Annotated in this window: 52 protein-coding genes, 1 pseudogene, 2 riboswitches and 2 other annotated features (2 of these 57 running past the window's edge); of the genes and pseudogenes, 39 read left to right on the top strand and 14 right to left on the bottom strand. The window is 40.2% G+C overall.

Annotation, left to right across the window (positions count from 1 at the left end):
• Positions 1-1,096: the 5' portion of a redox-regulated ATPase YchF gene (gene ychF / locus ABVZ64_RS03240; protein WP_352399619.1), read on the bottom strand. Its footprint begins 2 nt before the window's first position; the window shows 1,096 of its 1,098 coding nt (coding positions 1-1,096); its start codon is at positions 1,094-1,096; only part of the stop codon is in view: it crosses the left edge, with 1 base visible at position 1.
• An 89-nt stretch (positions 1,097-1,185) separates the two neighbouring features.
• The gene (locus tag ABVZ64_RS03235) at positions 1,186-1,353 is read right to left on the bottom strand and encodes a hypothetical protein (protein WP_352399618.1); all 168 of its coding nucleotides are present in this window, start codon (positions 1,351-1,353) and stop codon (positions 1,186-1,188) included.
• Between the two features lie 141 nt (positions 1,354-1,494).
• Between ABVZ64_RS03235 and ABVZ64_RS03230 the strand changes: the two genes are divergently transcribed.
• From ABVZ64_RS03230 to ABVZ64_RS03125, 22 genes are all read left to right on the top strand, one after another.
• Positions 1,495-1,884: a YhcN/YlaJ family sporulation lipoprotein gene (locus tag ABVZ64_RS03230; protein WP_352399617.1), complete on the top strand. Its 390-nt coding sequence runs from the start codon at positions 1,495-1,497 to the stop codon at positions 1,882-1,884.
• 245 nt (positions 1,885-2,129) lie between these two features.
• Positions 2,130-4,892, top strand: a complete 2,763-nt coding sequence (locus ABVZ64_RS03225; protein WP_352399616.1) for an S-layer homology domain-containing protein — start codon at positions 2,130-2,132, stop codon at positions 4,890-4,892.
• Between the two features lie 489 nt (positions 4,893-5,381).
• Positions 5,382-6,254: a radical SAM protein gene (locus ABVZ64_RS03220; RefSeq protein ID WP_352399615.1), complete on the top strand. Its 873-nt coding sequence runs from the start codon at positions 5,382-5,384 to the stop codon at positions 6,252-6,254.
• A 24-nt stretch (positions 6,255-6,278) separates the two neighbouring features.
• Positions 6,279-7,082, top strand: a complete 804-nt coding sequence (locus ABVZ64_RS03215; RefSeq protein ID WP_352399614.1) for a hypothetical protein — start codon at positions 6,279-6,281, stop codon at positions 7,080-7,082.
• Between the two features lie 270 nt (positions 7,083-7,352).
• Positions 7,353-8,273, top strand: a complete 921-nt coding sequence (gene spoIID / locus ABVZ64_RS03210) for a stage II sporulation protein D (protein WP_352399613.1) — start codon at positions 7,353-7,355, stop codon at positions 8,271-8,273.
• A gap of 42 nt (positions 8,274-8,315) precedes the next feature.
• Entirely contained in the window at positions 8,316-9,026 is a 711-nt protein-coding gene (locus tag ABVZ64_RS03205) for a peptidoglycan DD-metalloendopeptidase family protein (RefSeq protein WP_352399612.1), read from the top strand.
• A gap of 134 nt (positions 9,027-9,160) precedes the next feature.
• Entirely contained in the window at positions 9,161-9,691 is a 531-nt protein-coding gene (locus ABVZ64_RS03200) for an O-acetyl-ADP-ribose deacetylase (RefSeq protein ID WP_352399611.1), read from the top strand.
• A 660-nt stretch (positions 9,692-10,351) separates the two neighbouring features.
• On the top strand, positions 10,352-10,897 hold the full coding sequence (gene hpf, locus ABVZ64_RS03195; RefSeq protein ID WP_352399610.1) for a ribosome hibernation-promoting factor, HPF/YfiA family: 546 nt from the start codon (positions 10,352-10,354) through the stop codon (positions 10,895-10,897).
• A 138-nt stretch (positions 10,898-11,035) separates the two neighbouring features.
• A complete protein-coding gene (locus tag ABVZ64_RS03190; RefSeq protein WP_352399609.1) occupies positions 11,036-11,620 on the top strand; it encodes a thymidine kinase in 585 nt (194 codons plus the stop codon).
• A complete protein-coding gene (locus ABVZ64_RS03185) occupies positions 11,620-12,189 on the top strand; it encodes an HD domain-containing protein (RefSeq protein WP_352399608.1) in 570 nt (189 codons plus the stop codon). Before ABVZ64_RS03190 ends, ABVZ64_RS03185 begins: the two co-directional genes overlap by 1 nt.
• Positions 12,190-12,217: 28 nt before the next feature.
• Positions 12,218-13,564 carry a TrkH family potassium uptake protein gene (locus tag ABVZ64_RS03180; protein ID WP_352399607.1) on the top strand — a complete coding sequence of 449 codons (1,347 nt, stop codon included), beginning with the start codon at positions 12,218-12,220 and terminating at the stop codon, positions 13,562-13,564.
• 12 nt (positions 13,565-13,576) lie between these two features.
• Positions 13,577-14,221, top strand: a complete 645-nt coding sequence (locus ABVZ64_RS03175; protein ID WP_352399606.1) for a potassium channel family protein — start codon at positions 13,577-13,579, stop codon at positions 14,219-14,221.
• Between the two features lie 273 nt (positions 14,222-14,494).
• A complete protein-coding gene (gene secA / locus ABVZ64_RS03170; RefSeq protein WP_352399605.1) occupies positions 14,495-17,068 on the top strand; it encodes a preprotein translocase subunit SecA in 2,574 nt (857 codons plus the stop codon).
• A gap of 21 nt (positions 17,069-17,089) precedes the next feature.
• Positions 17,090-17,704 (top strand): cysteine peptidase family C39 domain-containing protein, encoded by a 615-nt coding sequence (locus ABVZ64_RS03165; RefSeq protein ID WP_352399604.1) that lies wholly within the window; start codon positions 17,090-17,092, stop codon positions 17,702-17,704.
• Between the two features lie 61 nt (positions 17,705-17,765).
• Positions 17,766-18,870 (top strand): peptide chain release factor 2 gene (gene prfB / locus ABVZ64_RS03160; protein ID WP_352399603.1). Its coding sequence is split into 2 segments (ribosomal slippage): positions 17,766-17,840 and positions 17,842-18,870, totalling 1,104 coding nucleotides; the frame shifts between segments, so codons are not numbered across the junction.
• Positions 18,871-18,881: 11 nt separating this feature from the next.
• On the top strand, positions 18,882-19,868 hold the full coding sequence (locus ABVZ64_RS03155) for an RluA family pseudouridine synthase (RefSeq protein WP_352399602.1): 987 nt from the start codon (positions 18,882-18,884) through the stop codon (positions 19,866-19,868).
• A gap of 16 nt (positions 19,869-19,884) precedes the next feature.
• A complete protein-coding gene (locus ABVZ64_RS03150) occupies positions 19,885-20,619 on the top strand; it encodes a nucleotidyltransferase family protein (RefSeq protein WP_352399601.1) in 735 nt (244 codons plus the stop codon).
• A 236-nt stretch (positions 20,620-20,855) separates the two neighbouring features.
• Positions 20,856-21,833, top strand: a complete 978-nt coding sequence (gene prmA, locus ABVZ64_RS03145; RefSeq protein WP_352399600.1) for a 50S ribosomal protein L11 methyltransferase — start codon at positions 20,856-20,858, stop codon at positions 21,831-21,833.
• 3 nt (positions 21,834-21,836) lie between these two features.
• Positions 21,837-22,562, top strand: coding sequence for a 16S rRNA (uracil(1498)-N(3))-methyltransferase (locus tag ABVZ64_RS03140; protein ID WP_352399599.1), 726 nt, complete (start codon positions 21,837-21,839; stop codon positions 22,560-22,562).
• Between the two features lie 12 nt (positions 22,563-22,574).
• The gene (locus ABVZ64_RS03135; RefSeq protein ID WP_352399598.1) at positions 22,575-23,723 is read left to right on the top strand and encodes a cysteine desulfurase family protein; all 1,149 of its coding nucleotides are present in this window, start codon (positions 22,575-22,577) and stop codon (positions 23,721-23,723) included.
• Between the two features lie 12 nt (positions 23,724-23,735).
• On the top strand, positions 23,736-24,911 hold the full coding sequence (gene thiI / locus ABVZ64_RS03130) for a tRNA uracil 4-sulfurtransferase ThiI (RefSeq protein ID WP_352399597.1): 1,176 nt from the start codon (positions 23,736-23,738) through the stop codon (positions 24,909-24,911).
• A gap of 101 nt (positions 24,912-25,012) precedes the next feature.
• Positions 25,013-25,435 carry a hypothetical protein gene (locus ABVZ64_RS03125; protein WP_352399596.1) on the top strand — a complete coding sequence of 141 codons (423 nt, stop codon included), beginning with the start codon at positions 25,013-25,015 and terminating at the stop codon, positions 25,433-25,435.
• A gap of 78 nt (positions 25,436-25,513) precedes the next feature.
• Here the strand turns inward: ABVZ64_RS03125 and ABVZ64_RS03120 are convergent, their stop codons facing one another.
• From ABVZ64_RS03120 to ABVZ64_RS03105, 4 genes and pseudogenes are all read right to left on the bottom strand, one after another.
• A complete protein-coding gene (locus ABVZ64_RS03120) occupies positions 25,514-26,308 on the bottom strand; it encodes a G5 and 3D domain-containing protein (RefSeq protein WP_352399595.1) in 795 nt (264 codons plus the stop codon).
• 280 nt (positions 26,309-26,588) lie between these two features.
• Complete coding sequence (locus ABVZ64_RS03115) at positions 26,589-27,344, bottom strand: TatD family hydrolase (protein WP_352399594.1); 756 nt, start codon at positions 27,342-27,344, stop codon at positions 26,589-26,591.
• Positions 27,344-29,341: pseudogene (gene metG / locus ABVZ64_RS03110) on the bottom strand (methionine--tRNA ligase); the annotation flags it as partial. The pseudogene metG and the gene ABVZ64_RS03115, both read right to left, overlap by 1 nt.
• A 188-nt stretch (positions 29,342-29,529) precedes the next feature.
• Positions 29,530-29,783 (bottom strand) — a binding site (T-box leader).
• Between the two features lie 189 nt (positions 29,784-29,972).
• Positions 29,973-31,088 carry an aminopeptidase gene (locus ABVZ64_RS03105; RefSeq protein ID WP_352399593.1) on the bottom strand — a complete coding sequence of 372 codons (1,116 nt, stop codon included), beginning with the start codon at positions 31,086-31,088 and terminating at the stop codon, positions 29,973-29,975.
• A 272-nt stretch (positions 31,089-31,360) separates the two neighbouring features.
• On the opposite strand from ABVZ64_RS03105, the gene ABVZ64_RS03100 reads away from it, so the two are divergent.
• The 7 genes from ABVZ64_RS03100 to ABVZ64_RS03070 all read left to right on the top strand — a co-directional run bounded on the left by ABVZ64_RS03100 (position 31,361) and on the right by ABVZ64_RS03070 (position 37,715).
• Positions 31,361-31,708, top strand: a complete 348-nt coding sequence (locus ABVZ64_RS03100; RefSeq protein ID WP_352399592.1) for a NifB/NifX family molybdenum-iron cluster-binding protein — start codon at positions 31,361-31,363, stop codon at positions 31,706-31,708.
• Positions 31,689-32,216, top strand: a complete 528-nt coding sequence (locus ABVZ64_RS03095; RefSeq protein ID WP_352399591.1) for a YqeG family HAD IIIA-type phosphatase — start codon at positions 31,689-31,691, stop codon at positions 32,214-32,216. Before ABVZ64_RS03100 ends, ABVZ64_RS03095 begins: the two co-directional genes overlap by 20 nt.
• Positions 32,217-32,502: 286 nt before the next feature.
• Positions 32,503-33,066 carry an elongation factor P gene (efp, locus tag ABVZ64_RS03090; protein ID WP_352399590.1) on the top strand — a complete coding sequence of 188 codons (564 nt, stop codon included), beginning with the start codon at positions 32,503-32,505 and terminating at the stop codon, positions 33,064-33,066.
• A gap of 129 nt (positions 33,067-33,195) precedes the next feature.
• On the top strand, positions 33,196-33,549 hold the full coding sequence (locus ABVZ64_RS03085) for a CD1247 N-terminal domain-containing protein (RefSeq protein ID WP_352399589.1): 354 nt from the start codon (positions 33,196-33,198) through the stop codon (positions 33,547-33,549).
• 217 nt (positions 33,550-33,766) lie between these two features.
• A riboswitch (Fluoride riboswitch) is annotated at positions 33,767-33,838 on the top strand.
• A 52-nt stretch (positions 33,839-33,890) separates the two neighbouring features.
• Positions 33,891-35,090 carry a cation:proton antiporter gene (locus ABVZ64_RS03080; RefSeq protein WP_352399588.1) on the top strand — a complete coding sequence of 400 codons (1,200 nt, stop codon included), beginning with the start codon at positions 33,891-33,893 and terminating at the stop codon, positions 35,088-35,090.
• Positions 35,091-35,250: 160 nt separating this feature from the next.
• Positions 35,251-35,494: a binding site (T-box leader), on the top strand.
• Positions 35,495-35,593: 99 nt separating this feature from the next.
• A complete protein-coding gene (locus tag ABVZ64_RS03075) occupies positions 35,594-36,976 on the top strand; it encodes a TrpB-like pyridoxal phosphate-dependent enzyme (protein WP_352399587.1) in 1,383 nt (460 codons plus the stop codon).
• A 208-nt stretch (positions 36,977-37,184) separates the two neighbouring features.
• On the top strand, positions 37,185-37,715 hold the full coding sequence (locus tag ABVZ64_RS03070; RefSeq protein ID WP_352399586.1) for a CDP-alcohol phosphatidyltransferase family protein: 531 nt from the start codon (positions 37,185-37,187) through the stop codon (positions 37,713-37,715).
• Positions 37,716-37,757: 42 nt separating this feature from the next.
• Here the strand turns inward: ABVZ64_RS03070 and ABVZ64_RS03065 are convergent, their stop codons facing one another.
• The 7 genes from ABVZ64_RS03065 to ABVZ64_RS03035 form a co-directional block, all read right to left on the bottom strand.
• Positions 37,758-39,404 (bottom strand): SulP family inorganic anion transporter, encoded by a 1,647-nt coding sequence (locus ABVZ64_RS03065; protein WP_352399585.1) that lies wholly within the window; start codon positions 39,402-39,404, stop codon positions 37,758-37,760.
• 251 nt (positions 39,405-39,655) lie between these two features.
• A complete protein-coding gene (locus ABVZ64_RS03060; RefSeq protein ID WP_352399584.1) occupies positions 39,656-40,585 on the bottom strand; it encodes an ABC transporter permease in 930 nt (309 codons plus the stop codon).
• Position 40,586: 1 nt separating this feature from the next.
• Complete coding sequence (locus ABVZ64_RS03055; protein WP_352399583.1) at positions 40,587-41,663, bottom strand: ABC transporter permease; 1,077 nt, start codon at positions 41,661-41,663, stop codon at positions 40,587-40,589.
• Positions 41,660-43,180: an ABC transporter ATP-binding protein gene (locus ABVZ64_RS03050; RefSeq protein ID WP_352399582.1), complete on the bottom strand. Its 1,521-nt coding sequence runs from the start codon at positions 43,178-43,180 to the stop codon at positions 41,660-41,662. Before ABVZ64_RS03050 ends, ABVZ64_RS03055 begins: the two co-directional genes overlap by 4 nt.
• Positions 43,181-43,217: 37 nt before the next feature.
• Positions 43,218-44,342 (bottom strand): BMP family ABC transporter substrate-binding protein, encoded by a 1,125-nt coding sequence (locus ABVZ64_RS03045; protein WP_352399581.1) that lies wholly within the window; start codon positions 44,340-44,342, stop codon positions 43,218-43,220.
• A 151-nt stretch (positions 44,343-44,493) separates the two neighbouring features.
• Positions 44,494-45,069 (bottom strand): xanthine phosphoribosyltransferase, encoded by a 576-nt coding sequence (locus tag ABVZ64_RS03040; RefSeq protein ID WP_352399580.1) that lies wholly within the window; start codon positions 45,067-45,069, stop codon positions 44,494-44,496.
• Between the two features lie 297 nt (positions 45,070-45,366).
• Positions 45,367-45,546 (bottom strand): hypothetical protein, encoded by a 180-nt coding sequence (locus tag ABVZ64_RS03035; RefSeq protein WP_352399579.1) that lies wholly within the window; start codon positions 45,544-45,546, stop codon positions 45,367-45,369.
• A gap of 129 nt (positions 45,547-45,675) precedes the next feature.
• Between ABVZ64_RS03035 and ABVZ64_RS03030 the strand changes: the two genes are divergently transcribed.
• The 7 genes from ABVZ64_RS03030 to ABVZ64_RS03000 all read left to right on the top strand — a co-directional run bounded on the left by ABVZ64_RS03030 (position 45,676) and on the right by ABVZ64_RS03000 (position 52,631).
• Positions 45,676-46,170, top strand: coding sequence for a hypothetical protein (locus ABVZ64_RS03030; protein WP_352399578.1), 495 nt, complete (start codon positions 45,676-45,678; stop codon positions 46,168-46,170).
• Positions 46,171-46,304: 134 nt separating this feature from the next.
• Positions 46,305-46,425: riboswitch (FMN riboswitch) on the top strand.
• A 195-nt stretch (positions 46,426-46,620) separates the two neighbouring features.
• Entirely contained in the window at positions 46,621-48,018 is a 1,398-nt protein-coding gene (locus ABVZ64_RS03025) for an MATE family efflux transporter (RefSeq protein ID WP_352399577.1), read from the top strand.
• A gap of 114 nt (positions 48,019-48,132) precedes the next feature.
• On the top strand, positions 48,133-48,921 hold the full coding sequence (locus tag ABVZ64_RS03020) for a divergent polysaccharide deacetylase family protein (protein ID WP_352399576.1): 789 nt from the start codon (positions 48,133-48,135) through the stop codon (positions 48,919-48,921).
• A gap of 179 nt (positions 48,922-49,100) precedes the next feature.
• Positions 49,101-49,658, top strand: coding sequence for a Holliday junction resolvase RecU (locus tag ABVZ64_RS03015; protein ID WP_352399575.1), 558 nt, complete (start codon positions 49,101-49,103; stop codon positions 49,656-49,658).
• Positions 49,658-51,040, top strand: coding sequence for a TldD/PmbA family protein (locus ABVZ64_RS03010; RefSeq protein WP_352399574.1), 1,383 nt, complete (start codon positions 49,658-49,660; stop codon positions 51,038-51,040). Before ABVZ64_RS03015 ends, ABVZ64_RS03010 begins: the two co-directional genes overlap by 1 nt.
• 5 nt (positions 51,041-51,045) lie before the next feature.
• Positions 51,046-52,386 (top strand): TldD/PmbA family protein, encoded by a 1,341-nt coding sequence (locus ABVZ64_RS03005; RefSeq protein ID WP_352399573.1) that lies wholly within the window; start codon positions 51,046-51,048, stop codon positions 52,384-52,386.
• Between the two features lie 101 nt (positions 52,387-52,487).
• A complete protein-coding gene (locus ABVZ64_RS03000; RefSeq protein WP_352399572.1) occupies positions 52,488-52,631 on the top strand; it encodes a hypothetical protein in 144 nt (47 codons plus the stop codon).
• A gap of 149 nt (positions 52,632-52,780) precedes the next feature.
• Here the strand turns inward: ABVZ64_RS03000 and ABVZ64_RS02995 are convergent, their stop codons facing one another.
• The gene (locus ABVZ64_RS02995; RefSeq protein ID WP_352399571.1) at positions 52,781-54,406 is read right to left on the bottom strand and encodes an MBL fold metallo-hydrolase RNA specificity domain-containing protein; all 1,626 of its coding nucleotides are present in this window, start codon (positions 54,404-54,406) and stop codon (positions 52,781-52,783) included.
• 245 nt (positions 54,407-54,651) lie between these two features.
• On the opposite strand from ABVZ64_RS02995, the gene glgB reads away from it, so the two are divergent.
• The 3 genes from glgB to ABVZ64_RS02980 form a co-directional block, all read left to right on the top strand.
• On the top strand, positions 54,652-56,886 hold the full coding sequence (gene glgB, locus ABVZ64_RS02990; RefSeq protein WP_352399570.1) for a 1,4-alpha-glucan branching protein GlgB: 2,235 nt from the start codon (positions 54,652-54,654) through the stop codon (positions 56,884-56,886).
• Between the two features lie 211 nt (positions 56,887-57,097).
• Positions 57,098-57,274, top strand: a complete 177-nt coding sequence (gene rpsU / locus ABVZ64_RS02985) for a 30S ribosomal protein S21 (RefSeq protein WP_022255363.1) — start codon at positions 57,098-57,100, stop codon at positions 57,272-57,274.
• Between the two features lie 35 nt (positions 57,275-57,309).
• Positions 57,310-57,671, top strand: partial view of a GatB/YqeY domain-containing protein gene (locus tag ABVZ64_RS02980; RefSeq protein ID WP_352399569.1) — the 5' portion only. The gene runs 91 nt beyond the window's last position; only the first 362 of its 453 coding nucleotides appear in the window; its start codon is at positions 57,310-57,312; its stop codon lies beyond the right edge, outside the window.

The following is a 57,671-nucleotide window of genomic DNA, read 5'->3' as shown; positions in this document are numbered from 1 at the left end:
ACACATTAAAACGGAATAAGATAACGTCGCCATCTTTTACTACGTATTCTTTGCCTTCGGAACGAACCAAACCTTGCTCTTTTGCAGCTGCATTGGATCCGGAGCGAACTAAGTCGTCATAAGCAACAACCTCGGCGCGAATAAACCCTCTTTCAAAGTCGCTATGAATTTTACCTGCTGCCTGTGGAGCCTTTGTGCCCTTTACGATGGTCCAAGCACGGGTTTCCTGGGGGCCTGCTGTAAGATAACTGATTAAGCCAAGAAGCTTGTAACTTGCGGCAATCAAGCGATCCAGACCGCTACTTGCAACACCTAATTCTGCTAAAAATTCTTTTTTATCTGCTTCGTCTAAATCGGAGATTTCCTCTTCAATTTTTGCACAAAGCACAAAAACTTCGCTGCCTTCGTTTTTTGCATATTCTCTTACTTTTGCAACAAAAGGGTTGGTTGCCCCATCATCAGCTAGGTGGTCTTCCATTACATTTGCTGCGTATAAAACAGGTTTGGAAGTAAGTAGAGTTAGGGACTCAACAAAAGCTTTATCTTCGGGGGTATCAAATTCCACTGATCTTGCGGAAACGCCCTGTTCCAATGCATCTTTTAGTTTTTGCAGAATATCCATTTCGTGCTGTAAAGATTTATCAGCCTTAGCAAGTTTACCTGTTTTGGCAACACGACGGTCTAATATTTCTAAATCAGAGAATACTAATTCTAAGTTGATGGTTTCAATATCTCTAATTGGGTCAACGGAACCATCTACGTGAACCACATTTGCATCCTCAAAGCAACGCACAACGTGAACAATTGCATCCACCTCACGAATGTGGGAAAGAAACTTATTACCTAAACCTTCCCCTTTGCTTGCGCCACGAACCAATCCCGCAATATCAACAAATTCGATTACAGCAGGAAGTATTTTTGCAGAGGAATGGATTTGTGCTAATTTTGTTAATCGCTCATCAGGGACGGTTACTACGCCAACATTGGGATCAATGGTACAAAAGGGATAGTTAGCCGCTTCTGCTTTGCCAAGTGTCATTGAATTAAATAAGGTACTTTTGCCCACATTGGGCAGACCTACTATTCCGAGTTTCATGTTATTCTTCCTTTCCATGGGTTTGACTCATACTGTAAAACATTATAGCGAAAAGCTTAACGCTTGGCAAGGAAGAAGTGGCATGAGCCTTATCTTTTTCTAGGCCAAACAGCCAAAATTCCCAGAATAATGAATAGCATGATACCGTAGGTGCAGATTTGGGACGCCTCATCTTTTGTTACATAAATTCCCTGTTCAGGAGTTGCATGGATATCTTTTACAGCGATTCGATAGTGTTTCCTTTTTTTGGGATCCATTATTTTAACCTCCTTACATTTTTATTTTATGCCAATAGTATAACCAAATGTTTTGCAAAAATCAAAAACTTCTAGCCATAACTTGCATTTCATATAACCTTATTTTCATGGCATACTAAAGAAAAAGGGAGGCGGCGAAAAATGTGGAAAAAACTGTGGTTCATAATTTTTGCAACATTGATGTTTTGTGGTTGTTCCGCCACAGCAACGGAAAACAACCTATCTGGTGTGCATTTCATCAAAGCAGATGATAAACTGGGCGATAAAACTCCCGAAGAGCGAGCAACAAGTATAAAGTCCATGTTACACAAAATTAATGGCATTTCTGGAAATGCCGTCGTTGTGGAAGGACATACAGCAATTATCGGGTTACGTCTGGAAGATGGTATGAAAAATGAAGCCACAAGACTAAGTCGGGAGGCTGATAATGCAGCAAGGGAAGCAGATGAGTATATTAACAGCACGTCTATTACAACCAATGAAAGAATTGTATCTTTAATCGAAGATATGGAACGAAAAAGAGCTAATTAGGACAAAAGGTTTGTGGTAATATTTACTACAAACCTTTTAATTGAAAATTGTGTAACTTGGGAAAATTAAGATATTTCAGTGTTTTATGAAAGGAATGGCAAAAAAAATTTCCTTTTTCTACTAAATTTATGCGTAATTAATAAATCCTTAAGAACGAAAGGGCTAGGCACACTAAGGGAAATATGATAAACTTGTCATTAAGAGAAAAATATGGAATCGCCATAACAATAGAAGGGGGAAAACACATGAAAAAGAAAATAGCGCTTACTTTGGCAGCGGTGATGGCATCGTCTTATATGAGTGTGCCAGGCTATGCTGCAAACTTTAAAGATATAAATGATGTCCCTTGGGACGGAGCTAAAACAGTCATTAATTCCGTTGCTGACATAGGATTGCTGAATGGATATGAAGATAATACATTCCGTGCAAAAAATAACGTTACATACTGCGAAGCAATACATATGTTATATACTGCTTTAGATAAAACAGGCACAGCAAAGTCTATGGATGCGGTGACGCAAAATAAATATGCTCCTTTTATGCAAGGACTAAATATACCAGCTTGGGCTCAAAGATCAGCGGCTTATGGTTTAGAAAATGGCATAATCACCACAACAGACTTGGCGAAGTTTATGAGTGGGAACAAAAGCAACTATGCAACAAGAGAAGATGTTGCAAAAATGTTTGGCAATGCTTTGGCAGTGCGTTACGATATTGATAGAGAAGCTAAGACTGCTAAAAAATTTAATGATTCTTGGGGCATTTCCTCCGAATCTATTATTTTAGTTGACTTGCTAGCAAGACTTGGTATTGTAAATGGGGATAATAACAATAACTTTAACCCGGCAAAGAGCATCAATCGTGCTGAAATGGCGGTTATGCTTAACAAAACATATGAAGTTATTAAAAGTGGTGTAGGTAATAACGGTGTTATTTCCGAATATGAATATGATGGCACTAGCTATAAATTAAAGATTAAAACTGATATAGGCGATACATTGGCATTCTATGCAATTCCTGGGTTGGTTAAGGTTTTTGAAGGAGAGTCGTCTAAGGAATTACCTTTATCTCGCTTAAATCCGGGGGATAAAATTAGCTTTGTTTATAATGGCGGTTCACTAGAGTCTATTCGTATCTTAGATGGCTCCACAGTGAAGCAGAAATATGATATCACAGGATACATCAATTCAATAAAAAATGGTGAGCTCTCCTTTGAAAATGAAAATACAGGAGAAACAGAAAAGCTCAACTTTGATAGTGGTTGCCAGTTCTACTTGGATAATAAGAGCATAAGCAGATCTAAATTGGAAGAAGAATTGAAAGAGAATTATAACAAATATGCTTATGCAGGCATTAACACTAGAACGACTGTAGAAAAGGATAAAGATAGTAGTGGGCACTCAACTCAGGTGGAAAAAACCTATGTGACTGAGGTTTATATTACTTTTGCTGACGAGTACACACGAACGGGTATTGTAGACAACATGGAGAATAACTACATATCATACAAACCTACAGATTCAAGTGATAGAAGCACCATTTATTTTGCATCTGGTTGTAAATTCTTTATTGGTGAAAAGTCTGTATCTGTTTCTCAGTTAAAGGAAATGGCAAACAGTGGCACTATTTATGTGAAAATCACGGTAGGCAAAGATGCAAAGGCATCTCAGATAGTTGTGTCTGAGGAAAGTTTTGTTGCTGATAAAGATAATAATAAAACAACTTATTCAGTAAAAGACTTTAATGAATCACAAATGGTGTTAGAGTCTGGTGGAAGTAAATTTACTTACAAATTCGGTTCCACAAATCCTACGTCTAATATTACCTTCTACCAGTGGGATGAAGGGGATGAAGATTGGATTACAAGCAAAATTTCTAGTGCTGAAAGTTATTTCGATACCAACGACAGAAAAGATAAAGCTGTTTTTTGTCGTGTAGAATTTAATAGTGGTGGAAAAATTAACAAGGTATATCTGTCTACTAAAAAATCTGCTTGGTCCTCAGCGAATAGCGATTCCTTTACCGAAAGAAAAGCAGAGGTTGCATCACTTTCTGGAAACACACTTAAATTTAAAAATTCCAACGTTTCCTATACCCTGTTGAATCAATATAACACAAAGATTGATGATAGCAAGGATACAGATGCAATCACTGGCACAGATGCGAATGGTAATCGTGTGAAAAATCCTTTGGTTATTTTGGGTGCAAAAACCAGCTCTTTGACCAACTTTAGAAAAATGGCGGAAGCCAAGGGAGTTACCTTATATGCAGAGGTAAAGGCGGATGGCAATAATGTGATCCAGTTAATTGAAGCTAAGTTGACAGCTGCCAGCGGTAAACTGGTTTCCTATGATGCGGAAGATAAAGAATTGATACTCGAAACAAGTGATGGTCAGAAGTTGACATTAACAACAACTAGAAAGCCTTCTACAGGAACAGACGACTATACTTACGAGGATGTAGCAACTGCAGGTTACATCGGATCTTCAGTTACTTTAGGTTTTAACAGTGACGGTATTGTGGATAAGATAAAAGTAACAGAGAGCACCTATGACAAGGGAACAATCCGCGTAAAGGGTGTTGTAGAATTTGATGAAAACGGTTTGAAGTTTAAAGATAGCTCAAAAGTATATGGATGGCTAGGACGTTCTAATACGGAAGTGCATAATTATAGTATGAATTCTACCTCCTTAGACCGAGTAAAAGAGGCAATTGCCGATAGAGATGTTACAATTTATGCAGAAGCTCGTCTTAATGAAAACGATAAGGTTGAACGCATTAATGTTTACTTCCAAGAGGCAGAAGGTGCTTTCCAAGAATATGACGAAGATGCGAAAACCATCCGAATCCTTACAGATGCAGGGAATAAATTTACATTTAATTTAACGACTAAGCCTAATATTGATATCAAAGGGATAGCCTTAAATAAATTAAATGACACAGCAGTTGGTAAAAATATTGAACTTACCTTTGACAGTGATGGATTATTAAAAACCGTTAAGGGATAATACAAAAAATACCCCCTTTGTGCTAGGCAAACTACCATAGCAACAAAGGGGTATTTTTGTTGAAAAATGGGTGACTCTATTGTGGATGCTCCTAAAATATTTGGTAAAAAGCAATAAAAAAACAAGGGGGCAAAATGCCACCCTTGTTTTGATTATCAAAGATAATCACTCTTTTTTTCTTTGCAAATTGCTGCCGCAATAAAAATAGATAAGGAATGGGTGTGCCGACTGAGTCAGCCTTACCTATGCTTATTGGATTACTTAGGTAAATGTTAGCATTTAACGCAAAAAAAACAGCCGGGAGGTTGCATCTCTGCATTAAAAAACTAGGCCTAAACCGCCATAAAACAATGCACAAAGACCAAAAGTACAAACTTAATTATAGTCAAATTTATGCTTGATGTCAATTGAAAGAAATGGGTATTGATAATTTCGCAAGATTCCCTGTATAATAGATAAAACAAAAAGGAAATAGGAGTTGATTGTATTATGAGATACGAAGGAACGGTTTACAGACCTCCTAGTGAAGCAGGAAGTTTGATTATTCAGCTTACCATAGGTTGTGCAAGAAATACATGTACATTCTGCAATATGTACAAAGATAAAAAGTTTCGTATCCGCCCTTTGGAAGAAGTGGCGGAAGATTTGGAAATGGCAAGAAATTATTATAACCGCGTGCACGTACGTCGTATTTTCTTGGCAGATGGGGATGCATTAATTGTTAAAACAGATGATTTGCTATATATTATTGATAAATGCCATGAGTATTTCCCAGAGGTAGAGCGTATTTCTGTTTATGGTGCACCCAAAGATATTCTAAATAAAACACCTGAAGATTTGCGTCGATTAAAAGAAGCGGGCTTGGACATGGTTTATATGGGACTGGAAAGCGGTTCTGATGAAGTTTTAAAGGATGTAAAGAAAGGTGTCACTGCTGCGGAAATGATTGAGGCGGGGAAAAAGGTAAGAGAGGCAGGGATGGTGCTTTCCATGACTGTTATTTCTGGCTTGGGCGGTAAGAAATATTGGAAGGAACACGCATTGGGAAGTGCAAAGGTTATCTCTGCAATTAAACCGGAGTATGTTGGTTTCCTAACTTTAATGGTTGAGCCTGGTACAGAAATGTATGACCAGCTTCATAGAGGCGAGATTGAATTGATGGACCCTCAGGAAGTTTTGGATGAAACAGAGTTATTTATTCGTAACGTAGATGCGGAAGGAACCGTGTTCCGCTCTAACCATGCATCCAACTATACTGCATTGGGTGGTACGTTAAATCGGGATAAAGAGAAAATTTTGGCGCAGATTGAATCCAGCCGCCGTCGGAGCACATTCCGTCCCGACAGTTATAGGGGAATCTAAGTGTGCAAGTAAGGAGACGGTAATATGGCGTGGCTGGGATTTGTCACCCTGATAACCATATATTGGTGCTTATTTCTTTCCGTTACCTCTGGTAGATGGGGCTGGCTGATGATATGTATTTGGCTCATGCCTATTTTTGCAATGACCATTACTTATCAAAGTGGGATGGAAATAAACGGATTAATGGTATTGATTTGTATTGTAATGCTATTGGTTTGTCGGAGAGGGTTATTGGATGTAAAAATGTGGAATACAAAACTAAGAAAGCGGCATAGTATCATTTTTGCTACACTATATGTCGTTTTGTTTGCCATGTTTTTATATTCTTTTGCAGAGGCGCAGATTCAAGGATATATGTTAAATATTCAGGGGTGGAAGAGTGATCACGGAAGCGTTTGGTCGATGCTTTTGACGCTTGTTCCCATGTTGGTTTTAAATTGGGTGTTTACCCAAATGGTATTTACAACTATAGATAGGCTTTATTATAAGAAAAAGGACTTAACCCTGCTTGCTTGTCAATTTTACATTGCCAGCGAAAGTGGGGTGGAAAGAGGCCTTGTTAAGGGGTATTTTTTAGAGGGAATACAAAATGGTGTTACCTATCACTTTAGAATGACCCGCCGCACCTTCCATATGTTACAAAAAGAGCCGGTTTTAAAGCTACAGACGAAAATAGGTCTTTTTGGTGGACAGTATGTAACAGAATTGGATACTTCTCAATATTTAAAGCGAATTCGACGAATGGATCGGCGAGATACTAAGTTAGGTATATTAGGTTGTATTTTGGTGGCGGCATTTGGCATTTGGCTATTTTGGTTTCAAATCTAATATTATTTTACAACATATCCTTTTTAGAAGTATTCATAAAGTAGAGAATCTTAATCATCTTCATTTTGAAGATGATTTTTTTTGAAAAATGAGAGGCGGTAAAATGCAAACAGAGTATCTAAGGTGAGCTCAAAATTAATTGCTTCCCTTAGTGTTATTATTTTAGGTAGAAGTGGCGTAATTTCGTTGAAATCGTCTCAATGTTTTTTAGGAGCAGAAAGCATGGAATTTCTTTCTCTTTCATATGTTTGAAGGAGAGGGAGTGAGACTATGGCAAAGAGAATTTTGGCAATCCTAATGGGTTATATTATATTGGCGGTTGTGATCCTCCCGCTATTTGTTACACTGCTTTGGAGTGGGTTTTCCAAGGAAGAAGTCAAGGAAGCAAAATCTCTGGTTGGCATTGAAGATGTATTTCCCTCAGAACTGGAGGAGTACATTGTGGGAGTCGTCTCTGCAGAAATGCCAGCATCTTTTCCCGAAGAAGCACTAAAGGCACAAGCTGTTGCTGCTCGGACATATCAAGTCAGAAAAATGCAAGAAGTAGGCACAGACGAAGTCCTTTATGATGTAGGACAAGCCTATTGCTCTATCCAAGAGCAAAAGGAAAAATGGGGAGAAAGTTATATTGAAAATGCAAATAAAATCAGAAAGGCGGTAAAGGCAACACAAGGTGAAATTATGATTTATGAGGGAGAACCAATTTTGGCTGTCTTTCATGCTCAAAGTGCGGGGAAAACAGAGGCATCGGAAAATGTTTGGACCAGTCCTCTGCCATACTTAAAAAGTGTAGATAGTGAGAAGGATAAAGAAGCACCCAACAACCAATATACCTACACCATTGCTGCAACGGATGCTTGGGAAAAAATGGGTATATTTGGAAAGTTAAATCAGAGTGCTGATGATTTGACATTCTCTAATATAAAAAGATCCCAGGCGGGATACATACAAAATATTGAAGCAGGGGGCATAGAGTTAACGGGAAAAGAGGTGCGAGAGGCCTTGGGACTCCGTAGCGCAAACTTTGAAGTGGAACGAAAGGGGAATGATTTTATTTTTGTCACTCATGGATATGGACATGGTGCAGGAATGAGCCAATATGGGGCCTCTTTTTTAGCACAAGAGGGTAAGGATTATCGGGAAATTTTATGTCATTATTATCAGGGAATTTCCTTCCAAAACATTGCATAAAAGCCCAAAAGGCTGGCAACAATAGCCTTGGAGGTGCTAAATATGAAAAATAAGGATAAAAGAACAGCAATGTGGACCGCAACAATATGCGGATGCTTGTGCTTATTGGCAGTAGGCGCAGGCGTTGTTTGGCAAGCAATGGACTTTAAAGAAACTCTGCCACAAACGTCACAATCTCACGCAATGGAGAATCAGCCAATTGAGGAGGATTTGCAACCTGTTACCATGGCGCAAACGCCTACGGTTGACGAAACCAAACTACAACGAGAAAAGCAGAGCAATGACGGTGGAGAGGCTCCGGCGACAAAACAAAGCCCTACCTCACAAGCTACCACTGGCGCAGAGCCTGTATTTTCTTACCCTGTTCAGGGGGAAATTGTAATGCCTTATAGCGTAGATTGTGCAATTTACGATCCTACTTTGAATCAGTATCACACCAGTGATAACGTAAGTATTTCTGCAGAAGCGGGAACAGCGGTGTGTGCGGCAGAGAAGGGAAAAGTAAAAGAAATTACAGAAGATGAAGAAAGAGGCAATAGCGTTGCCATTGAACATGACAACGGTTGGCTGACTACATACAGTCAGCTGGCGGATGATATTTCCGTTCAAGTCGGTGAGGCTGTAGCAAAGGGACAGGCAATTGGTACAGTAGGAAATCCTACAAAATATACTGTTGCATTGGGGAGTCATGTTGAATTTGCAGTTGCAAAAGACGGCGAAACAGTTGATCCTGAAAAGGCAGTTCAGGAATGATGTGTTGTGCCTATGGAGAAAAATATAGTTGGAATCATAGTTTTTTACAAAAATGCCTTTACGAACTTTTAGAAAACAGCTACAATGAACTATAAAGGGTTACAAGCTGTTTCCGAAGATAGGGGGGTATGGATATGCAACGTTTTTCTATCGTAAAAGGAGATATCGTAAAGGCAAAAACAGACGCTATCGTGAATGCAGCGAATACGTCCCTTTTAGGGGGCGGAGGTGTAGATGGTGCCATCCATCGTGCAGCTGGAGCAGAGCTCCTGGAAGAATGCGAAGCCATTGGCGGATGTAAAACCGGAGAAGCGAAAATTACAAAGGGTTACAGACTGAAAGCGCACTATGTGATCCATACGCCAGGGCCCATTTGGCGTGGCGGCAAGTGGAAAGAGGACGAACTTCTTGGGAGTTGCTATAAAAATTCATTGCTTCTTGCCAAAGAAAATGGGGTGAAAACCATTGCGTTTCCATCCATCAGTACAGGGGTGTATCGTTTTCCTGTTGAGCAAGCAGCCAGAATTGCAGTAAGCACAATTTGCAACTTTTTACAATCAGATTCCTCCTTTGAACAAGTGGTTATGGTATGCTTTGATGAAGAAACAAAAGAGGCATACTTGAGGGCTTTTGAGGAATATCAGAATAAACAGCAAGATTTATAAAATCTTTTCAAAAAAAGATTGAAGTGAATATTTTTTTTAGCAGACAGCACCCAGCAAGTTGTCTGCTTTTTTTTATGGATTTTAAAAAATATGAATTTAGTATTGTTTTGGTGGAATGAAAAAAGCTAATTCAAAAGGGAAATATTAATGAATGAATGGTTGCAATTGGGGTTATGTTGACGAGATGTCGAATCGTACAAGATGGAACTTTGTGAATAATGTGGAAAACTTCTTATCTTTTTCCACAATAAAAACCCTTATATTCTAAGTTATACACAAAGTTATACACATTATCCACAGGGACAAGTAGAAGCATCCTGTAGAAAAAAACAAGAAGTGTCTTGTTTTGTCGAAGGTGAGTAATTTTAATTTAAGACAAAAAAATCTATAAATCGAATATTATAGAAATGGAAACTTTATTTCCGTAAACCGAACAGAGAGAAAATGCACTATTAATAGAATTGTATGGCACAAAATGACATTAATAATAAAAAATATAAATTTTTTTGTTTTTTTTGCATCGTGAAAGAAGGGTTTTTCTTCTTGATGTAGAATTATAATAAGTATATAAAAGGAGTTTGCTTTTATATATCCTCTCTTTTCAATGAGAGAGGGAAGAAACAGGATCCTGAAAAGGGATCACGAAGGGAGTTGTTGTTTATGTTATATAACATCATCGGAAAGAACATTGACGTATGGGACAAGACCAAGGAATCTGTGGAACATAAGATGGATCGCATCGAAAAACTTTTTCCTGCAGATGCAGTAGCTACCATTACCCTGAGTCTGGAGAAACTTGTTTCAACCGTAGAAGTGACGATTCCTATGAACAAGAGGATCATTCGTGCAGAGGTTAGTGATTCAGACATGATGGCTGCCATGGACAAAGCCGTTGACATTCTGGAAAGTCAAGTAGTGCGCTACAAAAAACGTATGCGTACCAAAGTGCGCCAAAATGCAGAAAGCTATATGGCAGAATATCAAACAATTCTGGTTCCCGAAGAAAATTTAGACGAAGAACCGCTGTACAAAATTGAAAAAATCAAACATTTCGAAGTAAAACCTATGGATGCCGAAGAGGCAGTAATGGAAATGGAGTTGATTGGTCATAACTTCTTTGTTTTCAGAAATGGTCAAACAGACGAAGTAAACGTGGTCTATAAAAGAAAGAACGGGTCTTATGGATTAATTGAACCCGAATTCTAATAAAACCTACAAACAGGGGTGATATTTCATCCCTGTTTTTTAATGTAAGGAAAAAATGGGCAAAAAAACATCGAATTGGATACCTGTTTATGATATGATGAAGAACAGAAAGATTGGGAATAGTATTGGAGGATAAGCATGGCAAAATTATATTTTAGATATGGTGTGATGGGAAGTTCCAAGTCTGCACAAGCCCTAATAACAAAATTCAACTATGAGGAACAGGGCATGAGGGTTTGGCTCTTGAAACCTTCACGAGATACTAGGGATGGCCTAAACGTGGTAAAAAGTAGAATCGGTTTGGAGCAAAATGCAGAAGCCATTGATGAATATGTAGATTTGTTTGCCATTTTTAAGCAAAGGGAGAAGGAATTCTTCGAGGTGATCATCGTAGATGAGGCGCAATTTTTATCTCCTGGGCAGGTGGAACAGCTTAGGGATATAGTGGATACCTATAATGTTCCTGTTTTTTGCTTTGGTCTTAGGACTGACTTTCAAACAAGGCTTTTTCCTGGTAGTGCAAGGTTATTGGAATTGGCAGACTCTATCACAGAGCTAAAAACAGTATGTGCCTGTGGAAAAAAAGCCACAGTGAACGCTAGATTGGATCAAAAGGGGACCGTTGTTACCCAAGGAGAGCAAGTTTATTTGGGTGGGAATGAAAGTTATCGACCAATGTGCTATCGTTGTTGGAAAAAAGCAACTAAAAAGGAGATAGAGTGATGACGAAAAAGGAATTTTTTGATTTTGTCCATGTGGCAGAAAATTTAAAGGATAACACAAGGCACTCTGTTACAAGCAAAGGCAGACCGGAAAGTGTTGCAGAACATAGCTGGCGAGTATCATTAATGGCCCTTTTGCTGGAGGACGAAATTGTTGATGCAGATTTTAATAAAATCATTAGGATGTGTATTCTCCATGATTTGGGAGAGGCTATAACAGGAGATATTCCGTCATTTCTAAAAACAAAGGCGGATTCTGCCCATGAAGATGAAATGGTATTTCGTTTGATGGAAACTTTGCCTCAGCCCCAAAGGGATAAGTTTTTATCTTTGTTCCATGAGATGTTGGCCCTTGAGACGAAAGAGGCAAAAATATATAAGGCTTTGGACAAGCTTGAGGCGGTCATTCAGCATAATGAAGCGCCCCTATCTAGTTGGCTTCCCTTAGAATATGGGTTGAACCAAACCTATGGCATGGTAGAGGCTGAAAAAGCAGATCCGACGCTTTTGCAATTGCGATTAGAAGCAGTAGAACATACAAAAAGAAAGATAGAAACAGAACGTTTTTAAACCCAAAAACGGGGGTGGTTTTATTCTTATGATAAATGAAAAAACAAAGCGTCTACGCCTATCTAATATGCAAATTGTTGCTATGGGTTATTTTTTGGTTGCAGCTGTAGGAACAATATTACTGTTATTACCCATTTCCTCGGTGGAGGGAAACACTTCGTTGTTGCAGGCTATGTTTACTGCTGTTTCCGCATCTTGCGTAACAGGCCTTGTCGTTGTGGACACAAGTACCCATTGGACTTTGTTTGGGCAAGTTGTCATTCTAATATTAATTCAAATCGGTGGTATGGGGTTTATGACCATAGGAATACGGTTTATGCTTTTGATGCGCCACAAGATAAGCCTGAGAGAACGTGAGGTAATGGTGGAAAGTATTAATGCCAGTCAATTGGGGGGCATTCTTACCCTAACCCGAAAGATTGTAGCAGGGACTTTTTTGGTTGAGTCTATTGGGGCTTTGTTATTGGCAATTCGCTTTATCCCTGAATTCGGCTTTGGAAAGGGCTTGTTTTATAGTGTGTTTCATTCTATATCGGCTTTTTGTAACGCAGGATTTGATTTAATGGGTGTAAAAGCACCTTTTCATTCTTTGGTTTCTTATGGTGATGATCTTTTGGTTAATATAACTATTATGTCTTTAATCATCATTGGTGGCATAGGATTTTTGGTTTGGGATGATATATACCATCATCGTTTGAGATGGAAACGATATTACTTACACACAAAAATTGTTTTAGCTTGTAGCGCTGTTTTGGTATTTGGCGGAGCAATGCTGTTCTATATTTTAGAGGGCAGAGCCACTGGTGCAGAAGTGGGTTTCAAACAAAGTGTTTTGACAGCTTTATTTCAATCCGTTACGTGCAGGACGGCAGGCTTTAATACCATTGATACGGCAAGTTTAAGTGAGGGTAGCAAAATATTATCCATGTTATTGATGTTCATTGGAGGTAGCCCTAGCTCAACTGCTGGCGGAATTAAAACCACCACTATTGTTGTTTTGGTATTGTATATGATTTCAGGTGCAAGGCGTGTTGGGCAAGCCACTATTTTTGGTCGAACCTTGGAGGTTGATGCTTTGCAAAAGGCGGTTTCTATTTTTACAATCAACCTTGGTTTTGCATTAATTGGTGCACTGTGCATTTGTGCAATTCAGCCTTTGGCAGCTACGGATGTGCTATTTGAGGTGTTTTCGGCCATGGGCACTGTGGGTATGTCCACGGGAATTACCAGAGAATTAACCACAGCCTCAGCTTGTGTGATCACGCTGTTGATGTTTTTAGGGCGTGTAGGAAGTGTATCTTTGGCAACTGCTTTGCTAGAAAAAAAGGCAAAACCACCAATTACGTTACCCACGGAGAAAATTATGATTGGATAAAGGTGAGAAAGTATGAAAGCATTTTTAATCATTGGCATGGGTTCTTTTGGTCATCATTTGTGTCGGAGTTTTGCAGGACAAAATTGTGAGATTATGATAGTCGATCAAAACCCAGAGAATCTAGAGGATATGCTTCGTTATGTCACTAGTGCAAAAATTGGTGACTGCACAAATCCAGATGTGCTGCGTAGCTTTGATGTGGCCTCCTTTGATGCTTGCTTTGTATGCATGGGCACTAACTTTCAAAACAGCTTACAGATAACAAGCCTTTTAAAGGAGTTGGGGGCTAAAATGGTTTATAGTAAAGCGGATGAAGATATACAGGCAAAATTTTTACTGCGTAATGGTGCTGATGAGGTAATTTATCCGGAGAAGGATGGTGCTGAACGTATTGCCATTCGGGCCAGCTCCGACAGTATTTTTGATTGTATTGAGATTTCTGGTGATTTTTATATTATGGAGATTCAACCTTTGCCAGAGTGGATTGGAAAAACAATCCGCCAGTTAGATTTTAGAAATAAATATCATATGAATATTATTTCAACCAAAATAGGAGATCAAATATTTCCCATGCCGGGAATTGACCATCCCTTTCGCCCAGAGGAGCATCTTATGGTATTGGGACACATTGACGACATTAGAAAGGTCATAGAATGATGAATTGATTTTGTTATTCCATCCTGGTGATTGGTTCTAGGGAGGCTTTTGGTTTTATCTGGAACAATTTAATGATACCCAACGTCTAATATTCGGAAGCATTTCCATAATTTAAATAAGTTTACGGAAGGATTTGCTATAAAATTTAAATCTTTGTTAAGAACCCCCGAATTAGGCAAATTATCCTTGCCTACGGGGGTATTCTAATGTTAAACTATGAGAATGTAAAAGTCTGCCCGTTTTTGGGCAGCAAGAAAGAATGAGGTGGACCAGATGGGTTTTTTAGAAAAAATATTCGGCAGTTATAGCGAAAAAGAGATTAAGCGCATCACGCCAATTGTTAAGAAGATCGAAGCGTTAGCTCCTCAATATGAGAACTTGACAGACGAGGAATTGAGAGGCAAAACACAGGAATTCAAAGAACGATTGGCAAAAGGCGAAACTTTGGACGACTTACTGCCTGAAGCATATGCAGTAGTACGTGAAGCGGCTTCCCGCCCTAATGTACTAAATATGCGCCATTTCCCCGTGCAGTTAATGGGTGGTATCGTTATGCACCAGGGACGTATTGCCGAAATGAGAACAGGTGAAGGTAAAACCTTGGTTGCAACTTTATCTGCATACTTAAATGCATTAGAAGGCAAAGGCGTTCATGTTATTACTGTAAACGATTACTTGGCACAGCGTGACTCCCAGTGGATGGGGGAAGTATTCCGATTCCTTGGCTTAACCGTAGGCTGTATTTTAAATGGTTTGGACAACGATGAAAGACGGGCAGCGTATGCTTGTGATATTACCTATGGTACAAACAATGAATTTGGATTCGACTATTTGCGTGATAACATGGTGGTTAGAAAAGAAAGCATGGTGCAAAGAGAATTGCATTTTGCTATCATCGACGAAGTTGACTCCGTTTTGATTGATGAGGCAAGAACTCCTTTGATTATTTCCGGTAGCGGTTCAAAGTCTACTGACTTATATCGTGTTGCAGATATTTTTGTAAAACAGCTGAAAAAAGGCCGTATCTTAAATGAAGATGAAGCAATGAATCCCTTGCTGAAAGAAGAGTTGCAAGAGGAAGGCGACTTTGTTTTGGATGAAAAGGCGAAGTCTGTTGTATTGACTCAGGAAGGCGTGGAAAAAGCAGAGAAATTTTTCTCCGTAGATAACCTTTCTGACCCAGAAAACTTAGAGTTGCAGCACCATATCAATAATGCGCTAAAAGCAAATTACAATATGCACTTGGATAAAGATTATGTTATTGCAGAGGGCGAAATCGTTATTGTAGACGAATTTACAGGCCGTATGATGCCTGGCAGACGTTATTCCGATGGTCTGCACCAGGCAATTGAAGCTAAGGAAAATGTGCAGGTAAGAAGGGAAAGCAAAACCCTAGCAACCATTACATTCCAGAACTACTTTAATAAATATACCAAAAAAGCTGGTATGACTGGTACAGCAAAAACGGAAGAAGAAGAATTCCGCAATATTTACGGTATGGACGTTGTGGAAATCCCCACAAACCGACCTGTGCAGAGAAAAGATATGCAGGATGTCGTATATCGTACAGAGGCTGGTAAGTTCCGTGCTGTTGTAAAAGAAATTGCTGAGGCCCATGCAAAGGGTCAACCCGTTTTGGTTGGTACAGTTACCATAGATAAGTCCGAGGAATTAAGCAAGCTGTTGAAAAGAGAGGGTATCAAGCATCAGGTATTAAATGCTAAGTATCATGCGCAGGAAGCGGATATCGTTTCCCTTGCAGGACAAATGGGTGCGGTAACCATTGCAACCAATATGGCAGGCCGTGGTACGGATATTAAGCTGGGTGAAGGCGTTGCTGAAATCGGCGGTTTGAAAATCATTGGTACAGAAAGGCATGAATCCAGACGTATTGATAACCAGTTGCGTGGCCGTGCAGGTCGTCAGGGTGACCCTGGTGAATCTCGTTTCTACATTTCTTTGGAAGATGATTTGATGCGCTTGTTTGGTGCAGAAAAAACTATGAAATTGGTAGATGCCATGGGCATGAGTGAAGATGAACCCATTGAAGCTGGTATGTTAACAAAGGCAATCGAAAATGCACAGAAGAAAGTGGAGGGTAACAACTTCGCGATCCGTAAGCACTTGCTGGAGTATGACCAGGTTATGAATGAACAGCGAGAAATTATTTATGGTGAACGCCGCCGTGTATTATATGGCGAAGATTTGCGGGATAGTATCATTGGCATGATTCGTCAGGTTGTTGGTCGCTGCATAGATGCCCATATTGGTGATGAACAATTGCCAGAAGATTGGGATATGGCATCCTTTAGTGAGCATTTTGCTGCTATTATTCCTGTGGGTAAAATAAACATTAAAGAAGATGCTTTGGCAGAAATGACCAAGGACAAGTTAAAAGAAAATCTAACCAAGCTTGGAGAGCAGTTATATCAGATGAAAGAAAAGGAAATCGGCGAACCAGAGCGTATGCGTGAGCTGGAAAGAGTCATTATGCTTCGAGTGATCGATCAGAAGTGGATGGATCATATCGATGAAATGGATCATATGCGTCAGGGTATTGGTTTACATGCTTATGCACAGAGAGATCCTTTGATGGAATACAAATTTGCAGCATATGATATGTTTGACGAACTAAGCCGTAACATTCAAGAAGATACATTAAAAATTTTGTATCGTATTCGTATTCAGACTGAAGTGAAAAGAGAAGAAGTAGAACAGCCTATGTTTACAAACAAGGATGATTCCGCTGTAAAACAGCCTAAAAAACGTAGCGATGAAAAAGTTGGTCGAAACGATCCTTGCCCTTGCGGTAGCGGAAAGAAGTATAAGCAGTGCTGTGGTAGATAAAATTTCATTTGGAGGGATGATATGAATAAAATCATAGAAATACCCTTTCCCATACCTTTTTACACCCAAAGGGTGACTGAGGAGAGCTGGGAGACAGATGGTTTTTTGGATTTTGAGGAAGGTTTAAGCTGGGAAATGCGAGGTTGTGGCATAGCATCCTTAAGAATGGTCATCGATGGTTTTTTGGGGCAACTAGGTAAACCTTGCTGTGAAGGACAGGGAACGATGATTCATAAAGGCATTATCCAAGAGGCTTATAAGCCAGGTGTTGGTTGGATTCATCAGGGCTTGGCCAATATGGCGGTAGACTATGGACTTATGGGTATTACCCATAGAGGAAAGAGTGCCTTAGACATTATGGCAGAGATTTTGGAGGGGGTACCTTGTATTATTTCAGTATCTCCCCGATTTGCTGGGGGAAAACCTGATGATGAAGGTAACATTTTTCAAAAAGGTGGACACTTAGTGGTTGCCTATGGCTGTAAGTTTGATGAAGAGGGAGAGTTGGTGGCTTTTTTGGTACATCATCCATCCTGTTTTTTGGAATATAATTGGCAGGCGCATTGGGTATCCATTGAGGAATTTGAGGCGTCGTTTTCTGGTAATTATATTGCGTTTGGCAAAAAGGAATTCTAAATTATTGGATACAACGTTAAGTTTATCAATATAAATTCAATTTAAAGGAGTTGATTTTTAAATGTTCGAGTTAGAACAGATCCGTCTTGGGCTTTCTGCTTACGACGAAAAATTAGAGGAAATGGGGGCTTCACTTTGACGTCGCTTGCGCCAAGGAGAAGATAACCGAGTTAGAAGAGCTTTCTGCTGACCCTGAATTTTGGTCGAATTTGGAAAAGAGTCAGAAGACATTACAACAGTTAAAAGCATTGAAAACAAAGGTGGGTAGATATGAAAATCTAGTTACCACCTATGAAGACATCCTGACATTAATCGAAATGGGTATTGAGGAGCAGGACGAAAGTGTTTATGAAGAAGTAAAAACAATGCGTGATACCTTCGAGAAGGAATACGACGAGTTGCACATTGCCACAATGCTTGATGGCGAATATGACCGTAATAATGCCATTGTTACCCTTCATGCTGGCACAGGTGGCACCGAGGCTTGTGACTGGACTAATATGTTGTTCCGTATGTATAGCAAATGGGCTGCAAAGGCAGGTTATGAAGTGGAAATCTTGGACATGCAGGATGGGGATGAAGCAGGGTTAAAATCTGTTACCATTCAGGTCAACGGAGAGAATGCTTATGGTTATTTAAAATCAGAAAAGGGCATTCACCGTTTGGTTCGTGTTTCACCTTTTGATAGTTCTGGTAGAAGACATACATCTTTTGCATCTTGCGATGTTATGCCTGAAATTGAAAACGACAATGAAATTGAAGTAAAGGCTGATGATATCCGTATCGATACCTATCGTGCCAGTGGTGCCGGTGGTCAGCACGTCAATAAAACTTCTTCTGCCATCCGTATTACACACTTCCCTACGGGTGTTGTGGTGCAGTGCCAGGATGAAAGAAGCCAGTTTAGCAATAAAGAAAGAGCATTTAAAATGCTGAAGAGTAAGCTCTTGGCTTTAAAGATCGAAGAGCAGATGCAAAAACTTGCTGAAATCCGAGGGGATATTAAAGAAATTGGTTGGGGCAGCCAAATACGTTCTTATGTATTTATGCCATACACCATGGTAAAGGATCATCGTACAAGCGAAGAAACAGGTAATGTAGGCGCAGTGATGGATGGCGAAATCGACAGCTTTATCAGTGCATATCTTGCTTGGATTCATAGCTAAAGGAGAGAGCTTTGAAAGAGATCAAGATTACCAAAAACGAAGAAAACCAAAGGCTGGATAAATTCCTGCTAAAATATATGAATAAGGCATCAAAAGCCTTTATTTATAAAATGCTACGCAAAAAGCGTATCAAATTTAATGGAAAAAAAGCAGAAGGAAATGAGTTGCTCCAAGCGGGCGACTCCCTTTTGCTGTATCTTTCTGAAGAAACAATTGCTTCTTTTATGGAGGTGAAAGTAATCGCTGAGGCTAAGCGCCATTTCGGCATTGTCTATGAAGATGATGATATTTTAGCAGTAGCCAAACCTGCGGGACTTTTGACACATCCGGAAAAAAGCGATGATAAGGACACGTTAATTGATCAGGTATTATTTTATCTTTACGAAAAGGGGCAGTATGTTCCTTCGCCTCAGTCTGCCTTTACCCCAGCGTTATGCAATCGCTTGGACAGAAATACAAGCGGAATCGTGCTAGCGGGCAAAACCCTAAAAGGCGTTCAAGGGTTGAATGAGGCCATCCGTAACAAGCAGGTAGATAAATACTACCTAACGATGGTAAAGGGTGAGGTAAGAAATGCCGGTGAAATTTCCGCCTTTCTTTCTAAAGATGAGGGGAAAAATCAGGTTAGAATATCAAATGAGGCAGGGATAGATGGGAAGGAAAGCATTACCCGTTACCGTCCGTTGGCATATAACAATGGTTTTACTCTTGTGGAAATTCACCTAATTACAGGAAAGACCCATCAAATTCGTGCCCATATGCAGTCGATAGGTCACCCTGTTGTAGGAGACCGAAAATATGGAGACTTAAAGGTAAACCAGCAATTTAGGCAAGATTTTGCACTGTCAAATCAGTTTTTGCATGGCGCAAAATTAGTTTTTTCTGACACAAGGGGGTCATTGGCCTATTTAAAGGGAAAAACGCTAGTTGCACCATTACCTAAGGTTTTCCAGCAGATTGTTGAGGAAATTTTTGGGGAAGACGTGGAGTTAGATTAAAGAAGGAGGCGCAATCATGAAAGCCATTATACTGGCAGCAGGCTATGCGACAAGGCTTTACCCTTTAACTTTGCATAAGTCTAAGGCTTTGCTTCCGATTAATAAAAAGCCTATTATTGATTATATTATTGAAGAAATGAACCATGTAGATGGACTTGATGAGATTTATGTGGTTACCAATAGCCGTTTTTATGACCAGTTTTTGGACTGGGCAAAAACAACAACAAGTAGAGTGCCGATCTGCATTTTGGATGATGGAACAACAGACGATAGTAATAAACGAGGGGCCATTGGGGATATTTCATTTGTTATCGAGCAAAAGAAAATCGATGACGAGTTGATGGTAATGGCGGGGGATAATTTCTTTACCTATTCATTGCGAGACTATGTAGATTTTTTTCATGAAAAGGAACGAGACTGCGTTTGTGTTAAGGTTTGGGAGGATGATACCTCTCTTTCTCAATTTGGCATTGCTCTTTTGGATGAAAAAGGAATGGTGCTTGATATTGAGGAAAAACCAAAACACCCGAAATCTAATACGGTTGTGTTTGCCGCATACTTATATAAAAAAGAAACCGTACCTCTTTTTGATACCTATTTGGCAGAGGGAAACAAGCCGGATGCACCGGGGAATTTTCCGGCGTGGTTATATCACCGAAAGGAAGTATATGCCTATACATTCTCTGGTGAATGCTATGATATTGGTACCCCAGAAAGCTATCATGAGGTATGTAAGATTTTCGAGGGTTAAGTCCGACGCAATTGCGGCGACTGATAGGGAAAGGGCCGCTTGATGCTCTCCCGTAAGGAAGTAATTAAGTTGCTTCTTTATGAGAGTGCGTCCCAGCGGCTTTTTCATGTTGCGGAGAAGTGGCCATTGAACCGTTTCTTTGCGACTGAAAAACAGCATAGCAAAAATATTTAGTATCTTTGTAAAATCGTTATGGAAACCCTAGGGATTTGGCGAGGGAAAAAAGGAGAAAAACCATGGAGTGGATTGAAGTTTTTGTATCGGTAAGCCAAACAGGGCTAGAGCCTGTTGCAGGTGTATTATATGAATGTGCATTGACTGGACTTATGATTAGTGACGAGGCGGACTTTCAAGAGTTTTTGGAAGCCCCCAATAGGGATTGGGACTATGTTTCAGATGAGTTGGTGGAAGAAAAGAAAAACCTAGAAACAGGGATTACTTTTTTCTTAAGAGATAACCTGTATGGAAGAGAACAGTTGGCACAAATTAAGGGTGCTTTGTCAGTTCTCAAGGAGCAGGAAAAAGAACTGGATTTGGGTTCCTTGGAAATGACCATGAAAAATGTACAGGAGGAGGACTGGGCAAACAGCTGGAAAAAATACTTTAAGCCGTTTCCTGTTGGTGATAAAATTATGATTAGACCCTCTTGGGAGGAGTTAACAGAGCCCACTGATAAAGTGGTATTGAAAATTGATCCTGGCCATATTTTTGGGACAGGCACCCATGAAACAACACAGCTTTGTCTGCAATTAATTGAAACTTACTTGCAAAAAGATGACATGGTTTTGGATATTGGATGTGGCAGTGGTATTTTATCAATTGCTTCTCTTTTGTTGGATGCAAAGGAGGCGGATGCCGTTGATATTGATCCCAATGCAATTGAAATTGCTTATGAGAACAGCGACATGAACTATATTCCCAAAGAGAAGTATCATGTTTGTGCAGGAAATATACTGGAAGATGAAGCCCTTCATGAAAAATATAGTGGCAAGAAGTATGATATGGTAGAAGCCAATATTGTTGCAGATGTGATTATTATGCTGACCAAAAAAGTTCCCAACTATATCAAGGATGGGGGTATTTTCCTTTGCAGTGGTATTATAACAGAGCGTAAAGAAGATGTGTTAGCAGCCTTGTCCATAGAGGGATATGCTGTGTTGGAAGTGAAGGAGAAAAAAGGTTGGGTAGCCATTGCGGCTAGATATGAGGGATAAGATATGCCGAAATTTTTTGTTGAATCTCATCAAATACAGCAAAACTATATTCATTTAATGGGGGAAGATGCGAAGCATATTAAAACCGTTTTACGCGCCCGTGAAGGGGAAGAAATTACGGTTTGCGATGGTTTGGGGACTGATTATTTTTGCCGTATTATCTCTTTGGAAGAAGGAGTGGTTGGTGAAATAATTCGCCAAGAGAAGTGTGTATCTGAGCCAAAAACAAAAATCACTCTTTATCAGGGGTTACCAAAAGCTGATAAAATGGAACTAATTATCCAAAAGTGTGTTGAATTGGGTGTGGACCGAATCGTAGCGGTTTCTACAGAAAGATGCATTGTAAAGCTGGATAAAAAGGAAGAAAAAAAGCTAGAACGCTGGCAGAAAATTGCTGAGGCCGCAGCCAAACAAAGTGGCCGAGGTAAAATTCCTGAAATTGCACCAAAGGTTTTATCCTTCTCTCAAGCTTTGGCAGAAGCAAAAGAACTGTCGGGAGCAATCATACCTTATGAAAAGGAAGCTGATAGGGGCATTCGTTCCTTTGTAGCCGGATTTTTTGGGGAAGATGTGGGCGTATTTATTGGGCCTGAAGGTGGTTTTACGGAAGAGGAGGTACAATCTGCTGTGGAGGAAGGGGTATTACCTATTACCCTTGGCAAGCGGATTTTACGGACAGAAACAGCGGGTATGACTTCCATAGCCATTCTGTTGTACGAATTAGGGTAAGGAGGGCGTAACATGATTTACTTGGATAATGCCGCAACAACAAGGGCTTTGCCTGCTGTGGCAGAAAAAATGACTTACATGTTGTGTGAACAGTTTGGAAACCCCGCCTCTGTAAGTGTTATGGGGTTGGCTGTAGAAAAAGAAATTCGTCATGCTGCCCAAGTTTTAGCCCGTGGTATTCACTGTAAAGAAGATGAAGTCTTCTTTACAAGTGGTGGCACCGAGGGCGATAATTGGGCCATATTGGGCACAGCGGCTGGATATCGCCGCCATGGGAAACATTTTATTACAACGCAGATTGAGCATCCGGCTGTAAAGAATCCCATGAAGGCCTTGGAGGAAGATGGCAGCCAGGTGACTTGGCTTTCCGTAGATAAAGAAGGGCATATCTCTCTGGAGGAGTTGGCTGAAGCCATTCGCCCCGATACGGTATTGGTTAGCGTGATTTTGGTAAACAATGAAACTGGGGTTGCGCAGGATGCGGCGGCCATTGGTAAGCTGATCAAAGAGAAGAATCCTCAGACATTATTTCATGTGGATGCCGTACAAGCCTTTGGTAAGTACCCAATCGATGTGGAAAAAATGAAAATTGACCTATTGACCATGAGTGGACACAAAATTCACGGCCCCAAAGGTGTGGGTATGTTATATATGCGTAAGAACACCAAGGTAAAACCCATGATTCTTGGGGGTGGTCAGCAAAAGGGTCAAAGAGCAGGTACAGAAAATGGTCCTGGGGTGGCGGCGTTAGGCGTAGCTGCTGAGGAAGCATTTAACAATCTGAAAGAAAGCATTACCCATGTGGCTCAGTTGAAAAAGGCTTTGGCAGAAGGCATTTTGGCAATGCCCAACACACAGATCAATGGTGATAGTTCAGATTTAGCCAGTCCCTATGTTTTGAATGTAACATTTAAAGGATTACGCAGTGAAGTGTTGCTTCATGCCCTAGAGAGCAAAGGAATCTTTGTTTCCGCTGGTTCTGCTTGCGATAGCAAGAAAAAAGTGGGTAGCCCTGTGCTGACTGCAATGGGAATGCCTTTTTCAGAAATTGAGGGTGCCATTCGCTTTAGTTTCTGTCGTTATAACACCATGGAGGAAATAGAAACTTGTTTAGGGGCATTGCAAGAGTTGGTGCCGTTTTTAAGAAAATATAACAGATAAAAGGGGATAGTTATGGCAGAAAAGGTTTTAATTGTAAAGTACGGTGAGATTGCTATGAGAGGCAATAATCGTTATATTTTTATTAACCGCCTAATCTCAGCAATCCGCAGGAATATTGACCCACTGGGTAATTATTATGTGGTGAGAGACCCAGGCAGATTGATTGTGGAAGATAGGGGCGGGGAGCTAGATTATGACTTACTGATCCCTCGTATTGAGCCTATCTTTGGTTTGGTTGCTGTGTGTCCCGGCGTTAGGCTGGCAGGCATGACTCTAGAAACGATTTTAGAGGAGTCCTACCGCCATATGATGGAGCTGTATGGTGATAGAGAGGTTTCCTTCAAAGTGAACACAAGAAGGGCAAATCAGGGCTTTACAATGCCATCTATGGAAGTGAATGCAGAAGTTGGGGGGTATTTATTAGAACGTATGCCTAACTTAAAGGTAGATGTTCATAAACCTGACGTCGTATTAAACATTGAAATTAGAAACAGCGTTTATCTTCATTCTAAAGTGGTAAAAACCTATGGTGGTTTACCTTATGGTAGCTCTGGCAAGGGTGTTAGTCTTCTTTCAGGGGGAATTGATAGCCCTGTTGCAACTTGGATGATGGCAAAACGTGGTGTTGAGGTGGAGGGGGTCTACTTCCATAGCCCTCCCTATACCAGTGAATGGGCAAAGGAAAAGGTTATTGACTTGGCAAAAAGAATTGCTGATTTTACGGGGGAATTCCGCTTGTATGTGGTACCTTTTACAGAATTACAGTTGTATTTGTTGGATAATGTTGCCCATGATAAGCTGACAATTCACTTAAAACGCGCCATGATGCGTGCAGGTGAAATGATTGCAAAAAAAGATGATGCTATGGCGTTAATTACTGGTGAAAGCGTTGGTCAGGTTGCCAGCCAAACCATGCAGGGGATTTATGCCATCAATGCTGTTTGTGAGATGCCTGTACTTCGTCCATTGGCGGGTATGGACAAGCAAGAAATTGTTAATCTTGCCCAGAAAATCGGGACCTTTGAAATTTCCGCAAGACCTTATGAGGATTGTTGTACCGTCTTTGTGGCAAAGCATCCTGTAACCAAGCCTAGATTGAGCTTTATCGAGAAGTCTGAACGGCGATTGACAGAGCTTGACCGTCTTTTGGAAGAAGCCGTTCAAAAGGCAGAAATTATTGAATTATAATTCAAGGAAAAAGAAAGGTGGTATTTACAAGTTATGTGAATACCCCTTTTGTTTACCTAAAAATGATTTTGGCGGGGAGTACATCCACTAGGAGGGACAAGATGTTTGCATCGCAATGGGGCAAAAAAGCATTTATAAAAATTATGTTGTTTTCGTGGACGGGTATTTTGTTTCCTTGGTTTTCCTTTGATCCTAAGGAAACGGGCTATTGGTGGGGGTTTTATGGTTTACAGTATGTAATGATTCAAATGATACTGTTAGGGGTATTTTGTAATGTGATACCCAAGAAAGAAAGTTTTAAATCCCTACTTCCTATATTGATTGAAATCTGCTTGATTACCATTCCAATTTGTTTGATTTGGCAATTAATGACATGGCATATGCTAAATGTTACGGGTGAAATCAGCCTATCCATAGGCTTAAGAACAGCGTATCCTTCTTTCTGGATAGCCCTTGCCCTTACATTCATTCCAGTTGTTGCTTATCCGATTTTAAAAGGGTGTAGAAGGGATGAAACCCAATAAAGTATATAAAAGAAAAAAGACCAAGTCATTTGACTTGGTCTTTTATATCGTGGTTAATTGTATGTCATTTTTCTTCGATTAGGACAGAACGTAAACAGTTACGTTTTGAACTCCCCAAGAAAATGCCTCATTCTTTGTTTCATAACAAACATCAACACGGTTCCCTTTGATTGCACCGCCTGTATCTGCAGCAATGGCAACACCATAGCCGGGAACGTAAACCTTACTACCTAAAGGAATTACGCTAGGATCTACTGCTACAACACCTTTTGTTGCTCTAGCACCCGTTGCTGTGATGCCGTTACAACCAGCATCATAAGGTGTATATGCTGTAACCTTTGATTTAATTGCTTTTTTATAAGTCATGCCGTCAATGACGTTGGAAGCTCCAATTTCAATGATTTCGTCTACTGTACTTGTGATAACTTTCGTTTCTACAAACTCTGAACTTACTAATTTGTTGCCATGGTACACTTCTTTGTTTACCGTAGAAGTTTGACCTTCCTGACCTTCTTGAACAACACGACGTTCACCGGGTTTTAATTCGGTAGAAGCCTTTTCGATTGTTTTGTAAGGTACAACGTCGGTAGTAGCAACAATTTTTTCAGTTACTGAGGTGAGAGAGATGGTCATCATGTCTGTTACAGCGTCTGTCTCGTTATAATCTTCTAAAAGATATTCGGAGTCGATGGTTGCTGAAAGTTCTTCTAACAATTCACCAACAGTTTCGGAATCTGTGGATACCATACGAGGTACACCATCCAGATTAACGATTACAGACTGTGTATCTAGTTTGCTGTAAGCAGAGGCCGAGCCGCAGCCAATCACCAATATAAATACCACGATAGCAAATACTCTAAGATGCGTTTTCATTTTTTCCTCCTTGAACACCACCCGGTTTGCCAATTTTGTGGGAACGGGCAAAAGGGTTGTTCCTCTCGTATTTATGATAGACATATAGACTTTTATGCCTTTGCCCAACCCCTTTTAGGGAATGAGCCGCAGTCGTATTTACACGGGGGAGTCGTCACTTCCGCATGCTTTTTATTTACGCTTTTCAAACAACTGCAAAAAATAAAGACATATCGTATGGATATATCTTTAATCTACAAGTAGTATATTAACACATTTGTAACATTTATGCAATGTTTTTTTAAAAGAATAAATTTTTGGCATTTTTACCAGTGATTTCAGCCACTTTTTGTGGCGTAGTTTCTTTGATTTCTGCAATTTTATTCACAATAAATTCTAGATTTCTGGAGTCATTACGCTTTCCGCGGTTGGGTGCAGGGGATAGATATGGGCTGTCCGTTTCGATTAAAATTTTCTCCAGTGGGATTGCTTCCACCACTTCGATTAATTTTTTTGCGTTTGGAAAGGTTACAACCCCCCCAATACCGACATGAAAGCCCATTTTTGTATATTCCACCGCCATTGGTGCCGCACCGGAATAACAGTGAATTACACCACGGCGAACGTTGCTGGATGCCATAATATCAAAGGTTTCTTTAGAAGCATCTCGTGAATGAATTATTACAGGTTTGTTAACAGATTCTGCAAGGCGTAACTGTTGACGGAACCAAAATTGTTGCAATTCTCTGGGATGGGTATCATAGTAGTAGTCCAAACCAATTTCGCCAATGGCAACAACTTTTTTATGCTCGGAAAGCCGACGGAGCTCTTCGATGGTCTGAGATGACATATTATATAATTCATGGGGGTGAATACCCACAGAGGCATAAACATAATCATAGCGTTCCGCAAGGCGGATGCTCTGTTTTGAACTTTTCACATCGCAACCTACATTCACCACGTAGTCTATACCGCAAGAGGGGAGAAGCCCCAATAGCTCCTCCCGATCCTCCTTGAATCTTCTGTCATCAAAATGTGCATGGGATTCAAAATACATTAGCTAATACCACTTCCGCTGGGGAAATCTTTGCTTTCTGTGGTCAAAAGACTCAAATTGCCGTTTCCGTCGTCGGCGCAAAGAATCATTCCGTATGACATTTCACCCATCATTTTTCTAGGCTTCAAATTATAAGCAACCACAACCCTTTTGCCTACCATTTCTTCAGGGGTATACCATTCCTTAATACCAGAGAAGATCACTCTTTCTTCTTCGCCCAACTTAATTACGTTGCGGAGAAGTTTTTTGGAGCCTTCTACAACGGAGCTTGCGATTACTTCGCCAACCTTAAGCTGTACCTTGCAGAAATCATCGATGGTAATTTCAGCGGGGTATTCGGGTTCTTCGTGTTTCTTTTTATCTTCTTTCTTTTCCTCCTTGCCTTGATTTGCAACGGCGGTAGCCTGAGAAGCCTTAATTGCAGCTTCAAGCTCTGCCAGTTCTTTTTTCATATCAATACGGGGGAAAAGGGTTTCACCTTTTTCTACTTTAAATTCAACAGGCAACAAGCCCCATTCTTTTGACATCTCCCAATCCACGATTTTTTTATCCATATTATACTGTTTCCATATTTTCTCCGGAGTATTGGGGATAAAAGGCTGAATTAAAATAGAGATAATTCTTACGCTTTCGGCAACATGATACAAAGAATTTGCCAATTCGCCTTTTTTGTCTTCATCTTTGCAAAGAATCCAGGGCTGTGTTTCATCAATATATTTGTTGGTTCTACGAATCAGATTCCAAATTTCAATTAATGCATCACTAAAGAACATTTTTTCCATAGCTGCTTCCACTTTTTCGGCAGTAGCCACAGCCATACCTTCTAAATCTGCATCAAAATCTGTCTTGCTGCGTACATCAGGCAATGTACCACCAAAGTACTTTTCAATCATACCCACGGTTCTGGAAACCAAATTGCCCAAGTCATTTGCCAAGTCGGCATTAATTCGCTGAATCAACGCTTCATTATTAAAGTTACCATCCTGACCAAAGGCAATTTCTCTAAGGAGGAAGTAACGGATTGCATCTACACCATATTTTTCTACCAATACGTTAGGGTCTACCACATTACCAACGGATTTAGACATTTTACCACCGTTGATTACCAACCAGCCATGACCAAAGATCTTTTTAGGCAAAGGCAAATTAAGAGCCATCAGCATTGCAGGCCAAATGATGGCATGGAAACGTACGATTTCCTTGCCTACAACGTGGATATCAGCAGGCCAGAATTTTTGATATAAACTATCATCTTCAGAACCATATCCCAACGCAGTGATATAGTTGGAAAGGGCATCAATCCAAACATAAACAACATGGCCAGGATCAAATTCAACGGGAACACCCCACTTAAAGGAGGTACGGGAAACAGCTAAGTCTTCCAGGCCTGGCTTCAAGAAGTTATTAATCATTTCGTTCTGGCGGGTGTTTGGCTGTAAGAATTCTGAGTTTTCTTCCATGTATTTGAGGATACGATCTTGGTATTTGGAAAGGCGGAAGAAGTAGCTTTCTTCTTTTACCAATTCAACGTCACGTCCGCAGTCGGGGCACTTACCATTTACTAGCTGGTGCTCAGTAAAGAAGGACTCGCAGGGTGTACAGTACCAACCTTCATAGGAACTTTTATAGATATCTCCTTGATTGTAAAGCTGTTTAAAGATTTTCTGAACAGCTTTTACGTGGTAATCGTCAGTAGTACGGATAAATTTATCATAGGAGATATTTAATGTTTGCCAAAGGTCTTTGATACCAACAACGATTTTATCGATATATTCTTTTGGCTCCATGCCCTGGCTATTTGCGATACGTTCTAGCTTTTGACCATGTTCATCAGTTCCTGTAAGGAACATAACGTCGTAGCCTCTTAGCCTTTTGTAACGAGCCATAGTATCTGTTGCTACGGTACAATAGGAATGACCGATATGCAGTTTATCACTGGGATAATAAATGGGGGTGGTGATATAAAATTTTTCTTTTTCCACTGTGTTCTCTCTCCTTTTTTTGTGTTATCAATATGGCGGCACTTGTCCGTTTTTTGCTGAAGAAACACAAGAAATATAACTACAGCATAAAGATGCTTAATCATATTTCCTGTTGTACAGCTTGTGCTAAGCACAGCTTTTTATTTCATTGGCATTCAGTTGTGAAGCTCTATAAATAAAAAAAACGTCCTTTATACAAAAATACAAAGGACGATGATTCACCGTGTTACCACCTTAATTTGTCTTTTTTTCACAAAAAAGACCTCGATAGGTACAGCTGTACCCTTGCGCTTTAACGGGCGCACCCGTCGCAGCCTAAAGAGTGTTATCTTTCGGTGCGCGGCTCTAAGACCATTTTCAACGGTTGCTTCTGTACCTTTTTTCAGCTAAGGCTTTAACACCTTTAAGGCTCTCTTTCACATAGCGTGCCGTTTACTCTTCTTTTCATAGCCAGTTTGTCATATAACAGGATTTTACTATATCTTCAAGGACTCGTCAATAAAAGAAACCTTGTTTTTCAACTTTTTTGGGCGGATGCGGAAGTATCACCCTAAAATACCTTAAAGGTTATCCTCTTTATACGCTATGGGGCGTAAGAATAAACTTACACCTCAGTTGGAACTAATCTTTTTATTAAAATTTTGGATTATTTTAGTTTGTCAGGGTTTAAAACTTCTAATTCAGGTAAAACGAAAATACCGTCTTTGCGAATTAATTTGTCATCAAACCAAATTTCGCCGCCGCCAAATTCAGGAGTCATAATTAAAACCAAATCCCAATGGATTGCAGAATGGTTGCCGTTATCAGCGTCTTCGTAACAATTACCAGGGGTAAAGTGAATACTTCCGCTGATTTTTTCATCAAATAAGATGTTGTTCATAGGCTTTGTGATGTAGGGGTTTACGCCAATAGCAAACTCACCAACATACCTTGCACCTTCATCCGTGTTAAAGATTTTTTCCAAACGTTCTTTGTCGTTGCCATCTACGTCCACAATTTTACCTTCTTTGAAAGTTAGCTTTACGTGTTCAAAGGTAAAGCTATTGTATTCCGATGGAGTATTATAGGTAATCACACCGTTAATGGAATTTTTAACGGGGGCAGTGTAAACCTCGCCATCAGGGATGTTGCATCTTCCGGCACATTTTACGGCGGGAATATCTCTAATGGAGAATGTTAAATCTGTATCTTTGGCAACCAGGCGAACTTTATCTGTTTTATTCATCAGCTCTACTAAAGAATCCATGGCTTTACTCATTTTGCTGTAATCTAAGTTACATACATTAAAATAGAAATCCTCAAAATCTTCTAAGCTAGTGTGTGCTGACTGAGCCATGGAGTTTGTTGGATAACGCAATACAACCCATTTTGTATGGGGTACACGAATACCGTGGTGAACGGGGTCTGTATATAAGCGATTTTGCAAATCAAGTTTTTCATTGGGCACATCTGCTTGCTCTGTGATGTTATCCTCACCACGAACGCCAATAAAGGCATCCATTTGCTTCATTAAGCGGCCATCAACTTCAGCCATAATTTTTTGTTGATCCTCTGTGGCACCTAAAAGCAATTCTCTTTCCAAAGAATTGGTCATGACCTGTAAAAAAGGTGTACCCCCCACTTTATAGACTTCTTTGATAATTTGCTTTACCAAGGGCGTAGGGTGAATCCCATTACAATTGATAAGAATTTTTTCACCTTTTTCCAAACGACAAGAGTAATTTACTAAGTTATATGCTAATGTTTTGATTCTTTCATCCATTTTAGTCAGCTCCTTTGTTTATCAAATACGTACAGGTAGTATTTTACACTTATTTCAATATATATGCAAAAAAAATATACAGTAATTTGACAAACCCCTAAAAAAGCGGATACAATAACCATATATTTTAAAGAAGCATCAAATATAAATGTATCTTAGAACAGTTATGAAGAATTGGAAGTTTGTAGGACGATTTCAAAAAATTAGCGTTGTAAATGGAGTCATGATCAGTATAATAGAACAATATGATACAAAAGATTGGGGGGTTTTTGGTGCGCGTGGCAATACCCACTAGGGATGGAAGAATAGAATCTGTTTTTTCTAGGGCTGAAGAATTTACCATATATGATGTGGAAATTGAATTGGTAAAATCGAAGGTGATAGTACCAATAGGGACGAAGGAGTTTGGAAATTTTTTAATGGATGAGGCTGTTAATGTAATGATTTGTGGCCGAATTCGCTCTGGCTCAAGAAATATATTACGATTAAAACGTGTTGAATTAATTTATGGGGTTAGCGGTGAAGCTGATGACATTATGGTTCGCTATTTAAGTGGCGAACGTCTAGGTGATATAGATGAAAATGCATTTTGGAGTAAGGATGAAGAAGGGTTGGAATAATATGGTATTAGAGCGTTTTTTTCCTGATATTTATGTGAAATCTGTTTATGAATTACCAATAGAGGCGCTAAAAGCAAAGGGTATCAAAGGTTTGGTTTTTGATATTGATAATACAGTGGCACCTTTTGACATTACTGAGCCCGATGACGATTTGATTGAATTATTTATATTTTTAAAAAAACAAGGATTTCGTTTATGTATTCTTTCCAATAATAATAAAGAGAGAGTTCAGCTGTTTAACAAAAACCTAAAAACATTGGCAGTGCATAAAGCAGGTAAGCCAGGGGTAAAGAAATTAAAGCTTGCTTTGGAAAAATTGAAATTATCTCCCCAAAATACTGCAATCGTAGGAGACCAAATTTTTACAGATATGTGGTGTGGACATAAGGCTGGTCTTACCTGTATTTTAACAGCACCAATCTGCAATCGGGATCAGCTTGTAACAAAGGTAAAAAGAGGCATGGAAAAACAAGTGTTAAAGGTATATTTTAAACGGGAAAGGAAATAAAAAATAATAGAAAATGCCCGATTACACTAAGTTTTTATTGAAATCTATGGGCTTTTACATTAAAATGTAAAAGGATATGCTTATTTTTCATAAAAGCAAGCATGATAGGTTAACGGACGACGGTAAGAACACAGTATAAACAAGGGTCTTACTCAAGAAAACAGAGGGAATATAACCCAAACTGATTTCCAGGCGTTTTGAAAAACGCTGTCTGTTATAAATACAATTTTAAAGAATTGTAAAATGAGTCTATGACTGAAGTAACGATTTTGAGGAGGAAATACGAATGATTTCTGCAGGTGAATTTAGAAATGGTGTAACAATGGAATACGAAGGCGCGCCTTATGTGATTTTGGAATTCCAGCACGTAAAACCTGGTAAAGGTGCTGCGTTTGTACGTACAAAAATTAAAAACTTAAAAACAGGTGCTGTTTTGGAAAAAACATTCAGACCTACTGAAAAAATGCCAAAAGCACATATCGATAGACAGGATATGCAGTACCTGTATAACGATGGTGATTTGTATCACTTCATGAACTCCGAAACTTTCGACCAGATTGCAATCAATGCTGACGAAGTTGGCGATTCTTTGAAGTTTGTAAAAGAAAATGATGTTGTTAAAATTCTTTCCTACGATGGTCAGGTTTTCGGTATCGAGCCTGCTTTGTTTGTTGAATTAAGAATTGCAGAAACAGAACCTGGATTTGCTGGAAACACAGCGCAGGGTGCTACAAAGCCAGCAATCTTGGAAACAGGGGCTCAGATTCAGGTACCTTTGTTCATCAATCAGGATGAATTGGTTAAGATTGATACAAGAACAGGTGAGTATTTAGGTAGAGTTAACTCCTAATTTTGAAAAGATATGCTTCTCGTCAATGTATCGTCATTGATGAAACAGGAAGCCATAAGTAGAATACTATTTGTGGTTTAGCAGGTCTTAAAAAAATCCTGAAAGTATTGAAAAAGGGGGCTTTTTGACATGGAATACTTTGAAAAAAAAATCACTTATCTTCGAGGTATGTGTGATGGAAGCGGCTTTGATGAAGACAGCAAAGAAGGCAAGGTTTTTCACGGCATATTAGATATTTTAGATGATATGGCGTTTATGCTGGAGACTTTCATGGATGATGAAGATATGGAATGTATGGATGATTGTGATTGTGGAGATGGGGAAAGTGAACCAATTTTCTTCTATTCTTTCATCTGTCCCAACTGCGGCGAAGAAATTGATGTGGATGAAGAAACAATGGAAACAGAAACGGAAATTCAATGCCCCAAATGTGGAAATGGCATTCCAATGGGAACTGCAGATGTGGATAAGCTTAAATTCTAAAAGTAAAAAGGTTCGGCTTTTTGCCGAACCTTTTTTGCTTGTAGATGAAGGATATTATTGCCATTGTATTAAAAATATGGTAAAATAAGTTGGTTTTGTTAAGGCTTTGATGTAATTGAAGCCTATAAAAATCTCATAGGAAGGTTAAACTGGAGAAAATAAGTTTTTTGAACAAATGGTTTACCTGGATTATCTATTTTTGCCGTTGGGTATAGCATATAAAATGGGGAATGAAGTTCTCCCTTGGGAAACCAAAACCGCTTTTACAGCTGATGACTTCTGCTAATTTTAATGGCAGAGGTGTCAGCTTTTTTGTTGCCTTTGCAAGAGAGGAGTAATGTATGGTATCATCATTGGCATTTATTTTTTTAGTTGGGCTATTTTTTGCAGCAATATTTGCAAAGCTAAAGCTTCCCCGTATTATTGGAATGTTGTTTGCTGGTATTTTGTTGGGGCCTTATGTACTGAATTTGTTGGAGCCCATAATATTGGAGGTGTCCCCTGATTTAAGGCGAATTGCACTGATTATTATTTTACTGAAAGCAGGGTTATCCTTAGATATTGGGGATTTGAAAAAGGTAGGTCGTCCTGCGGTTTTAATGTCTTTTGTACCCGCTTGTTTTGAGATTATTGGATTTATATTGCTTGCACCCATGTTTCTTGGGTTATCAGTGGTTGAAGCGGCATTAATGGGCACTGTTATAGCGGCAGTTTCTCCGGCAGTTATTGTGCCTAGAATGGTTCATTTGATGGAACAGGGATATGGAACGAAAAGGAGTATCCCTCAGCTGATTTTGGCAGGAGCATCGGCAGATGATGTGTTTGTCATTGTTCTTTTTTCTACAATTTCAGGGTTGGCACAAGGCAAGTCTGTTTCAGCATTAAGTTTTGCAGCTGTACCTATCTCTATTGTTTTGGGCATTATCCTTGGGGGTATTGTTGGCTTTATACTTGCAAAATTTTTTGAGATTGCGCACAGAAAAGGCAGACATATACGTAATAGTTCGAAGGTTGTAATCCTATTGGGGTTTGCATTTATTTTAGTCAGCATGGAGCAGTGGTTAAAGGGAATCATGCCTCTATCAGGGCTTCTGGCAGTTATGAGTATGGCCATTGTACTACAAATGAATAGTGTAAATAGGGTGACAGAGCGTCTTTCAGAAAAGTTAACAAAGCTCTGGATTGGTGCAGAATTAATGCTTTTTGTTTTGGTTGGCGCGGCAGTAGATATTCGTTATGCAGCAGAGGCAGGGTTTAGCGCAGTTTTGTTGATATTACTTGCGTTGTGCTTCCGTGTATGTGGTGTGTTTATTTGCCTATTGGGTACCCATCTAAACAAAAGGGAAAGGTTTTTTTGTATGATTGCATATATGCCAAAGGCAACAGTTCAGGCGGCTATTGGCGGTGTGCCCTTAGCAATGGGGTTGCCTTGCGGCAGACTTATCCTTACGGTGGCTGTTGTTTCTATTTTGGTTACTGCACCCTTGGGAGCCTTTGTTATCGATGCAAGTTATAAGAAGCTTCTTTCTCAAAAGGAATAGAGAGTAGAAGAAACTAGGAATACGGCTGTTTTGAAAAATAAAAACAGAAATACTTGTATAAATTACCATAAAATACAGCCGAATAAGCACATGATAGGGAAAAATACTGAAATGAAAATTTTGTATTGACAACTGTACATTTTCATCGTAATATTTATCCAACAAACCTATGATGGAGAAGAGTACTTTCAGAAGGAAACAACAGAGAGCTGCCGGTGGTGGAAAGGCAGTGTGGATTTTTGGAAGGAATGGCCTCCAGAGGGCGAGCAGAACATTGAGTATGCAAGCCGGAGCAGATACTCCGTTAACAACGAGGACATATGTTAGTATGTCATGAGAGGGTACTTAATTTTGTACCAAGCCGGGTGGCACCGCAGGAGTAAATGTTTACTCTTGTCCCTGCAAAAGTAATTTTGTTGGGACAGGAGCTTTTTTTGTATCGAAAATTAGTTTCTGACTCCCAACGGGCATAAAAACTGTCCTATATAGAGAGGAGAAAAAATATGAAAAAGAATGAAATCCCTTACAAAATTTATTTGGATGAGCAGGAGATGCCAAAGCAATGGTACAACGTGCGGGCAGATATGCAGAAAAAACCGGCACCTCTTTTAAACCCAGGAACATTAGAGCCTATGACAGCGAAAGACTTGGCTGTTGTATTTTGTGATGAGTTAGTGGATCAGGAATTGGATGACTCCACTGCATATATTGATATTCCTCAAGAAATTTTGGATTTTTATAAGATGTACCGTCCGTCACCCTTGGTACGTGCTTATTGCTTAGAAGAAAAATTGCAGACACCGGCAAAAATTTATTATAAATTTGAAGGCAATAATACAAGTGGTAGCCACAAACTGAATTCTGCTATCGCTCAAGCGTACTACGCAAAAAAACAGGGCTTGGTGGGTGTAACCACAGAAACAGGTGCAGGACAATGGGGAACAGCCCTTTCTATGGCGTGTGCATACTTGGACTTGGATTGTAATGTTTATATGGTTAAGGTTTCCTATGAGCAAAAACCTTTCCGTAGAGAAGTGATGCGCACTTATGGTGCCAAGGTAACCCCATCACCCTCTATGACGACAGAGGTTGGTAAGAAGATTTTGGCAGAGCATCCGAACACAACAGGCAGCCTAGGTTGCGCAATCTCTGAGGCGGTGGAAGTTGCCGTAGGTCGTGAGGGATACCGTTACGTATTGGGTAGTGTGCTAAATCAGGTTTTATTGCACCAGTCCATTATTGGCTTGGAGGCAAAAGCAGCTTTGGACAAATATGGTGTAGTGCCTGATATTATCATTGGTTGTGCTGGTGGTGGCTCAAACCTCGGCGGACTTATTTCCCCTTTTATGGGTGAAAAGTTAAGGGGTGAGAGGGATTATCACTTTATTGCCGTCGAGCCTGCTTCTTGCCCTAGTTTGACACGGGGCAAGTATGCTTATGACTTCTGTGATACTGGTATGGTAACCCCCTTGGCCAAAATGTACACCTTAGGAAGTGGATTTATCCCTTCTGCCAACCACGCAGGAGGTTTACGCTATCATGGTATGAGCCCTATCGTGTCTGAATTGTTCTATCAAGGATTGATGGAAGCTCGTGCCGTTGAGCAGACGTCAGTGTTTGAAGCGGCAGAAATGTTTGCCAGAGTGGAGGGGATTTTGCCGGCACCTGAAAGCTCCCATGCCATTCGTGTTGCCATTGATGAGGCTATGCGTTGCAAAGAAAATGGGGAAGAGAAAACAATCCTTTTTGGTTTGACTGGCACTGGTTATTTTGATATGGTTGCCTATGAGAGGTTTAATAATGGAGAGATGAATGACTATATTCCTTCTGATGAAGATTTGCAGAAGGGTTTTGCAGGGATTCCTGATATCGCCCAGAATAGATAATGTAACGGCTAGAAAACGGCATCATAAAGTGTCAACATGGATTAACGAAAACACCCCACCTATAAGGTGGGGTGTTATTGGATTTGTGGTTGGGGGGATTTTTTTGCCAAAACACGAGGGAACTGGAGTATCAATTCATGTGAGTGATGAAAAGCTAAAATGAATGAATAATAATAAAATGAAAATGAGCAGTAACTGAGGTGAAAAGATGAAATTTACTCCAAATGCACTTACAGTAGCTAGAATAATTGGCTCTGTGTTTCTTTTATGGGTAAAGCCCCTTTCAGCCGAGTTTATATTGATATACTTATTTTGTGGTATAACGGATGGTTTAGATGGATTTATTGCCAGAAGGTTTCAGCTTGCCTCGCCCTTTGGCGCTACGCTGGATAGCGTTGCTGATTGCTGTTTTATCCTAATTACATTGATTAGAGTCATTCCCATTATGCATTTGCCCCTGTGGGGTTTGTTTTGGTTAGGTGGAATTTCACTAATCAAGGGCAGCACTTTATTCATAGGGCTAATGAAATATAGGGCATTGGCTTTCCTCCATACATACTTAAATAAGGTGACTGGGGGGGTGCTCTTTGCATTTCCTATTCTGTATCTCCCTCTTGGCATGAAACTATCCATTGTTTTGCTTTGCCTAGTTGCTTCCATCGCCGCTATTGAGGAGTTGGCAATTAATATTGTGCAAAAAGATTTAAAGCGTGACCAAAAAGGATTTTTTTTCAAATAGAAAAGAGAGATTGCATTATGATGGGCAATCCCTCTTTTTTAATTAAGCTGCTTTATTTCCTTTTGGGCGATTTGTAAGGAGTACTCGCTCAACGCTCCAATAGAAGTTTTCTTCACCAATCAAGTCTTTTAAATCCGTACGGTGCATCATTTTCATGGTCCTATTTGGCAGACCGCAAAGGGCAACGTCAACACCCTGTTTACGCAGGCTTTCAATCAATTCCCTCAAGGTTTGTGCACAGGAAATATCAATATTAGAAACGCCACGCATTGAGAATAGAACGGTATCGGCGCCTTCCACTTTTGAGGCAATATCCGCAACTGCTTGGGTGTTGGCAAAGATCATAGGCCCGGTGATATAAACAACTTTTGCGTTTTTATATCTATTGCAAAGGACTGGGTCTGTAACGTTCATACGACTCATATCTACATTTTCATAGTTAATTTCAATAAAGGAAAGGCGTGTTACCAGAAATATTAAACCAATGACAACGCCAACAAGAATGGCAATGGTAAGGTCGAAGATAATAGTAGCAAGCATGGTAGCCACAAATTCTAGCATTGCGCCTTTAAATTTGTGGGAGAAGATATAGTGGATAGATTCCCACTCATTCATTCTCCATGCCGTCACCATCAGAACACCTGCCAATGCCGCCAATGGAATTTGAGACATAACCGGAGCCAATAGGAACATAGAAATCAAAAGGCCTATGGCATGAAAAATACCAACCAAACGGGTTTGCGCTCCAGATTTTACGGCTACACTGGTGCGGGCAATTGCCGCTGTGGCAGGGATTCCCCCGAAGAAGGGCAACAGAATATTACCGATACCCTGGGCAATCAATTCTTGATTGCTGTTCAACCTAACCCCTGTCATTCTACCTGCACTGGCACCACACAAAAGGCTTTCTATCATGCCTAGAATGGCGATGCTAAAGGCTGGAGTGACTAATGCCCCCACTGTTTTCATATCCAAAACGGATAAGGTTAAACGGCTTTCAGGGATAAGTGTTTTAGGGATTTCACCAACCATGGCTACATCTAAGTGCATTGCCATAGAAACTGCTGTTGCTAGAATAATACTTAGCAACGATGCGGGAACAACAGCATTCCATTTTTTGGGGAAGTACACCATAAATAATATAACGAAAACACCTAAAAGCATAGCGGTCATATTGGGCGAGAAGCCTAATCTGCCATAGCTGAATACTTTTGCGATTGCGGATGTGCCTTCGGAATATGTACCAAAGAAGTTATCAATCTGCCCTAAGGCAATGATAACGGCGATACCAGAGGTGAACCCTGTGATAACTGGTGCAGGGATAAAGGCGGTTAGTTTTCCTAAACGAAGTAGTCCGGCAAGAAGCAACAGGATACCAGCAATTAGAGTGGCAATAAACACACCGTCAATGCCATATGTAGCTACCAAAGACATCAGGATTGCAGCCATGGCACCTGTGGGCCCTGAAATTTGATAATACCCACCTGCCAAGGTGCTCATTACAAGCCCGGCAATAATAGCAGTAATCAAACCTGCTGCGGCATCGGCGCCACTGCTTACACCAAAGGCTAAGGCCAACGGTAAGGCAACAGCGGCAACGGTTAAACCGGCCATTAAATCTTGTGTTAGTTTGGAAGCATTATACCCTTTAAATTCTTGTTTTAAGCTGTCTGCAAAATTGCGCAGCATGACTCTATCCCCTTTCATTACCTATAAGAAAAATACATTGAATTAGTAGGAAATTCTTGTGAATTCCACACCCGCTTATCATAACAAAGCTATATCCCTTTCTCAACAGTAAAAATGGGGATTTTAATGCTGTTTCTTTCAGGGTTTTTGTGCAATTTTAGCGATTTCTTAACACAAAGGATAAAAAAATAAAAAAAGCCCGTTTTTCCATATAAATTTCCATGGAAAACAGGCTTTTTCTCTGTAAGAAGTTAACGTTCCTCTCTGAAGTAAGGGTTTCCTAAATCAGCAGGGGGCATATCTTCTTTTTTGTTTTTTCTGGTACTGATGATAACAATAATGATTGTTGCAGCATAGGGGAGCATATCGATGAGATACTGGGAGATATGAATACCCATACTTTGTAGGCGGAAACCAAGGATAGAAAGGCCACCAAACAAGAAAGCACCAATCATAGCTTTTACAGGATTCCAGGAGGCGAAGATTACCAAAGCAACGGCAATCCAACCACGGCCTGCAATAATGTGTTCCTGCCAAACAGGAACTGTTACCAAGGACATATAAGCACCGCCTAGACCGCATAACGCGCCCCCTAAGAGGATATGAACGTATTTGTATAAGGTTACGTTGATACCGGATGCATCTGCAGCAGCAGCACTCTCCCCAACTGCACGAAGGTTTAAGCCTTTTTTGGTGCGGAACAGATAGAAAGTTGCGGCAATGATTGAGATGTACCCAAAATAAACGAAAATGTCCTGATTAAAGAAAATATCACCAATGTATGGGATGGATGAAAGCACAGGGATTGGTTTTGCTACGAAAAAACTTTTGATATCCCCGGGAACAATAGAGCCCATAACGCTCTGGCCTAAAAAGCTGGCAAAGCCTTCGCCGAAGATGGTTAGTGTCAAACCACAAACAGTTTGGTTCACACGCAGGGATACTGTCAAGAAGGCATAGAGCAACGCCCCAACGCCCCCTGCCACAACTGCGCCAAACATGGCGAGAAGTGGATTGTGTGTGGTTAAGCCAACAATAAATCCAATGATAGCACCCATATACATCATACCCTCAACACCGAGGTTAAGATGGCCTGCTTTTTGGGAAAAGATTTCGCCCAAGGTGGCGAAAAGTAGGGGAGTGCCCGCTATGATAGCAGCAGAAAGAAAACCCACTAACATATTATTTCACCTCCTTTTTTACTTTTACAAATCTATGGAAACTAACCTTGTACTGCAAGAAGAATTCACTGCCCAATACAAAGAATAAGATGATTGCCTGAATCATATCTGCAACGGATGCAGGTACTTGCATGGAAATCTGAATATAATTACCACCCTGTACCAAGATGGCAAATGCCACACATACGAATAGAGTTGCAATCGCATTTAGGCCTGCAAGCCAGGTGGTTATAATAGCAGTAAAACCATAATTTGCAGAAAGGGAAGCTGATAATGTTTTTTCTACAGCGGATGCCTGAATCATACCTGTTAAGCCGCAGAGGCCACCAGAGAGCATCATGGCAATAATAATGATAGAGGAGATGTTCATGCCAGCGTAGCGAGCGGTTTCGATGCTTTCACCAACAACGGAAATCTCATAGCCTTTTTTGGTGTGATTTAAGAAAATATAAACCAAAACCACTAAAAGCAATGCGATAATCCACCCAATATGCACACCACCGATGGATGGTAAGATTGCAGCATCAGAGAATGCAGCAATTTTGGGGAATCCTTGAGAAGAAGGGTCTTTCCAAGGGCCATACTGTAAATAGGTTACGAACTTAATTGCTAAGTAGTTTAACATCAAGGTGAAAATAGTTTCATTGGTACCCATTTTTGCCTTGAAGAAGGCAGGGATAAATGCCCACAGACCACCCATAACCATAGCCGCAATTGCCATAGATAATAGCATTAAAGGCTTAGGAAGATCAAGGTTTAAAGCTACGGCAGAGGCGGCAAAAGCGCCCATCATAATCTGACCTTCACCACCGATATTCCAAAATTTCATCTTGAATGCAACCAAGATACCCAAGGAAGTGATAATCAGTGGGATTGCCTTTAAGGTTGTCTGTTGAATACGAATGGTTGTCCCTAACGCACCTTTAACCATGGAAGTAAAGATTGTAATTGGGTTGTAACCCAAAAGGGCGATGACCAATCCGGCAAAAACAATGGAGAGAGCCACAGAAACAATACGAATCATAATCGCTTTGTTATGAGGCAAATCATCTCTCTTTACAATTTTTAAAGGAATCATGAGCGAACCTCCTTATTCAGTGAGCCGCCTGCCATTAAGAGGCCGATGTCTTCTTTTGTAATTTCTTCGGGGTTAACGATACCTGTCATTTTACCACCGCAAAATACCATAATTCTGTCACATAGGGCCATTAAAACGTCTAAGTCTTCGCCAATAAATAGTACGCCAACACCCTTCTTCTTTTGCTCGTTGAGCAAATCATAAATTTTATATGATGCACCAATATCCAGCCCACGGGCAGGATAAGCGGTAATCAAGACCTTAGGGTTGGAATCAATTTCACGCCCCAACAAAACCTTCTGAATATTACCACCGGAAAGTTTTTTGATTGGGTGGTGAACACCAGGTGTTAGGATTTCCAATTGCTCCACTAAGCGTTCCGCTTTTTTGGTGCTCTCTTTTCTACGTAAGAAAAAGCCCGGCTGATTGGGGTAATCTCTAAGAATCATGTTGTGAACCATATCCATAGAGCCAACCAAGCCCATGCCTAAACGATCTTCAGGGATAAAGCCCATACGAATACCTAGGTGAATGATATCTCGGGGGGTTTTACCCAGGATATTTGCATCTTCAAAGAAAATACGACCCTTGTCGGCAGGCAATAGCCCTGCAATGGTTTCACAAATTTCTTTTTGACCACTGCCGGCAACTCCAGCAATCCCCAAAATTTCCCCTGAAAACAAGTCAAAGTTGATATCTTCCAATGCATGTTTATTTTCTTTTGTAGAAACGTAAAGCCCATCGACCTTTAACAATGCTTTTTCTTGACTGCAATGAGGTCTATCCAATTCTAAGTCCACTTTTTTACCAACCATCATTTCAATCAAGGGGTTTACTTCTACATCTTTTGTTTCCACTGTTTCTATGGACTGGCCACGACGCAAAACAGTAATACGGTCTGAAATTTCCATTACTTCGTTTAGCTTGTGGGTAATAATAACAATGGCACAGCCTTGGGCTTTCATGTTTTTTAAAATAGCAAAAAGACGCTTGATCTCTTGGGGGGTTAAAACAGCGGTGGGTTCATCCAAAATCAGAATTCTTGCCCCACGGTATAGTACCTTAATGATTTCTAGCGTTTGCTTTTCACCAACAGACATTTCATATACTTTTTTATCAGGTTTAATGTCAAGGCCATATTTGTCGCAAATTGCTTGCATCTCTTTGGTCAACTGTTTGCCTCGCAGAGAAACACCCTTGCTGCCCATTACCATGTTTTCTTTTGCTGTCATGACATCTACCAGCTTAAAGTGCTGGTGGATCATACCGATGCCCAAAGCGATGGAGTCCTTGGGGGAGGAAAACTCTACCTCTTTGCCTTGAATAGAGATAGAACCGCTATCTGGAGTATAGATACCGGAAAGCATACTCATAAGGGTACTTTTTCCGGCACCGTTTTCTCCTAATAGCGCATGAATCTCACCGTTATAAACAGTGAGATTCACGTTTTCGTTCGCCTTAACGGACCCAAAAGCTTTGGAAATATTTCTCATTTCTATTGCTTTTACGGGTTCCATATTTTTTCTCCTAATCTTTTAAAAAGGGGATTTATTCTTAGTTTACAGCGGAAACGCCTTTCACTAAGCTCTGCATTACTGTCCAAATGCCATCTCTGTCCAGAGTTTCGCCTTCAGCTACCAGTACATTGCCTTCTGTATCGTAGATAGGTCCAACAAATACAGGGAATTCGCCGGCTTCCATTTTAGCTGCAACTTCATTAACTTTATCCTGAACATCCTGAGGTACTAAGTCTGTCATTGGTGCAAGACCCAAATAACCATCTTTCATAGAACCATAGTAGGATTCAGGAGCATATTCACCAGCAATAATTTTTTCGATTGTAGGAATCAGGTATTTATCGTGATGCCATACAGGTGCAGTCAAGAAAGAACCAGGAGCTACTTTAGAATTATCTAAGTTGTAACCAATAGCCAGTTTACCTGCTGCTTCTGCAGCCAACTGAGGGCCTGCAGAGTCGCCATGCTGTGTAATGATGTCACAGTCTTGAGCCAATAAGGATTCAGCTGCTGCCTTTTCATTAGCAGGATCGTTCCAGCTGTTTACATAAACAACTTTTACTTCCACATCAGGGTTTACGCTCTGTGCACCTAATGTAAAGGCATCTATACCGATATGTACTTCTGTATAAGGGAAAGCTGCAACATAACCCAGTTTGTTTGTTTCTGTCATCATACCAGCAATCATACCGGAAAGGAATCGGGGTTCTTCCATTGCACCAAAGTAGTTACCAAAGTTTGTATCGTTCATTTTGTATCCTGAGAAATGTAAGAAGGTAACATCAGGATATTCTGTGGATAATTCTTCTAATGCGTCCATGAAACCAAAGCTTGTACCAACAACAATAGAAGCACCCTGGTCGATCATGTTGATTGCAGTAGTTTTAACTGTTTGTTTTTCCTCTGCTACGTTTTCAGCAATAATGGTTTCCACCTTGTCGCCGAAATATTCCTGTACAGCCTTTGTTCCGTTGTGCTGTGCCTGGGAATAACCACCGTCATTCTGGGATCCAATATAAATAAAACCTACTTTTGTTGCTTCTGCTGTTGCCTCACCTGCTTCTGCTGCGGGCTCGTTGCTGCTACCACCGCAACCAACCAGAGCGGTCATGGACATTGTTACGGCCAAAGCCAATGCCAAGAATTTTGTTAACTTTTTCATGGTTCCTCTCCTTTTCTTGAAACAATAGTAATAGTAATAAAATAGTGACAGGTATGTTAAACGCCCTCCCCTTTATGAAGGCGAAATAACCAAAAAAATATAGCTAACTTATAACAATTAACAATGATAGGTAACAACAAAGAAGGACGTATCAATCTTTGAAATAGATTTTCCCGTCCTCAATTTTTGTAATGACTGCCAATGAGTCTACATGATAACCCAAATCCCTTAGTTTTCGACTTCCGCCTTGGAATTCTTTTTCTACAATGGCAGCGATACCTATAACAGTACCACCTGCTTGCTCTACCAGGTTTGCAAGACCTGCGGCAGCTTCGCCATGGGCAAGGAAGTCATCGATAATTAAGACTTTATCATCTTTACTTAAGTATTGTTTGGATACTCTTGCGATGGAGACGGTTCCTTTTGTAAAAGATTTTACAGGGGCACCGAAAAATTCATCAGACATCGTGTTTGGCTGTGTTTTTTTTGCAAAAACAACAGGCACCAGATCGAAATAAATGGCTGTAATGGCGGCAATGCCGATACCAGAGGCTTCTATTGTAAGGATCTTGTTGATTCCCATATTTCCGAAGCGACGATGAATCTCTTTGCCTAATGCCATAAATAAGCCAATGTCTAATTGGTGATTCAAGAAGGAATCTACCTTGACGATCTCTGTGCCTACTTCTGTTCCGTCGTTTAAAATTCTACGTTTTAACAATTCCATGATAAATGGCTCCTTCTTACATAAAGCTGGTTGTTTAAAAAGGTATTTTTATTATACGGTGGGACGATGGCGATGTAAATAGGATAAAGTCGAATTGTATAATATTTTATAACAGTGCATGGGTGCGGTGGAAAAATAAGCGGAAAAAACAAGGATAAACCTACTAGGCTTTGGGGAAAAGTTATGAAATAAATGAACAACTTTTTATAGAGCAACGCAGCCAAGCGTTTTTTTTTGTATGTGTTTTAAAAAGAAGGAGGGCAACCTTTTGTCAATTGCCCTCCAAATTGGGAAGATTTACTTTTCTTCATTAGCATTTTCCAACTCTTTGATAGAGTTGTGCATACTAATTCGGCCTAGTATATCTGCCCGTTCTTCGGTGGTTAAGGTGTAAAAACGTTTCATGTCCGAAGAATTGTGGGCAATTTCTTTCGCCAATTCTGGACGAAGGGTAGAGATATCTTGAAAAATTTTCATACTTTCACCTCCCAAACTCAGTATGTGAAAAAAGGATGGAATTGATTCAGCAACAATTGAACAATTGATTTAAGAAACGTTTCCATGTATAATCAGGAAAATGGATTTTATAAGAAAAAGAGGGAGATTATGGATTTATTTGAGAAAATTGGCGAAGTGGCAAAAAATTTATCGGAAAAAGCTGGTGATAGCTTGGAAATAAACCGTCTTAATGGAGAAATTTCTATAGAAAAGGGGAATATCCAATGCTATCAAAGAGAGTTAGGTGAATACTATTGGGCAAAGTTTGCCACCGGTGAGAAATTGGATGATGAGGCAATGTTGATTTGTGATAAGATTGTGGTAAGTCAGGATCGTATGCGTGCATTGGACTTACAAATCGAAAAAATCAAAAGCGAGAGAGAACAGATTTTAGAAGAACGTACCAAAGGAAAGGAATTGTTTGTACAATCAGACCAACCAGAGCCCAATTTGGATGGACAACCAACGTCGTCGGTGAAAAATATATTTGATGAGGATCTTCCGGAAGAAAAAATAGTAAGGCCTCTTTTTTGTTACAATTGTGGTGGAGGAATAAAAGAAGGACAGCGTTTTTGTATCTTTTGTGGGGCAGAAACGAAATAAGATACATTGACTTTGTAATTTCCTTATGATACCATTTGTAATATAATGGAATAAGGTTTAAAAATTTTCTGCGTTGCCTATGTATTTAAGAAAAGTTATATTTAAGATAAGATTACAGCATATAATAAACAATATTCATTCTTCGGAAATGGGAAAACCATACCGGCGGTAAAAGCCCGCGAGCTGAGGCAGATGCCAAAGCAGGATTCGTTGTAATGCGAAGCCGACAGTCAGTCTGGATGGGAGAAGAAGGTGCACTTGATTTTTACTGTGGTAGAGTGCCTTTTTTTCCAAAAACGGAGAAATAGAGGGCATTCTATCCATTGTGGTAGGATGCTTTTTTGGTGGAAAGAACTCTTGTTGGAAAAAAAATTCGTGATAAAGCCATGCATCTTACAACATTTTTAAAATGTGAAGTTTTGGCGTAGCCTTTTTCTTAGGGGGGATTGTATGGCACAGGAAAACATACTAGGTACTGAAAAAATAGGAAGATTGCTTTTTAAATTTTCAGTTCCCACTACACTGACTTTGATTGTAAATAGTTTGTACAATATTGTGGATCAAGTTTTTATTGGGCGGGCGGTAGGTATTGATGGTGTAGCAGCTACTAATGTGGCATTTCCTATTTTTATTATGTCCGCCGCCATGGCGCTGATGATTGGCGATGGATGTGCTTCTAATATATGTCTTTCATTAGGGCGTGGCGATAACGAGGCGGGGGACAACTATTTTGCCAATGGCATCATCATACTTTTATTGGCAGGGGTAATATTCTTTTGTGGTGGATTATTATTTTTAAAGCCTATGGTATTGTTTTTTGGTGCTTCGAAAGGGGTCATAGAAATTTCTGCAAGCTATACCGCCATTATATTATGGGGATTACCTTTTTCTATGTGTAATATGGCTCTGACGGCAATTATTCGAGCAGACGGAAACCCCAAATATATGATGCGGACTATGATGATAGGGGCGGCCATCAACCTGATTTTGGATCCAATTTTTATTTTTGAGTTTCACATGGGGGTACAAGGTGCTGCGTTGGCAACGATCATAGGTCAGATTGTATCAGGATGTCTTGCGTTAGCTTATATTCCTAAGATGGAGCATATTCAGTTGCAAAAGAAATATTTGAAGTTGCAAGGAAAGCTGATAGGTGGGATTTTTAAGTTGGGTTTTCCAAGCTTCTGTATGCAGATGGCAACAGCAGCCACCCAAATCGTGATGAATAATCTCATGGGGAGATATGGTGCATTGAGTCCCTATGGCAGTGAAGTTGCGCTTTCTTGCTATGGCATTATGACAAAACTATATCAGATTGCCCATGCGATGTTTGTTGGGCTTGCGGCGGGTACCCAACCTATACATGGGTTTAACTTTGGTGCAAAGCAGTATGATAGGGTAAGGAGGACTTACTGCATAGGGGTTTGGGCCTCTCTGGTGATTTCTGTTTTTTGGTTTTGTGTGTTTAGATGGGGTGGGGTTTTTATAGCGGGGATTTTTGTGGAGAATGAGCCACTATTTTTAGAATTTGCAAAATACTGTTTCCGGGTTTATATGCTTGCTTTTTTTCTTTACGGCCCACCCCAGGTAACGGCATCCTTTTTTCAAGCAGTGGGGAAGCCCGGAAAGTCCCTTTTGGTTGCACTTTCAAGACAGATTGTTTTTTTGATACCATTTGCACTAATACTGTCTAAAAGTTTTCATCTAAACGGTGCATTATTTGCTGCCCCATTGGCGGATACCCTTGCCTTTTTACTTGCAATGATACTCATTTCTTTTGAATTTAGGAGTTGGAAAAAATCTGGATTTTTGGTAGAAGGCAAAGAGAATTTTAAGGCCATTTCGTAAAATCAGCCCATAGAAAAATTTTTCTATGGGCTTTCGTAAACTTAAAAATGGGAATAATGGACAGGTTTTAAGTGTATCTTTATGTAACAAACAACTAAGGGTGGGCTGAGTAGGATGAAGAAAGAATGGAAAAATGCTTTATGTTATTTGCTGTTTTTTTGCTTTTGTTTTGCAGGTGGCAGGCTTACTGCCGCTAAGCAGGCAGTAAAGGCATCCAATATGTCAACATATGGAAAGCTGGCAATTGTAATTGATGACTTTGGCTATAGTGGGGAAGGGACGGATGAGATGTTGGCATTGCCCATTCCTTTAACAGTGGCTGTTATGCCCTTTTCCGACTGCTCAAAAGAGGATGCACAAAAAGCAGTAAATTCGGGCAAAGAGGTTATTATACATATGCCAATGGAATCCCTATCGGGCAAGGCGGAGTGGGTTGGTAAAAAAGGCATCTTTCGTACAATGAATGATGAAGAAATTAAAGCGTTGGTGGAGGAAGCGTATTCCATACTACCAAATGCAAAGGGCATGAACAATCATATGGGATCTGCCATTATGGAGGATACCCGTTGTCTGGGTGATATTTTGGATGTGGTAAAAGAGAAAAATGGATTTTTTGTAGATAGTGTAACCACAGCGAAAAGTCAGGGCAAGGCATTGGCCAAGGAAAAAGGGGTGCCTTTTTTAGCTAGAAGAGTGTTTTTAGATAGCACCGATGATATTGAGGTTGTGAAAAAAAACCTGCGCAAGGCTGGGGAAATGGCTTTGAAGGGTGGGGAAGCAATGGCAATTGGTCATGTGGGTCCCGAGGGTGGGGATGTGACAGTGAAAGCATTACAAAGCTTGATTCCTGAATTAAAGGAGAAAGGCGTAGTGTTTGTTACAGCTAGTGAGTTAGCAAAGTAAAGTCTTATCGGTATTTGAACCAAGACAAATTCCTTTTAAGGCAAATGCAGAGATACTCTTTGTGGTGTGAGATTGAATTTTCTTTTCTTTGTGGATATGATATAATATTGAAAAATTGGGAAGGGAAAGACTACCCATAAAAACAAGGTTTTTTAAGTCAATATTCTCAAGGAGGAAAAATGTCACACTGGAATTCAAGGGGCCTAAGAGGTAGTTCACTAGAAGAAAGCATCAACTTTACAAATGAAAAATACCGCCAGAGGGGGCTTGCTCTGCTTCAAAAAGTTCCTACGCCTATTACTCCAGTAAGGATTGATCAGGAAAAGAGGACGATTACATTAGCGTATTTCGAGAAACAGAGCACCGTTGATTACATTGGAGTTGCTCAAGGGGTACCCATTTGTTTTGATGCAAAGGAAACTGCTCATAAAAATTTACCATTGCAAAATATTCATCAGCACCAGATAGAGTTTATGGCGGATTTTCGTACACAGCGTGGATTGGCTTTTCTTTTAGTGCATTTTACATCATTCGATGAATATTATTTACTGCCATTTGAAATATTAGAGGCCTTTTGGTTGGAAGGGGAAAAGGGCGGAAGAAAGTCTATACCTAAGAATGCTTTTTTAGAGAAATATAAAATACAAAAGACAGGCAATGGCATACTGCATTATTTGGATGCAGTTAGCCTATATTTAGATGAGACGGATGAAGAACCGGGAAAGGACGAAAAATAATGCTGACAAAATCGGTTGTGGAAAATACATTGTCGGCGGCCTTAGGAACGGGTGCCGATTTTGGAGAAATATATATGGAACAAACAAAGCGAAACACGCTGAGCGTAGTAAATGGCAAAGTGGAGGCGGCACTAAGCGGTTTGGATTATGGTGTTGGTATAAGATTGTTTTTTCAAAATAAAGCTATTTACGGTTTTACCAATGATAGCTGTGAAAAGAATCTAGTTCGCATAGCCAGGGAAGCTGCCGCTGCTGCAAGGGGGGATAGGGTATATCCTTTGCAGGGATGGGGTCCGCTGAATTTTGCCACAAAAGACCCTGTTCGAATAATGCCAGATGAGGTGGAAAAGAATAGGAAGGCTGAAAAACTATTTTTGGCCGCAGAGGCGGCAAGAAAATATAGCCCTTTGATTACTCAAACAAGGGCTGGATGCCTAGATGTGACAAAAGATGTTTTTATTGCGAATACAGATGGGTTGTGGGCCGAGGAAAGACGAGTTCGCAGTCGTTTTAACATAGAGGCTATCGCATCCTCTGCCACGGAAAAGCAAAGTGGTCATTTAGGTCCGGGAGCATCCATGGGGTTTGAATTATATAATCAAATAGATGTGGAAGATACGGCAAGAAAGGCGGCGCGTATGGCAACGACCATGCTGGGGGCAAACTATTGTCTGGCGGGAAGAATGCCAGTAGTGATTGACAATGGATTTGGGGGTGTCATATTCCACGAGGCTTGTGGGCATAGTTTGGAGGCAACAGCCATTGCAAGAAATGCATCGGTTTTTTGTGAGAAAATGGGTCAGCAGATTGCATCCTCTGTGGTAACTGCCATCGATGACGGGACAATTCCCTACGGATGGGGTTCTTCGGCTATGGATGATGAGGGTACCCCCACCCAGAGGAATGTATTAATAGAAAATGGAATTTTATGTTCCTATTTGGTGGATAAACTTAATGGAAGGCGTATGGGATCAAAAACCACAGGTTCTTCACGTAGAGAAAGTTATCGATTTGCACCAACTAGCCGTATGACAAATACATTTATTGATAATGGGCTTAGTACACCGGAAGAGATTATTGCTAACACTGAATTTGGCTTATATGCAAAACAGATGGGTGGGGGTAGTGTGGATCCGGCAACAGGTTCTTTTAATTTTGCGGTTTTAGAGGGGTATATGATTCGTAATGGCAAAATTGCAGAGCCTGTGCGTGGGGCTACACTAATTGGAAAAGGCATGGAAGTTTTACAAAAGATTGATATGGTTGGAAACAATTTGGCTCGTGCCCAAGGAATGTGTGGGAGTATAAGCGGCTCCATCCCCACAGATGTTGGACAACCTATGATAAGAGTACAGGAAATGGTTGTTGGTGGAAGGGGGTAAAAGCTTTGGATAGACAAGCTTTACAAAAGCAACTGATTAAAAAAGCATTGGAGGAAGGCTTTACCGATTGTGAAGTATTTTATTTGGGTGGGGAGAGCTTTGAGGTATTATTGGTAGAAGGAGAAGTTTCCAACTATGAAAATAGTAGTGAAGCGGGAATATCTTTCCGTGGAACATACCAAGGTCGTACAGGATATGCATTTTCAGAACATTTGGCAGAAGAAATGATTTCATATCTTATTTTTGCAGCAAAAGAAAACGCATTGCTTATGCCCGAAGAAGAAAGAGAGGAGTTGTTTGCTGGGGAAACGTACCCTGACTTTCACGGATACCATCCAGAGTTAGAACGAGTTTGTGTGGAAAAACGAATTCAGTTAGCAAAAAGGATGGAAGCGGCAGCTTTAAGTGGTGCAGAAAGTATTGCTTCCTTGGATTATTGTGTGTTAGGGCTTGTAAAGCGGGAAGTGGCCATTGCCAACAGTTTGGGTTTGGATATTTCCTATACCAAAAATTTTGCTTCCGGGTATGTAAGTGTCATTGCAAAAAAGGGAGACGAGACAAAAAAAGGTTCTGCCTTTTGGAGGGGTTGGGATTGGGAAGACTTTGACCCTGAAGAAACGGGTAGAAAAGCAGCAAGACAGGGTGCGAAACTGCTAGGGGCTGGTACGATGGATAGCGGAAATTACGCTGCTATTTTGGATGGTAAAGCTATGACTTCATTGCTTTCCTCCTTTTGCGGCGTTTTCTTTGCTGAAAATGTACAGAAGGGATTTTCCCTAATGAAAGATAAGTTAGGAACTGCAATTGCTGCACCTTGTCTCACTTTGCGAGACGATGCACTGCTGGAAGGGGGATATGCTTCAGTGCCCTTTGATAGTGAGGGGGTTGTAGGGAAAAACAAAGGCATTATCGTTAATGGTATTCTCAAAACATTGCTATACAATCGTAAGGCTGCAAAGAAAGATAACGTTGCTTCTACGGGAAATGGATTTAAGGCTGGACTGACGGCTCCGGTAAAAACGGCGTGTACTAATTTTTATGTGGAACGTGGGAAATGTTCTTTTGAGGAACTTATGAACCATATGGACAATGGTTTGTATATCACTGATTTTATGGGTATGCATTCAGGTACAAACCCAATTTCTGGAGATTTTTCTTTATCAGCAGAAGGATTTCTGATAGAAAGTGGGAAGGTCATTAGGCCAGTTGAGCAGATTACCGTTGCAGGGAATTTCTATACGTTATTGCAAGATATACTGGAAGTAGGAGATGATCTGTATTTTGCTGCAAGCGGAAAAGGATCCCCATCTATTTGGATAAAGAATGTGGCTGTTGCAGGGAAATAATTATAAAGTTGGTGCTTTGTATGATGCAGAAATTAAGGTGTTAATTTTGTATTTGGAAGAGCTGAATGGAGGGGATCTAAGCTTTGATTGGGGGTGAAAAAATGGAGGCATTTCAAACGTTTGCTGGAACGAATGTCTTTTTATCGGTAATTTTTGTTCTTGTACCAATTATTCGTTTTTCATTGGAAATGGTTCTTGCTATGTTGGGTATTAGATGTATGCTGAAATATTTAAAAAACAATTAGGTGAAATTTTAGAAAGAAAATGCATCATCGTTCTATGCTATCGATGATGCATTTTTATGTTAGATAGAGTTTTTAGATGGTTACCAAAGGGTAATCAATATAATTGAGTGTCGTTGCATTGAAAATATGCTTCGAGCGATTTATAAGAATTATTTTTCCGGTTTATCACAAAAATCCTGGATTTGTTCCAACAGTTTTTCCATATCTCGATTGGCTCCACCTTTGTTATCATTGACAATTTGAATAAGGCGTTTGGTAGCCAAGTCCAATTGACTCGATAGATACATTGCTCGTTTACCACCGGCAGATTTGGCTTTTTGTTGAGGAGATTCTTTGGGCTTTACTAGAATTTTTACTCCTTCTTTTAATAAATTCCCTGTTGCTAAATCGTAGCAAGCACCGCTAAAGGGTGCAACGGCATTGTGACTATATTCTTCATTTAAGCATTGAACAAATGTATCTGCAACAGTATCCTCCCCATGAACAACAAAAACCTTTAAAGGTTTTGTTTCAAAGGAGTTAACCCACCGTAACAAACCGTTTTTGTCGGCGTGACCACTAACTCCAGCGAGTTCTTCAATGTGGGCATTTACCGATATTGTTTCGCCAAAGAGATGGACTTCTTTGGCACCATCTACGAGTATTCGTCCTAATGTGCCGAGGGCTTGATAACCTACGAAAAGCACAGTACTTTCTTGACGCCACAAGTTATGCTTTAAGTGGTGACGGATGCGTCCAGCCTCACACATACCAGAAGCAGAAATAATGACCTTTGGGTCTCTATCAAAGTTGATTGCTTGAGAGTCTTCGGGGGTTACGGCAGTAATTAGACCGCTAAATTCAAGGGGGTTGATTCCTTTTTCAACAAATTTCATTGCTTCTGTGTCATAGCAGTCAGTTTTGTTTTCGGTGAATATTTTGGTGGCTTCTATTGCTAGGGGACTATCCACATAAACCTTGAAATTTCCGTGGTTTTTTACAAGGTTTCTCTCTTTGATTTCTCGAATGAAGTACAACATTTCTTGGGTTCTGCCAACGGCAAAAGCCGGTATTACTAAGTTCCCCCCACGGTCGAAAGTTTCTTGAATATAACGGGCCAGCTCCAGGACGTAATTAGGAGGTGGATTGTGCAACCTATCGCCATAGGTGCTTTCCATGATCACATAATCCCCTTCTTTGGTATAGCTTGGGTCATGAATAATAGGCTGGTTTATATTACCGATATCCCCAGAGTAAACGATTTTTTTGGTAATGCAATCTTCGGTTAACCAAATTTCTATGCTAGAGGAACCAAGAAGGTGTCCGACATCGGTAAAACGAAGGGTAATCCCTTCTGTAACGGAGATTTCTTTTTGGTAGTCACAGGGGACGAAATGAGCGGCAACAGCCGAGGCTTCCTCCGTGGTATAAAGAGGTAAAAAAGGTTTTCCACCGGCTCTCTTTGCTTTTCGGTTACGCCACTGGGCTTCAAATTCTTGAATATGGCCACTATCTAAAAGCATGATGCGACAAAGGTCACAAGTTGCATCAGTTGCATAAATTTCACCACGAAACCCATTCTTATAAAGCAGTGGCAATAGACCTGAGTGGTCAATATGGGCGTGGGAAAGAAAAACATAGTCAATAGAGGATGCGGGAACAGGAATTTCTTGATTTTCATATGTGTCATGACCTTGCTCCATGCCACAATCTAACAAGATGCTTTTGCCACAGGCTTCGATGTAATGGCAACTTCCTGTAACTTCATGGGCAGCGCCTAAAAACATTAATTTCATGCGGATTCCTCCTTAACGGAAAAGCTTAGAATAAAATGTACTTTTATTTTAGTATATCCTTATTTATTCTATGTGGCAAGACAGCATATTTCTTGTCAAAACATTATGTAGTGATGTCGAAAACGCCTGTTTTTTTGTATGGTAAACAATGGTTAGGTGTTATATAATAAATAAAACAACGTGAAACAGCTAAGTCCTTTTTGGTCAATGATATAGAAGTACTAATGTGAAAAGGGGATGATTTTTTGAAGATAACAGAATTATATGATATCTTTCAAATCGTAAGTGGAGAACACTATGACCCCCATAGAGTGCTGGGGATGCATGAAATCGAAATTGATGGAGAAACAGCCATTGGCGTAAGAGCCTTTTTACCGGGTGCACAAAAAATCACCGTAATTGATATGAAGAATAAGAAAAAAAGGTATCCTATGGTGCAAATCCACGAGGATGGTTTTTTTGAGATTCTGATATGGGATAGAAAAGAATGGTTTCGCTATATGCTGGAATTTACAAACAACAGCGGGACAACATGGATTAGCTACGATGCCTATTCTTTTTTACCCACTATTTCTGAGTATGACAGATACTTATTTGGTGCGGGAAATCATTATGAAATCTATGATAAAATGGGTGGTCGTTTAATTACCCACGGTGGAACAAAGGGGGCAGCGTTTACAGTATGGGCACCTGGAGCGAAGAGTGTAAGTGTAATTGGAAATTTCAACCAATGGGATACAAGGCGTAACCCTATGCGAAAGTTGGGCATTTCTGGGGTTTGGGAACTTTTTATTCCCGGACTGATGGAAAATGATCAGTACAAGTTTCATGTGGTGCAGTGTGACGGAACCCCTGTGGATAAAGCAGATCCCTACGGCAGATACGCACAGGTGCGTCCAGAGACTGCTTCCGTCCTTTATGATGCAAAAAAATATAAGTGGCGGGACAAACGCTGGTTTACAGCCAAAGCCAAAGCAGATCATTATGCTTCACCTATGAATGTGTATGAGGTGCATTTGGGATCTTGGATGCGGGTACCTGAAGAGGGAGATCGATTTTTAACATATACAGAATTGGCGGATAAGCTGGTTAACTATGTTAAGGATATGGGATATAAGTATATTGAATTGTTGCCAATTTTAGAGCACCCTTTCGACGGAAGTTGGGGGTATCAGGTGACGGGGTACTTTGCACCCACCAGTCGCTTTGGTTCCCCAGATGAATTCAAATATTTTGTGGATACTTGCCACAATCAGGGTATTGGGGTGATTTTAGATTGGGTACCTGCTCATTTCCCAAAAGATTCATTTGGGTTAGGGCGCTTTGATGGCACTGCTTTATATGAACATGCAGACCCCCGCCGGGGAGAACATAGGCAGTGGGGAACCTATATGTTCAACTATGGAAGAAAAGAAGTTAGTAATTTTTTGATCAGCAATGCCTTGTTTTGGCTGAAGGAATACCATATTGATGGGCTAAGGGTGGATGCAGTTGCTTCTATGCTTTATTTAGATTTTGGAAAAGAAGCTGGCGAATGGTTGCCGAACCAGTATGGTGGCAGTGAAAACTTAGAGGCTGTTGAATTTTTGAAACATATGAACTCTATTGTAAAAGAAAAAGAACCTCAGGCATTAATGATAGCAGAGGAATCGACTTCATGGCCTGGGGTAACCAAGGACCCCAAAGAGGGTGGATTAGGCTTTACTCTGAAATGGAATATGGGGTGGATGAATGATTTTTTGTTTTATATGAAAAATGATCCGCTCTATCGTAAAAACTGCCACAATCGCTTAACCTTCGGTATGGCATACCATTATTCGGAAAAATTTATGTTGGTGCTTTCCCATGATGAGGTTGTACATGAAAAGAGTTCTATGATAGGCAAAATGCCTGGAGATGAATGGCAGAGATTTGCAAACCTACGCCTTGCCTACGGGTTTATGTATGGGCATCCAGGCAAAAAGTTGCTTTTTATGGGTGGGGAGTTTGGTCAGTATCATGAATGGAACGAGGCAAAAAGCTTAGATTGGCACTTACTGCAATATGCGGATCATCAACATATGCAAAACTACTTCAAAGAGCTGAATCGTCTGTATTTGAAGAAAGAAGCTTTTTGGAAGGAGGATTTTGACCCCCATGGTTTTCAGTGGATCGATTGTGATGATAGGGACTCCTCTGTTGTTTCATTTATTCGACGTAGTGAGAACACGGAAGTTTACTGTGTCTGCAATTTTACCCCAGTTTGCCATGAAAATTTTAGAATTGGTGTGCCTTTTGCGGGGAAGTATAGAGAAGTCTTTAATAGTGATAGCGTAGCTTTTGGAGGCAGTGGGGCAGAGAATAAAGGTGAGATATTAACATCGGAAATTTCTTGGAATCAATTTAGTCAAAGCGTTGAGTTAAAGATACCACCCCTATCTATGGTGGTTTTGGAGCAAGTTTTAGAAAAAAAGAAGAAACAAACAGGGAAAAATAAATAGGCTGTTTTGGCATGTATATATTGTAGGTTCTCCTCAAGAAAAATGGGGAGGATAGGTGTGTGTAATTTTTTTCTTGCTAAAATAAGAGTCTCTGTATTGACGGGTGTTCCTTTTTTGTGTATAATTCTTAAATGTATGGTAAAAGGGCGAATCTGGCGTGGTTTTTACCATCTGCAACAAACGATTCTCGCATCTGGAGGGAGGGAAATTCATGTCGGAGGTAAAAGTTAAAGAAAATGAATCCTTAGACAGCGCACTGCGTCGTTTTAAAAGAACATGTGCCAGAGATGGTATCATGGGCGAAGTTCGCAAAAGAGAGCATTATGACAAGCCCAGCGTAAAGCGCAAAAAGAAATCCGAAGCCGCAAGAAAACGTAAGTTTAAATAATTACAGAAAATCTAACGGCGAAGAGGGATGATGATATGTCATTAAAAGAGCAACTTTTTGCAGATTTAAAAACTGCGATGAAAGAAAAGGATGCTGTACGAAAAGACACTATACAGTTAGTTCGTTCAGGTATTCTTCAGATCGAGAAGGACAATAAAGTCGAGTTGGATGATGATGGCGTTATTGAGGTTGTCACCAAACAGCTGAAAAGCAGAAGAGATTCCCTTCCTGAATTTGAAAAAAGTGGAAGAACAGATCTAATCGAAAAACTCAATCAAGAGATCGACATTTTGTTAGGTTACCTTCCAGAGCAATTGAGTGAAATCGAAATCCAGACGATCGTAGAAGAAGCGATTAAGGAAACCGGCGCATCCTCCATTAAAGAAATGGGGAAAGT

Origin of the sequence: Anaerotignum sp., assembly GCF_040307045.1 — a bacterium.
In the GTDB taxonomy this organism is placed as follows: Bacteria; Bacillota; Clostridia; order Lachnospirales; family Anaerotignaceae; genus Chakrabartyella.
Note: the sequence above shows the minus strand (reverse complement) of the source record. Positions and strands in the feature narration are given on the sequence as shown.

What these genes read in the sequence shown, in the direction of transcription:
- ABVZ64_RS03235 (WP_352399618.1), bottom strand. Translation starts at nt 1,353, where the DNA reads ATGGATCCCAAAAAAAGGAAACACTATCGAATCGCTGTAAAAGATATC.
- ABVZ64_RS03230 (WP_352399617.1), top strand. Translation starts at nt 1,495, where the DNA reads ATGTGGAAAAAACTGTGGTTCATAATTTTTGCAACATTGATGTTTTGT.
- ABVZ64_RS03225 (WP_352399616.1), top strand. Translation starts at nt 2,130, where the DNA reads ATGAAAAAGAAAATAGCGCTTACTTTGGCAGCGGTGATGGCATCGTCT.
- ABVZ64_RS03220 (WP_352399615.1), top strand. Translation starts at nt 5,382, where the DNA reads ATGAGATACGAAGGAACGGTTTACAGACCTCCTAGTGAAGCAGGAAGT.
- ABVZ64_RS03215 (WP_352399614.1), top strand. Translation starts at nt 6,279, where the DNA reads ATGGCGTGGCTGGGATTTGTCACCCTGATAACCATATATTGGTGCTTA.
- spoIID (WP_352399613.1), top strand. Translation starts at nt 7,353, where the DNA reads ATGGCAAAGAGAATTTTGGCAATCCTAATGGGTTATATTATATTGGCG.
- ABVZ64_RS03205 (WP_352399612.1), top strand. Translation starts at nt 8,316, where the DNA reads ATGAAAAATAAGGATAAAAGAACAGCAATGTGGACCGCAACAATATGC.
- ABVZ64_RS03200 (WP_352399611.1), top strand. Translation starts at nt 9,161, where the DNA reads ATGCAACGTTTTTCTATCGTAAAAGGAGATATCGTAAAGGCAAAAACA.
- hpf (WP_352399610.1), top strand. Translation starts at nt 10,352, where the DNA reads ATGTTATATAACATCATCGGAAAGAACATTGACGTATGGGACAAGACC.
- ABVZ64_RS03190 (WP_352399609.1), top strand. Translation starts at nt 11,036, where the DNA reads ATGGCAAAATTATATTTTAGATATGGTGTGATGGGAAGTTCCAAGTCT.
- ABVZ64_RS03185 (WP_352399608.1), top strand. Translation starts at nt 11,620, where the DNA reads ATGACGAAAAAGGAATTTTTTGATTTTGTCCATGTGGCAGAAAATTTA.
- ABVZ64_RS03180 (WP_352399607.1), top strand. Translation starts at nt 12,218, where the DNA reads ATGATAAATGAAAAAACAAAGCGTCTACGCCTATCTAATATGCAAATT.
- ABVZ64_RS03175 (WP_352399606.1), top strand. Translation starts at nt 13,577, where the DNA reads ATGAAAGCATTTTTAATCATTGGCATGGGTTCTTTTGGTCATCATTTG.
- secA (WP_352399605.1), top strand. Translation starts at nt 14,495, where the DNA reads ATGGGTTTTTTAGAAAAAATATTCGGCAGTTATAGCGAAAAAGAGATT.
- ABVZ64_RS03165 (WP_352399604.1), top strand. Translation starts at nt 17,090, where the DNA reads ATGAATAAAATCATAGAAATACCCTTTCCCATACCTTTTTACACCCAA.
- ABVZ64_RS03150 (WP_352399601.1), top strand. Translation starts at nt 19,885, where the DNA reads ATGAAAGCCATTATACTGGCAGCAGGCTATGCGACAAGGCTTTACCCT.
- prmA (WP_352399600.1), top strand. Translation starts at nt 20,856, where the DNA reads ATGGAGTGGATTGAAGTTTTTGTATCGGTAAGCCAAACAGGGCTAGAG.
- ABVZ64_RS03140 (WP_352399599.1), top strand. Translation starts at nt 21,837, where the DNA reads ATGCCGAAATTTTTTGTTGAATCTCATCAAATACAGCAAAACTATATT.
- ABVZ64_RS03135 (WP_352399598.1), top strand. Translation starts at nt 22,575, where the DNA reads ATGATTTACTTGGATAATGCCGCAACAACAAGGGCTTTGCCTGCTGTG.
- thiI (WP_352399597.1), top strand. Translation starts at nt 23,736, where the DNA reads ATGGCAGAAAAGGTTTTAATTGTAAAGTACGGTGAGATTGCTATGAGA.
- ABVZ64_RS03125 (WP_352399596.1), top strand. Translation starts at nt 25,013, where the DNA reads ATGTTTGCATCGCAATGGGGCAAAAAAGCATTTATAAAAATTATGTTG.
- ABVZ64_RS03120 (WP_352399595.1), bottom strand. Translation starts at nt 26,308, where the DNA reads ATGAAAACGCATCTTAGAGTATTTGCTATCGTGGTATTTATATTGGTG.
- ABVZ64_RS03115 (WP_352399594.1), bottom strand. Translation starts at nt 27,344, where the DNA reads ATGTATTTTGAATCCCATGCACATTTTGATGACAGAAGATTCAAGGAG.
- ABVZ64_RS03105 (WP_352399593.1), bottom strand. Translation starts at nt 31,088, where the DNA reads ATGGATGAAAGAATCAAAACATTAGCATATAACTTAGTAAATTACTCT.
- ABVZ64_RS03095 (WP_352399591.1), top strand. Translation starts at nt 31,689, where the DNA reads ATGAAGAAGGGTTGGAATAATATGGTATTAGAGCGTTTTTTTCCTGAT.
- efp (WP_352399590.1), top strand. Translation starts at nt 32,503, where the DNA reads ATGATTTCTGCAGGTGAATTTAGAAATGGTGTAACAATGGAATACGAA.
- ABVZ64_RS03085 (WP_352399589.1), top strand. Translation starts at nt 33,196, where the DNA reads ATGGAATACTTTGAAAAAAAAATCACTTATCTTCGAGGTATGTGTGAT.
- ABVZ64_RS03080 (WP_352399588.1), top strand. Translation starts at nt 33,891, where the DNA reads ATGGTATCATCATTGGCATTTATTTTTTTAGTTGGGCTATTTTTTGCA.
- ABVZ64_RS03075 (WP_352399587.1), top strand. Translation starts at nt 35,594, where the DNA reads ATGAAAAAGAATGAAATCCCTTACAAAATTTATTTGGATGAGCAGGAG.
- ABVZ64_RS03070 (WP_352399586.1), top strand. Translation starts at nt 37,185, where the DNA reads ATGAAATTTACTCCAAATGCACTTACAGTAGCTAGAATAATTGGCTCT.
- ABVZ64_RS03065 (WP_352399585.1), bottom strand. Translation starts at nt 39,404, where the DNA reads ATGCTGCGCAATTTTGCAGACAGCTTAAAACAAGAATTTAAAGGGTAT.
- ABVZ64_RS03060 (WP_352399584.1), bottom strand. Translation starts at nt 40,585, where the DNA reads ATGTTAGTGGGTTTTCTTTCTGCTGCTATCATAGCGGGCACTCCCCTA.
- ABVZ64_RS03055 (WP_352399583.1), bottom strand. Translation starts at nt 41,663, where the DNA reads ATGATTCCTTTAAAAATTGTAAAGAGAGATGATTTGCCTCATAACAAA.
- ABVZ64_RS03050 (WP_352399582.1), bottom strand. Translation starts at nt 43,180, where the DNA reads ATGGAACCCGTAAAAGCAATAGAAATGAGAAATATTTCCAAAGCTTTT.
- ABVZ64_RS03045 (WP_352399581.1), bottom strand. Translation starts at nt 44,342, where the DNA reads ATGAAAAAGTTAACAAAATTCTTGGCATTGGCTTTGGCCGTAACAATG.
- ABVZ64_RS03040 (WP_352399580.1), bottom strand. Translation starts at nt 45,069, where the DNA reads ATGGAATTGTTAAAACGTAGAATTTTAAACGACGGAACAGAAGTAGGC.
- ABVZ64_RS03035 (WP_352399579.1), bottom strand. Translation starts at nt 45,546, where the DNA reads ATGAAAATTTTTCAAGATATCTCTACCCTTCGTCCAGAATTGGCGAAA.
- ABVZ64_RS03030 (WP_352399578.1), top strand. Translation starts at nt 45,676, where the DNA reads ATGGATTTATTTGAGAAAATTGGCGAAGTGGCAAAAAATTTATCGGAA.
- ABVZ64_RS03025 (WP_352399577.1), top strand. Translation starts at nt 46,621, where the DNA reads ATGGCACAGGAAAACATACTAGGTACTGAAAAAATAGGAAGATTGCTT.
- ABVZ64_RS03020 (WP_352399576.1), top strand. Translation starts at nt 48,133, where the DNA reads ATGAAGAAAGAATGGAAAAATGCTTTATGTTATTTGCTGTTTTTTTGC.
- ABVZ64_RS03015 (WP_352399575.1), top strand. Translation starts at nt 49,101, where the DNA reads ATGTCACACTGGAATTCAAGGGGCCTAAGAGGTAGTTCACTAGAAGAA.
- ABVZ64_RS03010 (WP_352399574.1), top strand. Translation starts at nt 49,658, where the DNA reads ATGCTGACAAAATCGGTTGTGGAAAATACATTGTCGGCGGCCTTAGGA.
- ABVZ64_RS03000 (WP_352399572.1), top strand. Translation starts at nt 52,488, where the DNA reads ATGGAGGCATTTCAAACGTTTGCTGGAACGAATGTCTTTTTATCGGTA.
- ABVZ64_RS02995 (WP_352399571.1), bottom strand. Translation starts at nt 54,406, where the DNA reads ATGAAATTAATGTTTTTAGGCGCTGCCCATGAAGTTACAGGAAGTTGC.
- rpsU (WP_022255363.1), top strand. Translation starts at nt 57,098, where the DNA reads ATGTCGGAGGTAAAAGTTAAAGAAAATGAATCCTTAGACAGCGCACTG.